Raw genomic sequence first — 50,005 nt, forward strand, 5'->3', positions numbered from 1 at the left:
TGGATCAAGACAACAATCAGGAATCTTTGATAAATTACTTAGCGCCGGTAAAAGAGTTTTAACAGGCGAAAGCATGTTCATGACCGCCTTTATCAACCAGCATCACGGAAAAGGAAAAGTATCATTTGCATCTCCTTACCCAGGGAAAATCCTTCCTATCGACTTAACCGAGTTTCAAGGAAAGTTCATCTGTCAAAAGAGTTCGTTCTTATGTGCCGCAAAAGGAGTTTCTGTTGGAATCGAATTTTCTAAAAAAATAGGCCGCGGTCTTTTTGGTGGTGAAGGTTTCATCATGCAAAAAATTGAAGGTGACGGAATGGCCTTTGTACACTCCGGAGGAACCATGGCCAAAAAAGAATTGAAAGCAGGAGAAATTTTAAAAGTAGATACTGGCTGTATCATCGGTTTCACAAAAGATGTTGATTATGATATCGAATTCATAGGTGGAATCAAAAACTCCATTTTTGGAGGTGAAGGACTGTTCTACGCTACATTGCGCGGTCCCGGAACTGTTTACATTCAGTCATTACCTTTCAGCCGTTTAGCAGATAGAATTATCGCATCAGCACCAAAAGCAGGTGGAGACGGTCGCGGCGAAGGAAGTATCCTTGGCGGATTAGGAAATTTATTAGATGGCGATAATCGTTTTTAATAATTAATTATACTGCAAGGTCTTTAGGATTTTGCAAAATATAAAGAACGACTTTCAGTGATGGAAATCGTTTTTTATTTTAGAGGAAGTTTTATTTGCGGCATAGGTTGACATAGCGATTTATTTACAATTTTCTCTCTCATTAATTTCTTCTTATTGAAATGTCTAGAAATATTTTGAACTACCTCTGTATAATTATCCTTTATTACTAAATCATTCCCATCTTTTACTTGATGAAAAAACACTTTAATTGACCGACAATTATTGTGTTCAAAAACAGTATTTAACAAAGTTCTATCAGATAATCCACAAGAGTGTCCCATGATCAAAACCTGAAATTTACCGCTATCAACAAATCTCAATAAATTATTGTAGTTAGAGTTTTGCAAATATTGAAAAGATTTAAAATTTCGAAGAAATTCATTACTATTAAGGTTTTCAATTAATTTATAATCTTCGTCCATTTCATCCCCAAAACCAAAATTCACTTTATTATCTGTATTGTTGCCTAGAAAACCATGAATGAAATTTACTGAACTATTAACACTATCATCATATTCATTAAGCTTATTATATATGTCAGGAATAGGAGTGTAATTAAAATTTAATATATGTATATTACTGATTAACTGCTCTTTCCTTTCTTTTGCAAAATATTCTTTTATTTCATATACATCTTCATTATCACTAAACTCTTTAAAAATATTGCGCTCGCCACTCAGCACAGAGATAGGCTTTAAGATATTTTGAAATTTTGACCATTCTACATCATCATTTTTTGTAAAATCTAATTTATAGGTGTTAACTACTTTTTCTAATAAATACTTCTCCAATAAATCTTTTACTTGCTTAAATTCTTCATTTAACTTTAAAATTTTCCTGTTCTTTTCTACTTTAGTTGTATTATCTCTAGATATTAATTTTAAATAATCATAATACAAGTTTTCCAAATCTACCCAATTACTAGATGACGAAATATTACATGTGTTTTGAAAAAAATTATTTTTAAAACTATGTTTATTATTATGTCTGAATTTTTTAAATAATTCTTTAATTGATTTGAAATCTTTAATATCATCCTTCGAAAGCTCTTTACTAGAAAACTTTGATTTTAATGCTATCATTTCAAATTTGCAAAACAAATCTTCATACGAAAAATCTATCATCAGTTTTGTAGAAACTGAATTCCAATAATCATCTATAAAATCTTTGTATGAAGTTGGTAATCCATGAGCTAAATCAAATCCGTTTCCTATAATAACAAGTCTGTTCATTTTTATAAATTGCTTTCCTCAAATTTACTGAATTTTATTACAATCTAGCTTTTAAGAAGGTGCTTTAACTAGTTTGTTATCAACAAGACAATAACATTCTCAAAAAATTAGAACCAACTAGGTAGCCCCGATTGTAGCGGCATCCTTTTATCTCTCCCGATAGCTATCGGGAGAGATAAAAGATATAGCGAAAAGCGGGAGGAATCATGAAATATGCACAGTGGCGGTGCTCTTAAAAAAATAAATAAACTTACTTTTGCAGTCTAAAATTTAGATTTGAAAAATACGCAGTACAAAAACACAAACATCGCTTACACAGACACCGGTAAAGGAACGGCAATTGTCTTGCTACATGGTTTTCTAGAAAATCAAAAAATGTGGGAACAATACATTGCACCGTTTTCTAAAAAAAATCGGGTGATTACCATCGATTTATTGGGGCATGGGGCAACAGAATGTCTGGGATATGTGCACAGCATGGAAGACAATGCCGATGCTGTTCAAGCTGTTTTAACTGAATTGCGCATTAGGAAAGCTATTTTTTTAGGCCATTCTATGGGTGGTTATGTTGCCTTAGCTTTTGCTGAATTGTACCCTGATACAGTGAAGGGAATGGTGCTTTTAAATTCGACTGCAAGAGCCGATAGTGACGAGCGCAAATTGAATCGAGATCGGGCAATTAAGGCGGTAAAACAGAGTTATACTACTTTTGTGAGTTTGGCTATCGCTAATTTATTTAGTGAATCTAATCGAGAGCGTTTGCAAAGCGAAATCGAGACTGTAAAAAACGAAGCTTTAAAAACGCCACTTCAGGCAATCGTTGCTTCTCTTGAAGGAATGAAGATTAGGGCAGATCGAGAAGTTTTATTGCACTTGACTCCGTATCCAAAAATGATGATATTAGGGGAGAAAGATCCTGTTTTAAATTATGAGGAAACAAAAATGCAAGTACAAGATACTGAGGTAAAATTAATTACTTTTCCTGATGGACACATGTCTCACATTGAAAACCAAGTAGAACTTACTGAGGTTTTGTTACAATTTTTCAAGAAGGTTTAAAAGCATTCTCACTCAAATAGCCTTTTTCAATGAGTTCCTCTTTGCTGGTAATATGATGTGCTTTTTGGTCTTTTATTATTATTAATTTGGTGGCTAATGCAATCACATTTTCATAGTTGTGATCTGTGATAATAATTCCTTTTTTACTGGCATTTTGTAACAGCAAAGCATTCACTTTTTCGACCATTATTGGCGAGAGTCCGTTATAGGGTTCGTCAAGAAGAATAAATTTGGATTCGTTACATAAAACCAATTTGATCTCGAGATAGCGCAGCTCGCCACCAGAGAGATGACTGATTTTTTTATCTTTTATATTGTGGATAAAATCGTCTTGATAAAATTTTTCGACAGCACTTTTTTCAATCGATAGTTGGATTGCTTTCGCAACAGTTAAGTGTCGTGGAATAAAATTTTCTTGTGAGAGGTAACTAATGTCCCGAAACAAATCGCTGGTTTTGACTTTTACCACATGATCTATGCGAACAAATTTGAAGTCGCATTTCTCGATTCCGAAAATAATTTTTAGTAAAGTCGATTTACCAGATCCGTTACGACCTAGCAATCCTATAATCTCGCCTGTTTCACATTTTAAATACACATCAGAAAGGATGACTCTATTGTCATACTGTTTTTGAACACTGTCGACCTCTAAAAAATGTTTTTTCAAAATAATTTCAGAATAAGGTTAGACAAAAAACTGAATATAATTAAAGTCACAAAATTAAAACACCATGCATACAACCAGAGTTCGGTTTTTGTAATGGCATTATTATAATAGAAAAGATATTCGTTTTTTGAGTTTAGTTCTTTTACCAGCAGACTAACGGCAAATCCTATCGTCAAGAAAGTATATTTAAAAGCAAAAATCCCAAGAAAAAGTACCGGCATAATGCATACAGCCAAATTGATTATTAGCGTACTCTTGAAGAAAATGAATATGTTAGCTGCTTTCTTGATTGTTCTTATTTTATGTAAAGAAAACAATTTCTTACATACAACAAGCTAAAAATTTGCAAATTAATGTGCTACACTACTTTCTCTTGAAATGGAATGTTTTTATCTAAAATCTCTTGTAGTAAAGTGACAATTTGGACTTTATAATTGGCCATAATAATCTCGTCGATAATCATTTCGCTATCTCTGTCTTCCTTAAAATTGAAAGGTAAAAATCCCGATTTTAAATTTTTAAACGAAATAATTCCAGCTTCAATAGGCTTTGATTCTGCCAAAGTCTCGTACATGAAAGCGTAAGCCAACACCTGAATGATTTTGTCGTTTTTAATATCTTCAGTTAATCCGCGCCACGTTTTAAGTGTCACACTTGCTTTCTCCACTTTACCTGTTTTGTAATCAATGATTCTAATGTTTCCATTGCGTTCTTCGATTCTGTCTACATTTCCTTTTATAAGTACTGGAAAAGGCAAACTTGGATCGGTAAGCACTCGCTCATAGGTTTTTTCTAAAGCAATAATTTTAATAGCATCACCTGCTTTAATACCCTCTAACTCTACTTTTAAAAAGTTGTGCACATTTCGTTTTGCTACTTCAAACGCGAGTAGATTTCGACCTTTCTTAATTTCGCCCTCCTTATAAACTGCTTTAAACTGCGTGAGCACCTCAGCATCTATCAATTTGAAACAATTTACGATATCAGCCTCTGATATAAATTTGCCAACAAATGGATCGTACAATACTTTTAAAGTTTCGTGAATAATAGTTCCTAAAGTATTTAAAGCTATATTCTCTTCTACCTCATCTACTTCCCTGATGCGTAAAATCTTCTGGAAATAAAACTGAATTGGGTTGCGTATATAACTCGTCAATGCCGAGGGAGAAAACCCTACCGCTGCAATTTCCTTGAGTCGGTCCATCACCGCCTCTGATTTTTCTATGACCATTGGCTTATAGGCCTTTTCAGGGAGAACGGCATTATAAATTTCATGCGTTAAATTATGATTGGCTTGCTTTTCTACTTCCAACTGTGTGATAAAACGGCTTTTTTCACCAGCATCTAGTCCGTCACTTTCTGTATTGTAAAGCAAGTAAACATTCTTAGCACGTTGCAGTAAATGGTAAAAGTGGTAGGTGTAAATGGCATCCTTTTCTTTAAATGTAGGCAGTCCCAATTCTCTTTTGACATCATAAGGAATAAAGGAATTTTGAGATTTACCCGCAGGGAATTTCCCTTCATTCATCGAGGTCACAATTACCGTATCAAAATCCAATACACGACTTTCTAGCACTCCCATGATTTGCAAACCATTTAAAGGTTCCCCTTCAAATGAAACCTCAGCAAGATCAATTACTTGCTTATAAATCGCATGTAATGTGTCGATTTTATCAATGTGACTGTGCTGAGAATAATAATTAATTAGTTTATTAATTACTTTGAAAATAGCAAAAACAAAGGCTTTGGTTATTTTCTCTTCTTCGTTATCGTTGCTTAAATTATTTTTGATTGTTAAAAGCAATTCCGAAATTGTTTCTAAGACAGCTATCGAACCTTGCTCCCATTTTTTAAATAATAGTAAAAACAAATCAGTAGGTTCAGGATTCAATTCCATTACCTTTTGATGTGTAATAAATGTATAATTATTTTGATTGATTATTTTAACCAATGCTGAAGTTTGAGCATAGGGTTCCACTAGGGGATGCGTTAAAATATCCAATACATCTTTATAATACAAAACATAGCTTTTAGCATTACGAGACAAGGCATTGGTATGCATTTTAAATAATTTGGCAATCAATATTTGCGCTGGATTATTTTTACTCGAGTAGCCCATTGTTATATTTAAAGCACCCACCGAGGCTGGCAGTGAATATAAAAGTGGCACTAGAACATTCTCCTCTCCAAGCACAATCGCAACCTTATCAAGTGAGGCCATTGGGTTTTCGTCAAGAATTTTTTCTATAATCGTCCCTGCAATTTTTGCCTGTCCTATTGTTTTAGGCGTACCAATTACTTGGATGTTTTTAGTTTGAGAAAATTCATCGACAATCCATTCAAATGGATTTGACTTATAATGTTTCCAGTTAGATTTAAACCTCCTCAAAAACAGACCTGCATCGTGGTATGGATCGTTTAAAAATGTTTGATCAGCATCCCAAAATATTTTAGCTTGATCAACTGCAATCAAGTGCTGAATGATTTTTTCTTCACTTGCATTTAATGCATTGAATCCCGCAAAGAGGTATTTCTTATTCTGAATTGTTTTTGTGTATGGCAGTAAATTTTCCACCGCTTGTCGGTAAATCAATCCTTGGTAACCAATTCCCTTTTTTAATAGATGCGCATAAAATGCTTGGTAATAACTAGGTAACAATTTCCAAAAGTCGATGTACTTTTCTAGTAAAGTAGTTTTTTGTTCGACCTCAATTCCCCATTTTTTAATGTCTTCAATATCTTTTAAGTACGAAAGCACATGTGTAGGGTCAAGTAAGTAACGATCAATCTCGTTGAAGTCTTGTAATAGCATCTTTGCCCAGTTGGCAAACTGCTCAAATGTTTGTTGTTGTGCTTTATCTGTAATAGAGAGATACACTTCGTAAAATTCAAATAATAGCTCAATAGGATCAACCGTTCTAATCTGCGAAATGTCTTGAATAAAATCCTCTATGCTAATAATTTCTGGTGAAAGAATATTTGTATTTACTTGCTTTTTTAAGGCATCAATCAAAAATATTTTTGCGCGTTTATTGGGTAAAACGACAATGGTATCTGTTAAATCTTGGGCGTAATCATCAATTAAAACAGCGGCAATTTTATCTAGGAAAGAATTGTTTATCATCCTATAAAAATAAAAAAACGCCCCGATAAATCGGGGCGTTTCCTATAAATATTTTGAAGAAATTACTATTTAATCAAAGATACTTCTACTCTTCTGTTTTCAGCTTTTCCTTTAGCTGTTTTGTTAGAAGAAATTGGTTTAGTTTCACCGTAACCAGTAGATTTCAATCTGTCTCCGTTAATACCTTTTTCTACTAAATAGTTTCTAACTGCAGCAGCTCTATTTTCAGATAAAGTTTGGTTTAACGCATTACTTCCATCACTATCAGTATGACCTTCTACCATGAAGTTAGAGTTAGGATACTCTTTCAAGATTGAATTGATAGACTCTAAAACTGGATACGTTTGAGTTTTGAAAGAAGATTTTCCTGAATCAAATAAGATTGTTTTACCGTAGTCATTCAATTGTTTGATCACTTCAGCAGAAACCTCAGGACATCCACCATTTGCAACAGTTCCTTTTACAGTAGGACATTTATCGTCTTTGTCTAATACTCCGTCTCCGTCAGTATCTGGCCAAGGACATCCAGCATTTTCTTTAGGACCTGCAACGTTTGGACATTTGTCATCTTTATCAGCAACACCATCTCCGTCAGCATCAGGACAACCGTTTAAAGCTGCTAAACCAGCAACATTTGGACAAGCATCATCTTTATCAGCGATTCCGTCTCCATCTGTATCAGGACATCCATTTAATTCTTTTGGACCTGCAATATTTGGACATGCATCATCTTTATCAGCAATACCATCACCGTCAGTATCAGGACAACCGTTGAATTCTTTTAAACCAGCAATTTCTGGACATTCATCGTCTTTGTCATAAATTCCATCACCATCAGTATCTTTTCCTCCAAATTTGAAGATAATACCTGCAGTATGTTGGAAGTGAGATGGTGCATCTGGAGCTCCAGCAACATCTTCTCTATCTCCGTAAGATTTCTTATAAGAGGTTTCAAGAGCCAAACCTAACTTATCAGTAAACCAGAAAGTTAATCCAGCACCTGGATTTACAGTACCAAAACTGCTATCTCCAAAGAAAGTGTATCCTCCACCAATGTGTAACGATGGGTCGATTACTTTTGAACCAATTAAATTCATGAAGCTATATCTTAATGAAGCGTCAATCCCGTAGTACATTAAGTCACCAGGATTAGTATTTGTGTTACCGTGCAAATCACTTCCTGGAGCTGTAGGATCAAATCTAACATACCTGTCAATTTTATTAACAGAACCTTGCAATCCTACAGAGATATTATCTCCTAAGAACCTTGATACACTGATGTAAGATACTGTAGGAATCATATTCCAATTACTTTTTACATCAAATGGCTGAGCAAAAATGTCATTTAAAGAACCATCATTTCCTTTTGCACTAGTTCTAGTGTCTACAGCATTAGCTCCAAATGAGATTGCCCATGGATTATTGCTGTCTTGGGCTTGAGAACTTAATCCCATAACCATCATACCCCCAAGTAAAAATTTGTTAAGATTTTTCATACTTATTTTTAATTATTATTTTAGTTAATTCCGCACAAATGCAGTACGATTATAGTAAACCACAAAAACAAAAATTTATTGTCATAAACTCTATTTAATAGCGCTATCTCCTTTAAAAACTTTAATGCATTTTGCCGTACCTATTGCATAACTTATTGACATATAATTCTATCAAAATAAAAGTTATTACAAATAAAATACTAGCATTGAATGGCATTAAAAGCTATCAGTAGAAAATTTTCAGCTTGTTTGTAAATAGAGAGGGTTAACGCTTTTGAATGACGTTTGGCTTGCTCTTCTGTTACAATTAATGACGTTTATTTTCAATAAAGAATTGTCTGCGATTCCATAAAAAAAACGCTCCGACAAATCGGAGCGTTTCTTGTAAATATTTAGAATAAATTATTCCTTAATTAAAGAAACTTCAACTCTTCTGTTTTCAGCTTTTCCTTTAGATGTTCTGTTAGATGCAATTGGTTTAGTTTCACCAAAACCAGTAGATCTTAATCTGTCTGTGTTAATTCCTTTTTCTACTAAGTAGTTTCTTACTGCAGCAGCTCTATTTTCAGATAAAGTTTGGTTTAACGCATTACTTCCATCGCTATCAGTATGACCTTCGATCATAAAGTTAGAGTTAGGATATTCTTTCAAGATATCATTGATTGATTGTAATACTGGGTAAGATTGAGATTTGAAAGAAGATTTTCCTGAATCAAATAAGATTGTTTTACCGTAGTCATTCAATTGTTTGATTACTTCAGCAGAAACCTCAGGACAACCACCATTAGCAACAGTTCCTTTTACAGTAGGACATTTATCATCTTTGTCTAATACTCCGTCTCCGTCAGTATCTGGCCAAGGACATCCACCGTTATCTTTAGGACCTGCAACGTTTGGACATTTGTCATCTTTATCAGCGATTCCATCTCCGTCAGCATCAGGACAACCGTTTAAAGCTGCTAAACCAGCAACATCTGGACAAGCATCATCTTTATCAACAATTCCGTCTCCATCTGTATCAGGACATCCGTTAAATTCTTTTGGACCTGCAACATCTGGACATGCATCATCTTTATCAGCAATACCATCACCGTCTGTATCAGGACATCCGTTGAATTCTTTTAAACCAGCAATTTCTGGACATTCATCATCTTTGTCATAGATTCCATCACCATCTGTATCTTTTCCACCAAATTTGAAGATAAGACCAGCAGTGTGTTGAAAGTGAGATGGAGCATCTGGAGTTCCAGAAGCATCTTCTCTATCTCCGAAAGATTTTTTGTAAGAGCTCTCAAGAGCTAAACCTACATTTTCAGTAAACCAGAAAGTTAATCCAGCACCTGGATTAATAGTTCCGTAGCTACTGTCTCCAAAGAAAGTATACCCTCCACCAACATGTAAAGATGGGTCAATTACTTTTGATCCAATTACATTCATGAAGCTGTATCTTAATGTAGCATCAATACCGTAGTACATTAAGTCACCAGGATTGCTGTTTACATAACCACGTGAATCGTGACCTGGAGCCGTTGGATCAAATTTAACATACTTGTCAATTTTATTAACAGATCCTTGTAATCCGAAAGAGAAATTATCTCCTAAGTATCTCGATACACTAATGTAAGATACTGAAGGAAGAACGTTCCAATTGTCTTTTGTTTCAAATGGTTGAGAAAAATGACGGTCAAACCAACCATCACCTCCACCAGCACTAGTTCTAGTGTCTACAGCGTTAACTCCAAAAGAGATAGCCCATGGATTGTTACTGTCTTGAGCTTGAGAACTTAATCCCATAACCATCATAGCAGCAACTAAAATTTTGTTAAGATGTTTCATACTTATTTTTTTTAATTACAATTTTAGTTAATTACAAACAAAAGTAACCCGATAATTATTAACCACAAAATCAAATGTTAAAAAAAACCACTTTTATAACCCAAAAGTGGCAATTATATAAATCGAGATGATAATTACACAACATTCAGAGAATGACCTACTTCAATAAACGCAGCAATAGCCTTATCTAGCTGTTCTTTTGTATGCGCAGCCGATAGCTGAACTCTAATTCTAGCCTTATCTTTTGGTACAACTGGGAAGAAAAATCCTATTACATAGATCCCTTTCTTTAACAATTCGTCTGCCATTGTCTGAGATAATTTGGCATCGTACAACATAACCGGAACAATTGCCGAATCTCCATCAACAATATCAAAGCCCGCCTTCTTCATTCCTGCTTTAAAATAGTTTGTATTCCATTCTAATTGATCTCTTAATGTAGTATCCTTTTCTAATAGCTCAAAAACTTTAATAGATGCTCCTACAATTGCAGGTGCTAATGAGTTTGAAAACAAATAAGGTCTTGAACGTTGACGCAATAATTCGATAATTTCTTTTTTGGCTGTAGTGTACCCTCCCATGGCTCCACCTAAAGCTTTTCCTAATGTTCCAGTAATAATATCTACTCTACCCATTACTCCTTTTGCCTCAAGCGTCCCTTTACCAGTTGCTCCTATGAAACCTGCAGCATGGCATTCATCTACCATTACCATTGCATCGTACTTATCAGCAAGATCACAAATTTTGTCTAGTGGTGCCACAACACCATCCATAGAGAAGACACCGTCAGTTACTATAATCTTAAAACGACTTCCAGCTTCATTGGCTTTAATCAATTGCTGCTCTAAATCTTCCATGTTGCTATTTTCATAACGGTAACGAGACGCTTTACACAAACGCACCCCATCAATAATAGAAGCATGGTTCAAACTATCAGAAATTATTGCATCTCCTTCGCCTAATAATGGTTCGAATACTCCTCCGTTTGCATCAAAAGCTGCTGCGTAAAGGATCGTATCTTCAGTTCCGTAGAATTCCGAAATTTTTCTTTCTAATGTTTTGTGAATATCTTGTGTTCCACAAATAAAACGCACAGATGACATTCCGAAACCGTGTGTGTCCATTGCATCTTTGGCTGCTTGAATCACTTCTGGATGTGATGACAATCCTAAATAGTTGTTTGCACAAAAATTCAAAACCTTTTCTCCTGTCGAAATAGTAATCTCGGCATCTTGTGGGGAAGTAATAATTCTTTCTTTCTTAAAGATTCCGTTATCTTCTATCGTTTGCAATTCGTTTTGCAAATGTTCTTTTATTTTTCCGTACATAATTTATGGTGTATTTTGTTTACAATTTTATTTATTATTCGAAAATCTGAATTTGAATTAGTAAAGAAATGCATTCCTTACCCGCCTAAATTACTCATCAAATTTTACGAATTATTCATTTATCAGCTACAAATTTACCACTTCGATTTCTTTTCCGATGTAAATCAGTGCTTTTTTTACGACTTTATAACCCATTAGTTCAATTGCGTATTGGTAATTCTCCAGTTGCTTTTGATATTTAGCATTGTGCGCTCCTGTTTTATAATCTAATAAATACACTTCTTTCAACTGATTTATTACCATTCTATCCGGCTTAATCGTATTTCCTTCTTTTTGAATAATCGTTTGTTCGTTTAACACAGCGTTTCCTGCCAAAAAACAAATTTCTAATTCAGGATGATTAATAATATCTAAAATTGTTTGATGAACTAGTTCTTTTTGACCAAAGTTTATTAATCCATTTTCTATCGCTTTTTCGACGGCCAACGTTACATCTTCTTTTGTTTTTACAAATGATAGAATTTCGTGCACTAAATTTCCATACTCAATAGATTCTTGTTGGTGCGTCCCCCACATTAAAGCTTCTCGTTGCGCAATTTTAATATTCTTAGGATTTAACGTTTCGGCAACAACTTCTATCTTTTTTGAAGTATCCACATGTTTTGACGCTGATGACAGTTTTATAGGATTTCCAAATTCATACTCAAATTTCTCTGGATCGAAACCGTCTTTACTTTCTAAATAATTAATAAAGAAAGCCGACATATTATTTGTCTTTACTTCTCCCTTGCTAGACAAGTTCATATTCGAAATTACATATAGCTGTTCTTCAGCACGTGTAAGGGCTACATATAGAACATTGATATTATCTAGTAGTTCTTCTTGTTTCTTCTGGTCGTAAACCATTTTTGCCTCTGCACTAAAACCCTCTACAGCCGCACTATTATCTATTAAAACCTTAGGTAAACCAAAATCCATTTCAGTTGCTTCTAACCATAATTTATCTTTTGGTTTCCTTCCATAATCTTCTTCTGCAAATGGCATAATCACTACTGGAAATTCTAATCCCTTTGATTTGTGAATGGTCATGATACGCACCGCATTATTTCCTTCTGGTGAAGGAATACTAAATTTCTCTGCGTTTTTATCCCAGAAATTCAAGAAATCAGCAATTCCGGCTTGGTTACGAACGTCACGTTCTAGAACAATGTCGAGGAAGTATTGCACATACGCTCCGCCGCCTTTGGCGAGCTTTGGCGATAAAAATTTTGCTATTACGATTTCAACCGCTTCATACAATGATTTTTTTCGAATGTTTTGAAAAGAAAGCGATATATCAAAACTCGTCAACCAACTCTCAAAATCCACTTCGTTTTTATGCTCCATCCCTTGCGCTATGAAATCATGAACTTCTAATTTATCTTGAATGTTTTCCCCGATATAATGCAGAAAATAGGCTTTAGCCTCTAAGTCGGCATTGTTTTTTAAGTATTTTAAAAGATGAATAATCAATCTTACTTCGGTAGCATTTTGAATCATCAATGTTTCTGATGACAAAAGCGGAATGTTTTGTTCAGTCAAATAATTGGCAATTGCAACTCCTTGTCCACGTTTGCGAGTTAAAATCACAATATCCTTATATTCAAAACCTTCTCGAAGGACTTTTTGAATCTTATTTAAAGTCGCCAAAACAAATAATTCTGTTTTATCTAGCGCTTCCTCATCTTCATCGGCCGATTCTACTTTTGGAATAAAAGAAATATTCACATAGCCTCCGGTTTTGTTATTTGTTTTTTGATGGCTGTGATTTTCATACAAATCTTTATAATCCGGATGCTCAAATTCTTCAGAAACCAGTTTAAAAAATTCGTTATTAAAATCAATAACTTGCGAATAGCTTCGGTAATTTTTATCTAAATGTTCCAGTTTTTTATCTGGATTATTAAACGGATTGTTGTCCTTACTCAACTCAATAAACTGCTCCGCTTTTCCGCCACGCCAGCGGTAAATAGATTGTTTGGGATCGCCCACAATCATCAGCGTTCCTTTTTCGCCAAAATCATCCTGACCCGAAAGTGCGTTGTCAATCAAGGGAATTAAATTTTGCCATTGCATCTCCGACGTATCTTGAAATTCATCAATAAAAAAATGGCGGTAACGCTCTCCTAATCGTTCATATATAAAAGGAGCAGGTTGATTCTGAATTTCACGGTGAATGATTGCGTTGAATTCCGTTATGGAAAGGACATTTTGTTCTTCTTGAATCTTAGCCAGCTCGTTACTTACCGTATTCAATAAGGAAAGTGGCGTAATATTTTTTAGGAAAGCTTTGTAGAAATCTCTTTTTTCGAAATTTTTATAGATTGTAGCCAGAATTTGAATTAACTCCGGAATTAGATTTTCTATTAGCGCGCGGTCCTTTGCTGTTTTGTTGATAGCGATATCATCAGACTCGTGAAAGGTTTTATTTTTTGGATTGAATTTTCCGTCTCGAATGCTAATTAAGTGATTTGGAAACGTTCCTCTTGAAAACGACTTTAGATCAATGCCGTTATTCTCAATTAGCGTTAATGCTGCTTGCGCAAATTCGGCGTTATCTTTTTCTAAAACTTTACAGCTTTCTACTAATTTACTTTTTATTGCAACAAAATCGGCAATAGATTTATCATGGAAATGCGTAATCTCAGAACGGTGGTTTTCGTTCAAAACCAATCGGCCTGTATCCAGAATTTCACGTGAAATGTCCCAAGATTTATCATCATCGGTTTTTTCCATCGTGAAATCGATTAGTAATTTAGTCAGCGTTTCATCTTCACCTGCTTGAGAAATAATAGCATCAACCGCTTCCACCAATAAATTTTCGGTGTCTAATGTCACTTCAAAAGTCATGGGCAAACCAAGATCATGGGCAAAAGCACGTATTACTTTATGCGTAAATTTATCGATAGTCGAAATATCAAAGGCGGCATAATTGTGAATGATATGCTTGATGATTTGCTGCGATTTGGTCTTAATTTGGATAATCGAAAGACTAGTGTCTCCAGAAAGATCCTGCATCAAGTCGGCTGCTTTTTGAGAAGGTTCGTCTTTGGCAAATTCAGACAAACTTCCTACGATTCGGCTTTTCATTTCGTGTACCGCTTTATTGGTAAACGTAATGGCCAGAATATTTCGATAGGCATCATTTTTATGCGCAGTGAGAATAATTTTCAAGTATTCTTTGACCAAGGCATAGGTTTTTCCGGATCCTGCGGAAGCATCATATATTGAGAAGGAAGGTCTCCCCACCCCTCCCGACTTTTCGGGACTACCCGAAGGGAAGGGAGCTGAAGCGGGATTTATATTGTGTTCTGAAATGCTGTTGTTTTCCATGGTGGTTTTGTGTCTGAAAAGCTTTTTTTTTGTACAAAAACGCTTTTCATTATAGCTTCAAATGTTGCTCTTATTGCAATATATTGTAGGTTGTAAAACTCCCTAGCCCTGATGGAAACGGCATCCTTTCCTGCCGGAGTTCGGCAGGAAAGATATAGTGTACAGCAGGAAAAAGCTTCTAAAAATTAGCTTTAGGAATAGGTTGCTTTTAAAAAATGTTTGTTTAATGTTTAAAAGTAGTATTTTTGCACTATGGAAACAAATAGACAGAAAAAAATAGGTGGGGTTATCCAAAAAGATTTGGTTGACATTCTGCAAGGTGAAGTGAGAAAAAATGGCGTATCTAATTTAATTATTTCGGTATCTAAAGTTAGTGTGACTACAGATTTGTCTGTGGCAACGGTGTATTTAAGTGTATTTCCTCAAGAAAAAGCTGGTGAAATTTTGGAGGCTGTGAAGTCGAATGCTAAAACAATTAAGCATGATTTATCACAAAGAGTGCGTTTGCAATTGAGAAAAGTACCCAACTTGGTTTTCTTTATTGATGACTCTTTAGATTATATCGAAAAAATCAACAACGCTTTGTCAAATAGAGACAATCCTATTGAAAACAGAGACCTTTTAGAAAAACGCAAGTTGATATAATTTGAATTTTCCTCTTTACATAGCCAAACGTTACATTCTTAGTAACAGTAAAAACAATGCTATAAATATCATTAATCGCATTGCGAGTATGGGTATCATTGTGGGCGCCATGGCTTTGTTTGTGGTTTTATCTGTTTTTAGCGGACTGAAAGTTTTCAGCCTTTCGTTTACAAATGACATTGATCCCGACATAAAAATAAGTAGCACTCTGGGCAAATCATTTTTTATTTCGCCCGAGCAAGAGGCCGAAATCAAGAAGATTGACGGGCTCGCCTCCTACTCAAAAATAATAGAAGAACGTGTCTTGTTTGTTTTTAATGACAAGCAAGAAGTGACTTATCTAAAAGGCGTTGACACTAATTTTAACGCTGTCAATGATATTAAAAAAACACTTTATAACGGACAGTGGTTAGCACCAAATACCTATCAAGTCGTGATGGGCTATGGTATCGCTCAAAAATTTTCTATGGGGTTATTAGACTTTAATAATCAACTGGAAGTATGGGTGCCTAAACCTGGAAAAGGAACGATTGAAAGTGCCGAACAGGCTTTTAATAAAAGTCAAGTATATCCTATTGGTATTTACGCAATAAGTCCAGATTTAGACTCAAAATATGTTTTTGCCGACTTGGGTTTGGCGCAAGAATTATTAGAGTTTAAGCCCAATCAAATTTCGGGAATCGAAATAAAAGAAAAAGCGGGTGCCAATGAAAATTTGATTATAGCAGAGCTAAACAGTATATTTAATAATAAAATCACCATTAAAAACAGAGCACAACTCAATGAGTCTTTGTATAAAATGTTGAATACCGAAAATATTGCGGTGTACTTAATATTTACGCTTGTGATTGTAGTTGCGCTTTTTAATTTAATTGGTGCGCTAATTATGATGATTCTTGACAAAAAAGGCAATCTTAAAACGCTTTTTAATCTTGGAGTCGAAATCAAAGATTTGAGAAAGATATTTTTACTGCAAGGTACTTTACTAAGTGTTTTTGGGGGAATTATTGGTTTGGTTTTAGGAATAATCATTGTCTTAATTCAACAACATTATCAGTTGGTTATGATTACGCCCACACTAGCTTATCCTGTGATTTTCTCTATCGAAAATGTCTTAATTGTAATGGGAACAATTGTCATTTTAGGATTTATAGCCTCGTTAATTGCAAGTAGTCGCGTGAGCAAAAAATTATTAGAGTAAAATTTCAGGTATTCTAAAAAAAGAAATTCCACTAATTTTCACAATTTGAACTGTGATAATTAGTGGAATTTCTTTTTAAATCTTATTTATAAATTGTTTATACTACTTCATAACCAGCATAAGCTTGTTCTATTTCGTTTAAAATAGCAAACAACTCTAAAGGATTATCTTCAGTAACTAGTTTTTGTTTGAATGGCTTGAACGAGTGAATCCCTTTGAAATAATTGGTATAATGCGGGCGGGTTTCTACAATTCCTAAACGTTCTCCTTTCCATTCCATTGCCCAAGTTAAGTGATTGCGAACCGCTTCTACACGATCTATTACTGTAGGCTTAGCCAAATGTTCCCCCGTTTCAAAGAAATGTTTGATTTCGTTAAAAATCCAAGGATAACCTATCGCAGCACGACCAATCATAATACCGTCGATACCGTATTCATTCTTATATTGCAAGGCTTTTTCGGGACTATCAATATCTCCATTTCCAAAAATAGGCATCGTAATTCTAGGGTTATTTTTTACTCTAGCAATATGCGACCAGTCAGAATGGCCTTTGTACATTTGGGCACGAGTTCTAGCGTGTATGCTTAATGCAGCAACACCAATGTCTTGTAGACGCTCAGCCACCTCATCGATATTAATTGAACTATCATCCCAACCCAAACGCGTTTTTACCGTAACTGGTAAATGCGTACTATCGATCACAGCTTGTGTTAAGCGAATCATTAAATCAACATCTTTTAAGACTCCGGCTCCAGCACCTTTACAAACTACTTTTTTTACAGGGCAACCAAAGTTAATATCAATAATATCCGGATTTACAGTGGATACAATCTTAGACGAAAGTGCCATTGCTTCTTCATCACCTCCAAATATTTGGATTCCCACAGGGCGTTCGTAATCAAAAATATCTAATTTCATGCGGCTTTTTATGGCGTCACGAATCAAACCTTCTGAAGAAATAAACTCAGAGTACATCATATCGGCACCATGCATTTTACACAACCTACGAAAAGGCGGGTCGCTCACATCTTCCATAGGTGCAAGTAGTAAAGGGAAATCAGGTAATTCTATGTTGCCAATCTTAATCATCTTCGTTTAATTTTTTGCAAAAATACGGTTTTCTAAAGGATTGCCTAAAATATTTTTTTCTCAGTTAAATATTTCCAGTATCGTTTAGGCACATGCTGCACATGCAACTTCATATTTTTTCTTTCTTTTATATTGGTGTGATCGAAATATTCGACCCATAATTTTTGGTAATTAATTTCTTTGTCGTCGTAAATACCGTCTTCATCTTGGAGCTTTTTTTCGACATCAGCATCTAAAGTCACTATCTCTGTATTTTCTAAATCGTAGTACACTCCGTACCCTCTTTTAAAGTCATATATCAACCATTTTTGATCTTGGTATCTGTTTTTAAAGTGTCGAACAACCAAAGTTAACACATTAAAGTCAGGATAAATTTTAGCAAAATAGATGCCGTCTTTCAACAATTCGAATCGAATAAAAGCTTCCATTCGATGCTTCTCTCTCCCTACGCTTTTTACTAATTTAGAAATCTTGAGAACATCAGGATTGGAGAAATCAGCAAATACATTTTTGCCCGAATTATCAACAGCGTATTTAATTGCTCTAAATAAAATATTTTCAGCATCTTCTGTCTCAGATAAAAACGCGTACAAAATTTGTCTCACCCCTTCTTTGCCCAACTGCTTTTCTAAACGCGCCAATACTCGATCTGACTTTTCATCGTTTGTAATTACAGTAATGACTTCGGCAAAAAGAACATTTTGGGCTTTATCAGCACCAATGATTGAAACATCTTGATATTTGTATTCGAAAATTTCGAAAACAGCAGTAAAAAAACCCTCTAGTGTATTATCGTAAGAAAGAATCGTCATTTAAAAGTGATAATTGATTGCTAAAAGGATTTTCGAATTTGCTCCTAGTATCTTTTAGAATTATATCTTTTAAATTCACTGCATCTAGAAAATCCAAACTTCTATTTGCATTTGCAACAGTGATAAAATATTTGGCTCTATTAGTCGATACCCCTATTTTTTTAATATGTTCTAACGTTAGATTTTTAAAGCGTCTAGCTTGGATAATTTTATACGCCGATTTTACTCCAATTCCAGGCACTCTCAAAATCATTTCTAAAGGCGCTGTTTGTATCATTACCGGAAACTTATCGACATTTCGCAATGCCCAACTCATTTTTGGATCTACCTCTAAGTCTAAAAACGGATTGTTTTGCTCTAGAATTTCATTGGCTTTAAAGCCGTAAAAACGCATTAACCAATCAGCTTGATACAATCTATTTTCACGTACTAAAGGAACTTGCGAACCCAAAGCTGGCAAACGAGCATCATTTGAAACAGGTACGTAACCCGAATAATACACACGCTTTAAATTAAAATTTTTATAAAAGTGATCTGCTACTTTTATAATTTGCAAGTCGGTTTCTGGAGTCGCTCCCACAATTACTTGCGTACTTTGTCCTGCAGGTGCAAACTTAGGTGTTGACTTAATGATTTTCTTCTCGTCTTTGTAAATTAGAATTTCGTTTTTAACAAAATCCATTGGTTTAATCATTTGCTGGTGACTTTTGTCTGGCGCAAGTAATTTCAATCCTGACTCTGTTGGAATCTCCAAATTCATACTTAATCGATCTGCATACAAGCCTGCTTCACGCATGAGTTCGTCACTCGCGTCAGGAATACTCTTTAAATGAATGTAGCCGTTAAAATTATGTTCTAAACGCAATTTTTTTGCCACACGCACCAATCGTTCCATAGTATAATCGGCATTTTTAAATATTCCAGAACTTAAGAATAATCCTTCTATATAATTTCTTCTATAAAAACTCATGGTTAAATCGACAACCTCGTCTACAGTAAATGCAGCGCGCTGTATGTCGTTACTTATGCGAGTTACGCAGTAAGCACAATCATAAATACAGAAATTAGTTAATAATATTTTTAATAAAGACACGCAACGCCCGTCCTCAGTGTAAGTGTGGCAAATACCCGTTGCTGATGAATCGCCTAATCCTTTTGATGCGTTCTTTCTGTTACCTCCGCTTGATGAACAAGAAACATCGTATTTAGCAGCATCTGCAAGGATTTCCAATTTTTCTTTTACTCGTTCGTAATTCAAATTTTTAAAATTTAAGGGATACAAATTTAGTGATAAAAACGTATTATTCCCCAAATAATCAAACATTTAAGATTTGTTTAAGCTTTCTATTTATCTTTTAAAATAGTAAGTAAAATGTTTAAAACTTTGCCCTATATTTGCACATTCAAATATCAAATGTATTTTGATACTAATTGACTGATTTACGAAGATGAAAAAAATAAGGAATTTTTGCATTATTGCACATATTGATCACGGTAAGAGTACACTTGCAGACCGTTTATTAGGTGCTACACAAACTGTTACAGCACGTCAAGAAAAGGCACAGTTACTAGACAATATGGACCTAGAGCGTGAGCGTGGTATTACCATTAAAAGTCACGCAATCCAGATGGAATATACCTATCAAGGTGAGGAATACATCCTTAACTTAATTGATACTCCAGGACACGTAGATTTTTCATATGAAGTTTCGAGATCAATTGCTGCCTGCGAAGGTGCATTATTGATTGTAGATGCTGCTCAAAGTATTCAAGCACAAACGATTTCGAATTTATATCTAGCTTTAGAAAATGACTTGGAAATTATTCCAGTTTTGAACAAAGTAGATTTACCATCTGCTAATCCCGAAGAGGTTAGTGATGATATTATTGATTTATTAGGGTGTAAACTAGAAGATATTATTCATGCTTCAGGGAAAACAGGTTTTGGTGTCGAAAATATTTTGGCTGCTATTATCGAAAAAATTCCACCACCATCAGGAAATAAAGACGAACCATTACAAGCACTGATATTTGACTCTCACTACAACCCTTTTAGAGGTATTGAAGTTATTTTTAGAGTGGTAAATGGAGAAATCAAAAAAGGGCAAAAAATTAAATTCATGGCCACTGGTAATGAATATTTTGCTGATGAAATTGGTACCTTGAAACTAAACCAAGTTCCGAAACAAGTGATTTCGGCTGGAGATGTTGGTTATTTAATTTCGGGAATTAAGGAAGCGAAAGAAGTAAAAGTGGGTGATACACTGACTGATGCTAAAACGCCGACGACAAATGTAATTACAGGTTTTGAAGATGTAAAACCAATGGTTTTTGCTGGAATCTACCCTGTAGATACTGAAGATTACGAAGAGTTAAGAAACTCTATGGAAAAACTACAATTGAACGATGCATCGTTAGTTTTTTTACCAGAAAGTTCAGCAGCCTTAGGGTTTGGTTTTCGTTGTGGATTTTTAGGAATGTTGCACATGGAGATTATCCAAGAGCGTCTAGAACGTGAGTTTAATATGACCGTGATTACTACGGTTCCTAACGTTTCTTACCACGCGTTTACTAAGAAGGATCCTGATACAGTTCTTGTGGTAAATAATCCATCTGACTTGCCAGAGCCTTCTCGTTTAGACCATGTAGAGGAGCCTTTTATAAAAGCGACTATCATTACAAAAGCAGATTACGTAGGTAACGTAATGAGTTTATGTATTGAAAAACGTGGCTTGATTACCAATCAAACCTACTTGACTACTGAAAGAGTTGAGTTAACTTTTGATATGCCTCTTGCAGAAATTGTATTTGACTTTTACGATCGTTTGAAAACAGTTTCAAAAGGATATGCATCATTTGATTACACACCTATTGGGATGCGTACTTCAAACTTAGTGAAAGTAGATATTTTATTGAATGCGACTATTGTTGATGCTTTATCATCATTGATGCACGTTGACAATGCTTATTCTATTGGTAAAAAAATGTGTGAAAAGTTGAAAGAATTAATTCCGCGTCAACAATTTGATATTCCGGTACAAGCTGCGATCGGTGTGAAAGTGATTTCGCGTGAAACGATCAAAGCCTTACGTAAAGATGTTACGGCCAAATGTTACGGTGGAGATATCTCTAGAAAGCGTAAGTTACTTGAGAAACAAAAGAAAGGTAAAAAACGTATGAGACTTGTTGGTAACGTAGAGATTCCGCAAGAAGCGTTTATGGCTGTATTGAAATTGAATGACTAATATGTCCTAACCCCTGAAGGGGAACTACAATACTGAAAACCCTGACAATGTGAATTTTGTCAGGGTTTTTTCTTGATTTTTTTGGAATTTGAAATAGTAATTTTGAATAGTGCTTACTTTGATTTCAACCATTCAAACAATCGGTTTGCATCTTCAATTTTGAACAATTGCGTTCCCTCATTCATCGTTGCTGCAGATCCGCAGGCTACTCCCCAACGCAATACTTCCTGCAAGCTTTTATTTTGCGAAAGCGCCCACACCATTCCACCTACCATACTATCTCCGGCACCCACAGTGCTTTTTTTAGCCACGTTAGGAGCGGGAACATAATCATATGAATCCTTAGTAATTAACGCAGCGCCTTGTGGCCCTAACGAAACAACAATAATTTCTGCACTTCCTTGTGCAATGATTTTCTTTGCTGCGTCGTTCACCTCTTCCATTTCGAGACGATCGACTCCTACTAGTTTGGCTAACTCCCCTACATTTGGTTTGATTAGATAGACATTTGTTTCAAGGACTTTTTGTAACGACTCTCCTGAAGTATCTACAATTACTTTTATATTGGACTCCTTCGCAATTTCAGCAATTTGCTTGTAGAAATCAGTAGGCAAACCTTCGTTCAAACTGCCACTTAGCACTAGAAAATCTGTTGCTATCGCTTTTACTTTTTCGAGTATCATTTCTTTTTCTGGTTCGCTTAAAGCGGCACCTGGAAAACCAAATCGATATTGAGAGTTGGTATTATCATCTACAGCTACAAAACTTTCGCGTGTCCAGTTTTGCACCGTGATTGGATCGACTTTTATACCCTCTTTAATAAGCAGTTCTTTAATCATTTCACCCGTTGGTCCACCAGCAGTAAATAATGCTAACGATTCTCCGTTTAAACGCGCGATTGCTTTAGAAACATTGATTCCGCCACCACCTGCGTCGTATCTTGGCGCATCACATCTAATTTTTTGTTCTGGAACCAGACCTCGCAAATGCGTACTTTTATCTAAGGCTGGATTAACCGTTACCGTTGTAATTTTATATTGTTTCATGTTATAAATTTAAGCTTAAATCAAATTAATTCAAAATAACAATATCATTTAAAAATAAAAAAAGCGAAGAGTAATCCCTTCGCCTTTTCAAATTAAAACAAATTAAAGTTTTCTACGATTATCATCAGAATTGGTGTCAATCAATTTATTAAATGGATCCACGCCAACCTCTGTGGGTTTTTCGTCAACAATGATCGAAAGTTTATTATCAATCTTACTGATTCTGTACTTTTTAAGATGCAGTTGTTTTTCAATCTTTTTATCTTTAACCTCATCCTGCTTAAAGATTCCAATTTCGATAAAATCATTTATAGGCAATGAACTAAGACCTATTTCGTCACCCTTTTTCTTGTATGTTATGGTCTTCCCATTAGAATCTTTAAAAATTCTAGCTCCTTGATCGTCTGAACGATATTTAGCCACATTGAATTGAATATCTACTTGGTACTTCCCATTTTTTAATTTTTTACTAGTAACGTTACTAATGTTATTGTCATACAAAGTGATGGTTTCAAACATATCTTTAATCGTATATTTTAAAGAATCTGGAGTCGCTTCTTTTAACATAGTCACTAGCTCAATACTATTGGTATAGGGCGCATCTTGAAATGCTACCTTTTGCAAATATGCTTTTAAAACCCCATTCAATTTTTTCTCACCAATGAAATCACTCAATGCATAAAAAACAAGCGATCCTTTATTATAATGTATGTATTGTTGTGATTCATTGTACATTAAAGGCTGTTCTTTTTTACGTTCTCTTGTTCTTCCTTGCAGATATTTGTCAAGAGCATCTTTAAGAAATTTGCGCATTTGCGATTTACCATATTGGTGCTCCAAAACTTTGAGCGAACTATATTCTGATAGACTTTCAGATAACATTGTAGCTCCCTGTACATTAGCACCTATCACTTGGTGTGCCCACCATTGATGTGCAATCTCATGAGAAGTTACCGAGAACGGGTAATCTACCGCATCTTGATCTTCATCATCTACAGCTGCTATAAAACCTATTCCTTCAGAAAATGGAATTGTATTCGCATATGATTGTGCAAACTGTCCCAGTGTTTTAGGGTATTCGATGATACGAACTTGTTTGTGCTGGTACGGACTAAAATTAGTTGTATAATAATCTAATGATTTTTTGACAGCCGAAATCATTCGATCTAAATTATACTCGTGTCCCTCTTGATAATAGATTTCGATAGCGACATTTTTCCATTGGTCTTTTTTGAATACATAATTAGCTGAATTGTAAGCATAGAAATTTAGCATTTTTTGATCCATTTTATAATGAAAGTAATTTCTTCCGTCTTTTTTCCATTGTTTCTGCAAATATCCTGGAGCAATTGCAATTTGGTCTCCTGCTGTACTTATTGTAGTTTCAAATTGCACCCAGTCTGCATCATTACTAATGTACGTATTCATTCTCGCAATAGAATCAGTAGGATTGGCCATACGTTCCTTTGGCTTTAAGCCATAGGTTTTTCTCACATCATCATCTGTCAGTTCACTTTTATCGCTATAACCTATCGATGGAAATATACTATTATTGATAAAGGTCCCATTGCCTATAACTGGTGAGTTGGATCTAAAAATACTATTTGGTTCATTTTTTATTTCGAAATTCATCACAATCGAATCCCCTACAGCTAACGGTTTATCTAGTTTGTAGATGTCAAAATTAAAGACACTGTCCTTTGAGACTAACTTGGATGCAACAGCAAATTTGACTTCTGTTTTGAAATCATTGTAGTTTATTAATATAGAGTCAATAGCCTGCTTGCTTTTGTTCTTTAAAATATACGTTCCGCTTGCTACAAAATCTCTTTTTTCAGGATATAAAGCGATATCAACATTAATCGCTGTGATGCGTGGTTGTATAAAATTTTGATATTTCTTGTATTTCTTTTCCCAGTTTGCTTGTGCTTTCTCATTATCTAAATTAGACTCATACTCATGTAGAATATTATTTTGATAGTAAAAAGTGGCACCTAATCCTAGAAATCCTATCAATGATAAACGAATTAAAAGTGCTTTTTTTCCGTTAAAACGATCTTTGGCGTCTTTCAGTCTAGCCGAAGCTTTTTGTCCCATTCCTCTTGTCCAAAATAATAATGTAAGGCCAAATAAAGCCAGCCCAAGCATAAACCAATATCCTTTATAAAGGAAATAAAGCGGTAAGCTACTTCCATAACCATTCATATCAGAATACTGAAAGCCGCTATCACTATTGAACCTAAATACAGCTTGTTCAACCCCGATAGCCGGTAGATATGCTAATCCAATTGACAGCACAAGCAAAACAAAAAATCCTAATAAGTAATTCTTAAAAAGTGTTTGTATAAAAAAGGCTAAGAAAGCCCATATTATAAAATTAATCAACTTTATAAAGTACAGCTCGTATAAATAATGGCCTATTTCAAAATTAAAATAACCATGGTATGTTTGAATAGCAACACCAGCAATTAGAATTACTGCAAGTAAAACGATTTGCATTTTGACTACCGCCAAAAACTTAGAGACTAAAAATACCCAGTTAGGTGTAGGCGTAACATCGACTAAATGGTTCATTCTAGTTGTTGCGCCATGATGTGTTAGAATACCTGCAAACAAGAAGGTGAGCAGATTAATAAACAATCCAAAAGTGCTTCCCGGAATTTCTAGCATTTGCCAAGTTGTAGGATAGGTACTTGTTCCAAAAATAACACCAGATGTTAATGAAGTTAGCAATATAAATAGCAGTCCTACAATTACAATACTTATAAACACCCAATTTTTTACGATGAAAACAAAATCAATATTCGAAAGATTCCAAGCTGTTTTCAAATTGTTCTTAGTCGAATAATCAAAAGTAGTATTTGGAAGTTTTATTCTAGTAATACCCCCAAAATTATTTTTAGTAACTCGCTCTACATTTTTACTTTTCCCGAAGGTCAGCGCCGTTTGAGTAAATGAAAAGTAACGGTATAACAAAATAAATATAACTACTGCTACTCCTAACCATAACAATCTATTGTAAATCATCACGCTCTCAAAAGGTAGTAGATTTGCGTTTTTCTCTGAAGCGGTCCAATATTGTGTATAGTAAGATAAAGCTTCACTACCTGAAGGATCTAGAATTCCTGCTAGATAACGGTTATCAGCATCTCTCGTATAGCCACCAATAACACCATCTATAAATAGTAATACAATTACAGCTATAAAGCCCACTGAAATATTTCTAGAAATAGTAACGATAGCAAAAACGATAACTCCGTAAAAAAATAAATTCGGAATGACGAAAATGCAATAAATCTGCAAGTAAGCTACAATACTATAAGAGCCTAATAAATCTTGATTTATACCTGGTAAAAAACTAGCTAGATAGGTAGCGACACCAATAGTGGCTACGATTAAAATTACTATAAAAAGCGAACTTAAAAATTTCCCTAATAGATAATCCATTTTTGTAAAAGGATACGAAAAGAGAATAGTGTGCATATTGTACTTAAAATCCTTGTAGATAGAGGCACCAATAATTGTAGGCACTAAGAAATAGGTAAATGTCGATAAGCCGTTTATTAAACCGTTCAGTGCTATAGGCGAGTTGACAAATGTATTTGATGAAGCGGTCACAGTGAGACCATCAAAGATCCCTAAAGCGCCACCCATCATTAATAATGAGAAAATAAAAAACAGACCTGCATAAATGTAAAAAGACGGATTTGTAAGCCACCTTTTTACTTCAAATGTAAAAATAGTTCCTAACATAATACCGTATCTTTTTTAAGTGCTACAAAATATACATCTTCTAATTGTGGTGCAGCCATAACAAAAGCTTCATCAGGCTGCTCTGTACTTTGCACTCTAATATTTAATGTATTGTCTTGATTATAATTAGACGAAATCACATTGAATTTTTTCTCGTTTTCCTCTAGGCTTTCCCTGTCAATAACCTTAGTCCATATTGTTCCCTGAAGTGCTGCTATAACTGCTGTAGGTGTACCTTTAGTTAGAATTTTTCCTCCATTTAAAATAGCCACCTCATTACAAAGTTCTTTCACATCATCAACAATGTGCGTCGAAAAGATAACAGTATGGTTTGTTCCTATCTCGCGTAATACATTCAAAAAACGGTGCCTTTCTGCTGGATCTAAACCAGAAGTAGGTTCGTCAACTATAATTAATTTTGGGTTATTCAACAGTAGTTGGGCGATTCCAAAACGTTGCTTCATTCCTCCAGAATAGCCGTTTACAAATTTCATTCTAACTTCATACAAATTAGTCACCTCTAGGACTTGTTTGATGATCTCTTGTCTTTCTTTTTTACTCGAAATTCCTTTTAATTGAGCAAAATAATCTAATAAACTTTCAGCAGACATATTGGGATACACTCCGAATTCCTGTGGTAAGTATCCCAAAACTTTTCTTAATGACATCTGATCTTGTAAAATATCGGCACCGTCAAATTCAATCGAACCTGAATCTGGTTTTTGCAAAGTAGCAATAGTTCGCATCAATGATGACTTACCAGCACCGTTAGGTCCAAGAAGACCAAACATTCCTGTGCCTATTTCTAAATTCAAGTTATCAAGTGCTTTTACACCGTTTTTATACGTCTTACTAAGATTAGTTATTTTAAGATTCATTCTAAAAAGTTTAAATGGTTTATAGGTTAGTTGTAAAGTCGCTTCATTTGTTACAATAATATTAACACTAAATCGAAAATATTCTTACAAAAAATCAAATACATGCTCCTTGAAAAATCACTATCTAATTATCTTTGTACCTTTGCTTTTTAAATTAAAAATAATGATTGAAGATAAAAACCCACAACGCACTAGTATTGCACAATTAGGAGAATTTGGACTGATAGATCACCTTACTAAAAACTTCGAAGTAACTCAAAGTTCTACATTAAAAGGTATTGGAGATGATGCAGCTGTTTTGGATTTTAAAGAAAAGAAAGTAGTTGTTTCTACTGATTTATTGATAGAAGGAGTTCACTTTGATTTGGCTTACATGCCTTTAAAACATCTTGGATACAAAGCTGTGGTGGTGAATATTTCTGACATCTGTGCAATGAATGCAAAAGCTACTCAAATCACCGTGTCTGTTGCCGTCTCTAATCGCTTCCCATTAGAAGCTTTAGATGAATTATTCGAAGGAATTGCTCACGCAGCCGCTGAATATAAAGTGGATGTAATAGGTGGTGATACAACCTCATCACAAAAAGGGTTAATCATTAGTATTACCGCTATTGGAGAAGCAGACGAAGAGGAAATTGTATATAGAAATGGAGCAAAAAGCTCTGATTTATTAGTAGTTACAGGTGATATAGGCGCAGCTTATATGGGCTTACAAGTGCTAGAAAGAGAAAAACAAGTTTTTAATGTGAATCCAAATTCGCAACCAGACTTAGATGCGTATACTTATTTAATTGAGCGTCAATTAAAACCTGAAGCTCGTAAGGATGTTCGAACATTATTACATGCGCTTGAAATTAAGCCAACATCTATGATTGATATCTCTGACGGACTTTCATCAGAAATTATGCATTTATGCAAGCAATCAAGTGTAGGTTGTAATTTATACGAAGACAAATTACCGCTAGATCCTCAATTAATAAGCGTTTGTGAAGAATTCAATATTGATAGTACTACAGTAGCGATTAATGGTGGAGAAGATTATGAATTATTATTCACTATCGCAATGGAAGATTTCGAAAAAATTAAGGCAAATCCTAATTTTTCAATTATTGGACATATGGTTCAAGAAAGTGAAGGAATACATTTGGTTACTAGAGCTAATACGCGCATACCTCTTAAAGCTAGAGGTTGGAACGCATTAAGCGAATAAACTTAAAAGGGCATCATTATTTAAAATGATGCCCTTTTTTATAAATAAACTTTGCTTAAAAAAGTAAGCCTTTATTTCTTGCTTCCCTTACTAGTTCAATATCCGTTCCTTCAGGCAGTCCTAATACTTTCTTTAAATTTAATTTACGCGCCTCTATAGCGTTTAAGGAAATAGGAATATACTGCGTCATGTCTTTAGACTTCGTAGCCTTTGACAAATGAAAAAGTATTTGTTTATCAAATAAATCTATTTCGATACCATTATCCTGTGACTCTAACATTTTTATAACCGATTGGCTATAGTAGCGCTCACCATTAATTACTTTGTCAAAAGCAAAAAGCAATTCATCAAAAGTTAAATCATTTTTAATAACTAGACCATAAGGATTAATGCCGTTAATTATTGTTTGAATTTTCAAAAACTCTGTAAACATCGTTAATAAAATAATCTTACAATTGGGCATTACTTCTAATAAAAGTCTTGCTAAATCCTCGCCAGAATAAAGTTGTTTTTCCTCATAAGTAGGCATGCTAATATCTAAAAATGCAATGTCAAAACTTGGTGTATCCGGGTTAGTTATTAAGTGATAAGCAGACTCACAGTCTTTTGCTTCATCAATTATGAATTCAAAATTATTAGGTTGATATCTAGTAATCGCATTTTTATACCCTTGAATAATAAAAGGGTGATCATCTACAATTAAAATATTGTTCTTAATGCTGGCATTAGTCGCAGGGTTACTTGTCATTGTTGTTTTGTAGGTGTTTATATTTTTTCGATTGGAGCTGTGATAATTATAATTGTACCTTGTTTTCTATTAGACTCAATAACGATCTTTCCGTTACAGTCTTTGGTTCTAGAGTAAATATTTTGTAGACCTATTCCTTTACTTTTTGCTTTAGTATCAAATCCTACTCCGTCATCGCTAATCGTTAAAACGATATGGTCATTTTCCTTTATAAATTTAATATTAATAGCATCAGCAAAAGCATACTTATTAATATTTTGCAAAGATTCTTGTACAATGCGATAAAAATTGATTTTTACTGAGTTGGCCACTGTCTCCCATTTTATCGCAGAATCTATGGTTGTTGTAAGTATAGTGCGGTAGGTTTTTCTTTGCTCTTCGAATAAATTTTCAATAATTGCTACGAAGTTATTAATTAATTCGGATTTCTCTTTACTTAAATCATGTGAAATTTCTCTAATATCTTGTTCTATATTTTTTAATTCTGATAGATAACTATTTCGTTGCTGGACAGCCATATCGTCATTAAAGCCATTCAAACTATCTAAGTTCATACGCACACCAAAAATTCTACCCAACACACCATCGTGCAACTCTTGAGCCACGCGTTTCTTTTCTTCTACTCTATTGATTTCGATAGTACTTTGCTGAGAAATCATTAAATTATAGATCTCCTCATTTGAAATTTGCTGTTGGTGTTTGTATTCCAGCTCTTTGTTTTTAGTTTTTTGAGCTTGAATAATGTAAAAAAGGAAGGCTACAAAGAGTATGAAAATAAATAAATATACTAGATTTCTATTTTGAGTTTCTAAATCTGAATATTCATTTTTAAGTTGATCTGTTTCGTATTCTATACGAGTAAATTTATCGCCCATTTTACGCTCTGCTTTTTGAAGCTCTTCGTTTAAATGAATATATTCTGTATTGTAAGCTGTAGCATTTTCAGGTTCTACGATAGCTAGCTCTTTTAACGCAGCCAAGATATCCCTGGAAACTTTTGTACTTCTAGCCAATGCAAGAGCCTCCTTTAAATACTTAACAGCTTTAGCACTATCTTTTTTAGCCGCAAAGTATTCAGCGAGATGAACTTTATTTACAAAAATACCTGATTTTAAATCTAAATCTTCCCTCATTTTTAAAGACTTATAGAATAGATCTAAAACGTCTTTATCATCTTTTAGTAAAAATTTAGAATACGCAAAATTATCGACTAACATTGCATACAGCGCTGGCTTTTGAATTTTTAAATTTTCTTGTGCCAAACCTTTTTCAAAATAATCTTTACCTGCAGGATAGTTTTTTATAGTTAAATATAAAAAACCTAAGTTATTATAGATAGTAGCTTTAGATTGAAACTCCTCGTGTAAAACTTCCGATTCGGTAATGGCTAATGCCTTTTTATTATATAATATAGCGGTTTCATAGTCTCCAAGTTCATGATGGATCAAACTCAAAATATTGTTTGCTTCAAATCTGATATTTCCAGCACTTTTCTCATCGTTTACAGCTCTCAACGCTTTAATTACTGACTGCTCTGAAGCTAAAAAATCCCCAGATCTAAATAACAAACTAGACTTACTTATTAATGTCCTTCCTAAATTACTTTTATCACCTTTCTCATTATATAATTTTTCAGCCTTATAATAAAACTGGAAGGCGCTATCTATTTTTGATTGAGAATCATAATAGTCCCCTAAATAATTGTATGCTTTAGCCATACTAGTTGTATCCATAACTTTTGCGGATTGTTGCAAAATCACTCTAACAGTATGACTATAGTCATTAAATTCACCAATATTGTAAAAGCGATTGGCAACTTTAAATAGGTTTACCCTACCAATGGAATCATTTTCTTGGTCACTAACAATACTGAGGGCTTTTTTAGTATAGGCTAGTCTTTCTTTTTTAGGCAAATTAAAATCATTTGCTGAGGAAAAATAGGTTTTCAAACTATCATGTATAGTAGTTTGACTCTCAAAATTATCCTTATTTGAACAACTGAAACAAATAATTAAAGTAATAAGAGTTAAATAAAAACGACAATCTTTTTTCAATGGGGCGAGGTTTCCCCAAAAATACTAAAATATTTTAAATGATAAGAAATAAAAAAGGCTGTCCAAAATGACAGCCTTTAAAACATCTTTTATAAATAGGGTATTTAGTCTAATTTCACATTTCCTCCTGTTGAACTACCACCTATAATATCATCAACTTTCACATTTCCTCCTGTTGAACTACCACCTATAATATCATCAACTTTTACATTTCCTCCTGTTGAACTACCGCCTATAATATCATCAACTTTAACGTTCCCTCCTGTTGAACTACCACCTATAATATCATCAACTTTTACATTTCCTCCTGTTGAACTACCACCAATTATTGTGCTATTACCGTTTCCTGGAGTTGTGAAAGAACTCATTGTTACTACTAAAGAAAATAATGCGATTGTTGAAACTAATTTTTTCATAATTAAGGGTTTTATATTGTTGTAAAATTTTACTTTTTTAAACTGCTTTATTTGCTGTTTCTTGATGTAAAATTATAACGACATCCCCGATTAACGATTGAAAATTAGGCGTATATGGTAGACTACGGCTGTTTACTAGTGAACAACCGTCAAATTATGGTAATCGTAGTAATTTTAGATTTCGAGGTAATTATCACTTGAAATTTTGCTAATAATCAAATCAATATTAGATTTATACGTTTTAGAGAAAGGAATTTTTGTAAGAGTATTTTTGATGTGACAAACTGAATTCCCTGTATGAATTCTGGAGATGTAACAACTATTTACGATGTAACTATTGTGAATTCGAATAAAAGGATAATACAAAGCTGATTCAAAATGTTTTAATGTTTTAAAAGCGGTGATCATTTCCCCTGTTTTTAAATGTATATCTGTAGAATTGTTGTCTGCTTTGAGGTAAGCGATATCTCGAGTGTCTATGTAACGGTAATCACCGTATGACTTGATACATAGCACTAAACCTTGTTGAGCAGTTGCGGTATGGTTATGAATTAGAACCGTCTTTGAGCTATTCTCGTCTTTTAAGGAGGAAAAGTTGTCTCTGTCGTTATTAAGCTTTAATAGCATTTGAATAAAATCTCCCTTAGAAACTGGTTTTAAAATATAGTCTGTTACCGCATATTTGATCGCTTCAAAGGCTAACTTTTTCTTTTTGGTGACAACCACAATTTTCGGAACCACTTTTAAACAGCGATGCAATTCATTAATTAATAAAAGAGATAATTTACTTTTTATATTAGTGGGGTCTATTTCTAAAAAGACAATATCAGGTTTGTTTTCGAGAATGATATTTAAACCTTTCTTGTAATTATTTGCCGATGCTATAAAAGTCAATTCTGGAAAACTGCCAGCCATAGCTTGAGTTTCCAAATTGCTTTGTTTATCGTCGTCAATAATTACATATGAATAACTCATTTACGTCCCTTTAAAATATATTTTAACTAAGATTTCTAAGCATTGTTTGTTCGAATTAAAAACCAAAACCAATCCTATTAAAGTTAACCATTTTAGCTCACACTAGCTTTAGATGTTAAATTAACTCGTTGAAATGCAAATATACGGGATTAAATACGTTTCGGTTTTAAAACTGCTGCAGAAGCTTTCTATGCTAGAATAAAAAAAAGGCCCTCCTTGATAGGAAAGCCTTTCTACTTGTAGGTAATGATATGAAATATTACATCTTCATTAACCAATTTTTCATCGAAACTTCATTCTCAATAATTGATTTTAAATCAGTTATTGCAACACGATCTTGTTTCATTGTATCTCTATGACGAATAGTCACTGTTTGATCTTCGGCGGTTTGATGGTCTACAGTAATACAAAAAGGAGTACCTAATGCATCTTGTCTTCTATAACGACGACCTACTGCATCCTTTTCATCATATGTTACTTGGAAATCCCATTTCAACTCATCAATGATTTTATGTGCAATTTCTGGCAATCCATCTTTTTTAACTAAAGGTAAGACAGCTGCTTTTGTAGGAGCTAAAACTGAAGGCAATTTTAATACTGTTCTTGTAGAACCATCTTCTAATGTTTCCTCTTTTAACGAGGTTGCAAAAACTGCTAAGAACATTCTATCTAATCCCACTGAAGTTTCTACAACATAAGGAACGTAATTCTTATTTAATTCAGCGTCAAAATATTGTAGTTTTCTCCCTGAGAATTGTTCGTGTGCTTTTAAATCAAAGTCGGTACGAGAGTGAATTCCTTCTAACTCTTTGAATCCAAAAGGGAAGTTAAATTCGATATCTGCGGCAGCATTAGCATAATGAGCTAGTTTCTCATGATCATGAAAACGGTAATTTTCTTTTCCTAAACCTAAAGACAAGTGCCACTTTAATCTAGTTTCTTTCCAAAATTCGTAGTGCTTCATCTCATCACCCGGACGTACAAAAAATTGCATTTCCATTTGTTCGAATTCACGCATACGGAAAATAAATTGTCTCGCTACAATCTCATTTCTAAATGCTTTACCAGTTTGAGCAATACCAAATGGCACTTTCATTCTTCCTGATTTTTGTACATTCAAGAAATTCACAAAAATACCTTGAGCCGTTTCTGGACGCAAATATAAATCCATTGCAGTATCTGCAGAAGCACCTAATTTTGTTCCAAACATCAAGTTAAATTGACGCACTTCTGTCCAGTTACGTGAGCCAGTTTCAGGACATGCAATCTCTAATTCTTCAATTAAAGCTTTTACGTCTTCAAGATCTTCATTTCCTAATGAACGTCCTAAACGCTCTAGAATTTCTCTCTCGCGTGCTTTGTATTCTACAACTCTAGCGTTTGTAGAGACAAACTCTGCTTCATTAAAAGCATCACCAAAACGAACTTTGGCTTTTTCGACCTCTTTAATTGCTTTTATATTCAGCTTTTCAGCATAATCTTCAATTAAAACATCGGCTCTATATCTTCTCTTAGAATCTTTATTATCAATTAAGGGATCATTAAATGCGTCAACGTGGCCAGATGCTTTCCAAGTTGTAGGGTGCATTAAAATAGATGCATCAAGTCCTACAATATTGTCATTCATTTGAACCATTGATTTCCACCAATATTCACGTATGTTCTTTTTTAACTCTACCCCGTTTTGTGCATAATCGTATACTGCACTCAAACCATCGTAAATTTCGCTTGACGGAAAAATAAAACCGTACTCTTTTGCGTGCGAAACTACATTCTTAAAAATATCTTCTTGTTTTGCCATATTGCAAAAATATAAAAAGAGAATTTAAAAAAAAGAAAATCATACAAGATTGACCCATTGATTTTCATATTTTTATAAATAAAATCACAAATAACATGTTTAAAAGCCTAATTAACCTCTTCTTTCCAAAAACATGTAGCGGATGCAACAACAATTTGACTGCTAATGAAACTATAATTTGCACCATATGCCGACATGATATTCCGCTAACAAATCATTATTTGAATCAAGAAAACGAAGCTTTTAAAAAATTCTATGGTCGTGTTGCGGTACGACATGTGTCGTGCTTTGTTTATTTTCATAAAAAAGGAATCGTTCAGGAAATGATTCATAATTTAAAATATCGCGGCCATGAAGAAGTGGGTACGCTCTTGGGAAATTGGTACGCAGAAGATTTGGCAAAGATTAGTGACTTATCAACTGTTGACTGTATTATTCCGGTTCCCTTACATAAAAGAAAATTAAGAGAAAGAGGCTACAACCAAGTAACAGAATTTGCCTTAGCATTATCTCAACAATTGTCCTTACCATATAATGACACTTTGCTTATTCGAAAAGTATACTCGAAAACGCAATCAAAAAAGAATTTATTAGGCAGAACAGAGGGGATTCAAAGTACATTTGATGTTAATTATAGTGAGCAAGATCACAACAAACATTTTTTATTAATCGACGATGTTATTACCACAGGTGCAACTCTTGAGGCTTGCTCAAAAGCCTTATTGAAAATTCCCGGAGCTAGTATTAGTATCGTGTGTATGGCCATGACAGACTCTTAATTACTATAGTAGCAGACTTTTATAATTTTCTAAAAATCAGCTCAAAAAGAAGAATTTATTCTAAAAAGTATTCGAATTTTAGCAACTATCGATTTATTTAATGAAATTATAACAAAATAGAATTTCCGTTTCCAAAGTTAAATGTTTAAATTTGAATAAATTTTTATAAATATTAAAACAAATATATTATGGCTTTTGAATTACCTCAGTTACCTTATGCGTATGACGCATTAGAACCAAATATTGATGCACGCACGATGGAAATTCATCACTCAAAGCATCATAACGCTTATACTACAAACCTAAATGCTGCTGTTGCTGGAACAGACATGGAAGGTAAAACTATAGAAAACATCCTAATCAACCTTGATTTAAAAAACGGTGCTGTTCGTAACAATGGTGGTGGTTTTTACAACCATAACCTTTTTTGGACAGTAATGTCTCCTGATGGTGGCGGATTACCAACAGGTGATTTACTTGCTGCTATCGAAAGTGATTTTGGAAGTTTTGATGAATTCAAAGCAAAATTCAGTAAAGCTGGAGCAACACAATTTGGTTCTGGATGGGCTTGGTTATGTGTGCATAAAGGCGGAAAACTTGAAGTATGCGGAACTCCAAATCAAGACAATCCATTAATGCCAGGTGTTGGTTGCGGTGGAACTCCAATCTTAGGAATGGACGTTTGGGAACACGCTTATTACTTAAACTACCAAAACAGAAGACCAGATTATATCGAAGCTTTCTTCAATGTAATTAACTGGACTGAGGTTTCAAGAAGATTTGCTTCTGAGAAATAGTCTTTTTTAGACAAAAAATTTAAAAGGAGATAAACAGCTTTATAGTTGTTTGTCTCTTTTTTTATTCAATACCTTCGGTTTTATTTTCGAAAACAAAAAATAATATTGCACAAAAAAAAAGACGAGTAAACTAATAAGTTCAATCGTCTTTATTTCAGCCAATTAATTGACTTTAATCAATAAAAAAGGCGGAATTGCTTCCACCTTTTTTGCCCCAAATCTACCATAAATTTAACCTACTAATTTTATGGTTCTGTAAATCTATAGTACTACTTCAATTTTTACAAAAAATTTAGATAAACAGCATATAAAACCGATTAAAGTACATTTTTAACACTTATTAGTAAGCGCGAGCATCTTTTCCTTCATAAAAATTCATGAATGCACGGTTCACAACTCTATTACCTCCAGCTGTAGGGTAATCTCCTGTAAAATACCAATCTCCTAAGTTTTTAGGACATGCGATATGTAAATCTTCAACTGTTTGAAAAATTATTTTTACTTCGGCTTTAATTTCAGGAGAACTTAACATCTCTGCTATCTTATCTGAAACTTCTTGAGGTTCAAACGGCGCATAAATCTCGGTGACATAATTGACTACATCTGCATCAACAAATTCCTCTTGAGCCTTACATTTAGCGTATACTTCGTCAACTATATGGTATAAGTTTCTTTCTTTTAAAAGTGCTAATGCAGCTCTAAAAGCAACTAAACCTTCCATCTTTGCCATATCGATTCCATAACAATCAGGAAATCTAATTTGTGGTGCCGACGAAACTACAACAATACGTTTAGGATTTAAACGATCCATCATTTTAATGATACTCATTTTTAAAGTAGTCCCTCTAACAATACTATCATCGATAATCACTAAATTATCTGTAGGTTTGATCACACCGTACGTAACATCATAAACGTGTGCTACTAAATCATCACGACTACTATCCTCAGTAATAAATGTTCTTAGTTTAGCATCTTTAATAGCTACTTTTTCAGTACGTATTTTTACAGCTAATAATTCTTGCAAACTTTCTGCTGTAAGCGTGTCTCTATTTTTTAATATATAATTATTTTTTCTCTGATTTAAAAAATCCTGAGCTGCCTCTACCATTCCGTAAAATGAAGTCTCAGCTGTGTTAGGAATATAAGAGAAAACGGTGTTATCAGTATCTTGATCAATCGAGTCAAGAACTGCTGGTAAAATTAATCTACCTAGGGTTTTTCTCTCTTGATAAATCTCTGCATCACTCCCTCTAGAAAAGTAGATTCGTTCAAACGAACAAGCTTTTTTCACTGTAGGAGTCAAAATCTCCTGCATAGAAACTGTACCATTCTTTTTAATGATTAAAGCATTTCCCGGCTCAATTTCTTGCACTGATTCAAAAGGAACATTAAACACAGTTTGAATTACTGGCCTTTCTGAAGCTACAACTACGACTTCATCATCTTGGTAAAAATATGCTGGACGAATTCCTGCTGGATCTCTAAAAACAAATGCATCACCATGACCTAACAATCCAGCCATAGCATACCCACCATCAAGATTTTTTGCCGCTCTCGTCAAAATTTTTGCTACATCTAGTTTCTCTGCGATTATAGGAGAAGCTTCTCTTTTTGACAAACCGTTATTTTTACACTCTTGGTATAAATCAGTTACTTCGTCATCAAGAAAATGACCTATTTTTTCCATTACAGTAACCGTATCTGCCATTTCTTTTGGGTGTTGTCCTAACTCAATCAAGTTATTAAACAACTCCTTAACATTAGTCATATTAAAGTTTCCGGCAAGAATTAAATTACGGTGCATCCAGTTATTTTGACGTAAAAATGGATGTACACTTTCGATACTATTTTTACCAAAAGTTCCATAACGAACGTGGCCTAAAAACAGTTCACCTATGTATGGAATTTTTGCTTTTTGAAGCTCAACATTATCTGCATATTCTGGATGTGCAGCCATCTCATCGTTGATACGATCATTTATTTGCGCAAAAACATCTTGAATAGGCTGTGCGTGATTAGATCGTACACGGCTTATGTAACGCTCCCCAGGCTCAACATCTAATTTAATACTGGCAAAACCAGCACCATCTTGTCCACGGTTGTGTTGCTTTTCCATAAGGAGATACATTTTTTGTATTCCGTAAAAAGCAGTACCGTATTTCTCTTTGTAATATTCAAGCGGTTTAAGTAGTCTAACTAAGGCTATACCACACTCGTGTTTTAAAGCATCGCTCATCGTGTTGTTGTTTGTTGTGTTGTTTAATTTTATTGCACTTTGTAGGATGGAAATACAAACAATAATTGTACCTATATATTACCACAAAGTAAAAAGCAAAAAAAGCCCCGTTTCCGAGGCTTTAAGACATTATATTTCTATATCAAATTGTGTTAGAGACTTAAATTGCTCCAAGCGTGACACAACATCTTCTTTATCTAAAGCAACCATGCGTTCTGTACCAAATTTCTCAACACAGAAAGAGGCGAGATTAGAGCCATAAATAATAGCGTTTTTCATATTCTCAAATGAGATGTTTTCACTTTGCGTAATAAATCCTGCAAATCCACCTGCAAAAGTATCTCCTGCTCCTGTTGGGTCAAAAACTTCTTCTAATGGTAATGCTGGCGCAAAGAATATTTGTTGATCTTGAAAAAGTAAAGCACCGTGCTCTCCTTTTTTAATAACTACATATTTAGGTCCCATAGTTTGAATTTTGGCTGCAGCCTTAACAAGAGAATATTCTCCTGAAAGTTGTCTTGCTTCCTCATCATTAATTGTAATCACATCTACACGTTTCATTACATCTAATAATTCAGGTAGTGCGCAGTCCATCCAGAAGTTCATTGTATCTAATACAATTAATTTTGGTTTAGTAGTCATTTGATCAATAACACTACTTTGTACTAATGGGTGTAAGTTTCCTAACATAACCACATCTGCATCTTTATAATTCTCAGGAACTTTTGGTTGAAAATCAGCCAAAACGTTCAATTGAGTATCTAGCGTATCTCTCGAATTTAAATCGTTATGGTAACGACCACTCCAGAAAAAAGTTCTACCACCTTTTACTACTTCAAGACCAGAAATATCAATATTTCTCTCTGTCAATAAATCTAAATATTCTTGTGGAAAATCGTCTCCTACTACCGAAACGATTGCAGATTGTAAGTTAAAAAAAGAAGCCGACAAACCGATATATGTTCCTGCTCCACCTAAAATTTTATCTGTTTTTCCGAAAGGAGTTTCAATTGCGTCGAAAGCAACTGTTCCAACAATCAATAATTTATTCATTTATATGAGTTTCAAATTAAGGCGCAAAGATAGTTTATAACTTTGATAGTTGCAAAGATTCAAACTCGCAAAGTTTTCATAATAATTTACCTTCTTCCTTTTCATAGACGACATCGATTGAAACCTCTTTTTGCATCGCCCCCATAACTGCAAGTTCGTCACAACGTTCATTTTGCGGATGATTATTGTGTCCTTTTATCCATTTAAAATCTACTTGATGTTTTCGATAAATAATTAATAACCGCTTCCATAGGTCGGCGTTTTTTCGATCAACAAATTTCTTTTTTTCCCAACCAAAAACCCATTTCTTCACAACTGAATCTACAACATATTTAGAATCTGAGACAACAAGCACTTTCGCATTGGGTTTTTTTAATTTTTCAAGGCCTACAATTACCGCTAACAATTCCATACGATTATTTGTAGTTAAACGAAAACCTTCAAAAAATTCCTTACGGTAGGTTTTACCATCTTTAACTGTTTCCATGACCACTCCGTATCCACCGCGACCGGGATTTCCTTTGGCGGCGCCATCAGTATATATATGTACTTCGTAGTTCATTTTTAATTTTTGTATTAGCTGCTAATTCGATGAGAATTACTTTAAAAGATCTTCAATAACTATGGGGAAATATTTCTGTTCTAATGAATGTATCTTCTCAGCAACTACCTCTGTTGTATCAGTACCTAAGACAGTAACTTTCTTTTGGAAAATTTGAGCTCCTTCATCGTAGTTTTCGTTCACATAATGAATAGTGATACCAGTTTCTACCTCTCTATTAGCGACTACAGCCCCATGAACATGCATGCCGTACATGCCTTTCCCTCCATATTTAGGAAGTAATGCTGGGTGTATATTTATTATAGAATTGGGGTACTGTACAATTATAGCCTTTGGAAACTGCAACAGAAAACCTGCTAAAATTATAAGGTCAGGTTGTATTTCATTAATTTTATGTAATACATTACTTTCAATTAATTCAGTTTTATTAAAAATATGTGAAGTAATTCCTAGATTCTCAGCTTTGGCAATTACTCCAGCTTTAGCATTGTTAGTAAACACAGCTACAACCTTAGCAACACTGCTATTATTGAAGTGCTTTATAATGTTTTCAGCATTACTGCCCGCTCCAGAAGCAAAAATTAGAATTTTTTTCATGATTGACAGTTTTTAATTTTACGCAAAAAAAAGAATAAAAAACCAAAAAATAGAACAATAAGAAGCCTTTGTTAAAATATTTTTTTTAAATTTAGTTAATACATTTATCAACTTATGCGTTGTTTTAAAATAAAGTTTTTTATTTTTGCCAACAAATTAAATTCTAAAATTAAAGATTATGTCAGACATTGCATCAAGAGTAAAAGCGATTATCGTAGACAAATTAGGTGTTGACGAAAACGAAGTTGTAACAGAAGCAAGCTTCACTAATGATTTAGGAGCTGACTCATTAGACACTGTTGAGCTTATTATGGAATTCGAAAAAGAATTTGACATTCAAATTCCAGACGATCAAGCAGAGAACATCGCTACTGTAGGTCAAGCAATCTCTTACATCGAGGAAGCTAAAAAATAATAAATGAAGCACCCGTATACCTTCACGGTGTATGGGTGTTATTATTTATTTTTAAAAGAAGAAAATTCAGATTGGATGTACAATTCAATCAAAAGGAATATTTACAACTTAATGCCCACAGCTCTTTAAACAATACAGTGAAGATAGCGTGGGTATTATTGTTTAAAGATAATAAAACATACAGTTATGGTATTAAAACGAGTTGTAGTGACAGGTTTAGGTGCTCTTACTCCTATAGGAAATAATGTTCAAGAATACTGGAATGGCCTTATTAATGGCGTTAGTGGCGCTGCGCCTATAACCTATTTTGACGCTTCAAAATTCAAGACTAAATTCGCATGTGAATTGAAAAATTTCAATGTTGAAGATTTCTTAGACAGAAAAGAAGCAAGAAAAATGGACCGTTATGCACAGTATGCAATGGTATCATCAGAAGAAGCTGTAAACGATGCTGGATTTAATTTTGAAAAATTAGATAAAGATAGAGCTGGAGTTATCTGGGGTTCAGGAATTGGTGGTTTAGAAACTTTTCAAATCGAAATGTTAAACTTTTCTGCTGGTGATGGTACACCAAAATTCAACCCTTTCTTTATTCCAAAAATGATTTCTGATATCGCTTGTGGCCATATCTCAATCAAATACGGATTTAGAGGTCCTAACTTTGCAACTGTTTCTGCATGTGCCTCATCTACAAATGCAATTATTGATGCTTTCAATTATATTCGTTTAGGTCATGCTGACGTAATGGTAACTGGAGGTTCTGAAGCTGCAGTAACTATCGCAGGTATGGGTGGATTTAATGCCATGCACGCTTTATCTACAAGAAATGATGATCCTACAACAGCTTCAAGACCTATGGATAAAGACCGTGATGGTTTTGTTCTTGGTGAAGGTGCTGGAGCATTAATTCTTGAAGAATACGAACACGCTGTTGCTCGTGGCGCAAAAATTTACTGCGAAATTGGCGGTGGAGGTATGTCTGCAGATGCACATCATATCACTGCTCCACATCCAGAAGGTTTAGGTGCAAAAAATGTAATGTTGAACTGTTTGAGAGATGCTGGTTTAAAACCAACAGATGTTGACGGATTGAACATGCACGGTACCTCTACTCCATTAGGAGATTTAGCTGAATCTAAAGCTATTGAACACGTATTTGGTGAACATGCTTATAGCATGAATTTGAACTCAACAAAATCAATGACCGGTCACTTATTAGGTGCTGCCGGTGCTGTTGAAACAATTTCTTCGATACTTTCAATGAAATACGGTATTGTACCGCCTACAATTAACCACTTTACTGATGATGAAAACATAGACTCAAAATTGAACTTTACTTTTAATAAAGCTCAAAAAAGAGAAATGAATGTTGTAATGAGTAACACTTTTGGTTTTGGTGGACACAATGCGTGTGTATTAGTTAAAAAATTAGACTTGTAATAAACCATTATGAGTATATTTAAAAAAATATTTTCAAAATCCCGTTCTCTTGAAGACGGGATTTTTTTTAATGCTGTCGAAAAAATCTTAGGTTTTGCCCCACAAAATCTAGATAATTATAAAAAGGCATTTACACATCGTTCATTGAACCGCTTGAGCAATGAAGGAAACCCTATCAATTATGAACGCTTAGAATTTCTAGGTGACGCCATGTTGAGTTCAGTTATTGCAGCCTACCTTTTTACTGAAGCACCACATGGTGACGAAGGCTATTTGACAAAAATGCGTTCTAAAATTGTAAGCAGAGAACACCTTAATGAATTAGGGAAAGATTTAAATCTAATTCAATTTATCGAAAGTAAAGTTCCCGTTCATCATTTTGGCGAAAACATTCATGGTAACATCTTTGAATCTTTGATTGGTGCAATTTACCAAGATCGCGGTTATGCCTATTGTGAACAGTTTATTCAGAAGAGAGTAATTGTACCTTATGTAGATATTTCGAGACTAGAAGGAAAGGTAATTAGCTATAAAAGTTTAGTTATCGAATGGTGTCAAAAAGAAAAGAAAATTTTTAATTACGACATTTTTGAAGACAATGCTATTGACGGTCAACGTCTCTTTGGTGTTCGATTGAGCATCGACGACAAAGTAATTGCAAAAGCTCGTGCAACTTCAAAAAAGAAGGCAGAGGAGAAAGCATCACAACGTGCTTATTTTGCACTTCAAGAAAAAATGGACAAGAAATAATATCAAATTCATCAAAACTACAACGTTTTCGTTCATAAATTAACGAAATCATTACATTTTCTACTCTTAAACTTCGATAGAAATAGTATCTTTACGATATTATTTTCAATGAATATGGCTATTCACAAACTGGATCTTGGCGAATTCGACGAAGTAGATTATTTTCTAGTCGCAATACATACTTCATTAGAAGATTATCGTTTGGCTTATTTTATTAATCAAAAACTACCTATTAACTTATCAAAAAGTACTGAGGAAGTTCAAATAAATATAAAAGAAGGCGAGACAAATTTTGCGCGCTTTTATTATTATGATTTTGAGAATGCTGTTTCTTGGAATTTAATTCAAAATAAAAATGAAGTTCTTCAGCAGAAGACGAATCCGTCACAAGATTTATTTGCTGCAATTTCAATGGAGATTTCAACTAAAGTTTTCTTACTTCCAGAATTTAAAAAAGCTGATTATTTTTTAAAAATAGAAAACATTGACGACACAATAGATGTGTCCCAAATCAAGACCACGTTAAACACCATAGATAGTATCTCGGCAGTGTATACTGTAGATACAAATCTAATAAAATCAAAAAACAATTTAATTTTTTAAAAAAAATGATTCCAAACAAAAAAACCAAAATTGTAGCCACACTGGGACCTGCATGTAGCACAAGAGAGATTATAAAAGATATGATTGACGCAGGTGTCAATGTATTTAGAATTAACTTTTCGCACGCAGATTACGAAGGTGTAAAAGAAAAAATCAATATCATCAGAACTTTAAATGATGAATTTGGATACACAACTGCAATTTTAGCCGATTTACAAGGACCTAAACTTCGTGTAGGAGTTATGGAAGAAGGGGTAATCGTAAATGACGGTGAGCTTATCACATTTACTACTGCCGAAGATATTATTGGTACTGCACAAAAAGTGTTCATGAAATATAAAAACTTTCCTAATGATGTAAATCCTGGCGAAAGAATTTTATTAGACGACGGAAAACTTATTTTCGAAATTGTCTCTACAGATAAAGAGTCAGAAGTGGTTGCTCGAGTTATTCAAGGAGGAGAATTAAAATCTAAAAAAGGAGTTAATTTACCAAACACAAAAATTTCATTACCTGCACTTACTGAAAAAGATATCGCTGATGCAATTTTTGCAATAGGACAAGGAGTTGACTGGATTGCACTTTCATTTGTAAAAACACCGCAAGATCTTAAAGATTTACAAGACCTAATAAACGAACATTCAGACGTTAAAATTCCAATCATTGCTAAAATCGAAATGCCAGAAGCATTAGAAAACATGGACAAGATTGTTGCTTATTGCGACGCTTTAATGGTTGCTCGTGGAGATCTAGGAGTTGAACTTCCTGCTCATGAAGTACCTTTGGTTCAAAAAGATCTTATTCGTAAAGCAAAAATGGCACGTATTCCTGTTATTGTTGCAACTCAAATGATGGAAACAATGATCACTAGCTTAACTCCTACAAGAGCAGAAGTAAATGACGTTGCTAACTCTGTTATGGATGGAGCAGATGCAGTGATGCTATCTGGAGAAACTGCTGCAGGAAACTATCCTGTTCAAGTAATCCAAAAAATGACGCAAATCATTCAAGCGGTAGAAGATTCTCCACTTATTCAAGTGCCACAAAATACACCACAAATAAAAACAAAACGTTTTATCACTAAAACAATCTGTCGTCACGCTGCAATTATGGCTGATGCTATTAAAGCAAAAGCAATTTGTACATTGACAAATAGTGGATACACTGCATTCCAAATTTCAGCATGGAGACCTTCTGCACACATTTTAGTATTCACTTCTAATAAAAGAATTGTAACGCAACTAAGCCTGCTTTGGGGAGTTAAATCATACTATTATGACAAAACGGTAAGCACAGATGATACCGTTACTGATGTTAACGAAATCGCAAGACAAAAAGGATATGTAACTAAAGGAGATTTCCTAATTAATTTAGCTGCAATGCCTATCAAAGAAAAAGGAATGGTAAATACCTTGAGAGTTTCTGAAATAGAATAATATCTTTTAGACAAAATAAGAACCGCCTAGATCAATTTGATTAGGCGGTTTTTTTTGTCTTAAAATTTGAATTATCTTTGAATAAATTAAATCAATCATTTATTATGAATCTCAAATCAAAGAATCCGTTTTTGAACAATAAATCTTTCTCGGCTACATCAGCTCGTAGAAGTGATCAAGTTCATAACGCTACCATTATTGATTATAACCAAGAAATGACAGTAGCTGGAACAATTAATAAAACGTTCATCTTATTTTTATTGTTAATAGCATCTGCAATGGTAGTATGGTGGATGGCGTTCAACGGGACAAACCCAATTGTACCAGCTATAGCAGGAGCAATCATAGGATTAATTTTGGTAGTAGCAGCTGCTTTTAAACCACAATACTCCGGATATTTAGCTCCTGGTTATGCATTATTTGAAGGGTTATTTATTGGTGGAATTTCTGCTATATTTGAAGTGCGTTATCCTGGAATAGTAATCCAAGCCGTAGGTGCAACATTTGTAACTTTTGGTGTGTGTTTGGCGCTATACCGTTTTAAAATAGTTAAAGTTACAGAGCAATTTAAATCCATCGTAGTAGCAGCGACACTAGCAATAGCAACCTATTACTTAATTTCATGGTTGTTTTCTATGTTTACTAGTTTTCAGCCTGTACATTATGACAACTCGTTGATGAGTATTGGTATTAGTATATTTGTAATTATCATAGCCGCATTAAATCTATTTTTGGATTTTGATCGAATAGATAAAGGCGCACAACAAAAAATGCCTAAATACATGGAGTGGTTTGGGGCCATGGGACTAATGGTAACTTTAGTTTGGTTGTATATCGAATTCCTAAGATTGTTATCAAAACTTTCAAGTAAGGATTAATTTCAACTTCAGCAAAATTAAAAAAGCCCTTAAAACTATACAACTAGTTTTAAGGGCTTTCATTTTATATAGAAGCATACTTACGCCGCTTGTTCAAAGGCTATAAAATGCGACAAATCTCCACTCTTATTAAAAATTGGAATACCTTTAATTAGGCAGTAATACAAATCACCATTTTTCTTGTAGTTGATTACTTTTTTCTCAAATGATACTTTGTTCAAGATGGCCTCACGAATTTCATTTGAAACAATAGCACAGGTTTTTTCGCCTTGAAACATTCTAGGACTATAACCAACCACTTCGTCGGGTGTATATCCATTCATTTTAGCGATATTCTGCGATGCAAATACAATTTTAAGGCTCGCGTCTGTCACTACAATTACTTCGTCTTTAAGAATATTTCTAAGATCCCAATTATCATTTAACCACTTAGACCGCGTACCAAGCTCATTTATTTTTTTAGCATCTGAATTAATCATTCGAAAATCATTAATTATATCACCATAAAAATCCCATGAAGTGATGGGACTCGTTATTAATCTAAGTTCTTGATTAAACTTAGCTACCCCTCTATCATACTCTAAGAAACTTTTCATCTTACATAAATTTTAGTCAAATATAAATTTAAAATTAAAGACAAATACCACAAAATCAGCATTTAACTTTTGTTCAACCTAAAATTTAATATTAAAACGGAAATGAAAGCTGTACTACTATGGATTTTTTGACTTCAGTATTTAAATTACTCATAGAAATTCCAAGTAATCTCACCGAGTCTTTCATGCGCTCTTGATACAATAATTCCTTCACTGATTCTATGATTAACCCCTTATCAGCAATAAAATACGGCAGCGTCTTGCTACGTGTTTGCTGCGTGAAATCGCTGTATTTAATTTTGAGTGTAATTGTTTTACCAGACACATTGTTTTTCTTCAATCTGCGTTCTAAAGTATCTGCAATATTTTCCAACTGCTCCAACATAAATATCTCTGACGAAAGGTTCGTATCAAAAGTATGTTCAGCAGCAACCGATTTAGATATGCGATTGGACTTTACCTCGCTATTGTGAATTCCTCTAACCACGTTGTAATAGAAACTTCCCGATTTCCCAAAATGCTTCACTAAAAATTCTACTGATTTACTTTTGAGCTCTAGTCCTGTAAATATTCCTAACTGGTACATTTTCTCAGTAGTTACCTTACCCACCCCATAAAATTTCCGAATAGGCAGCACCTCTAAAAAAGAAATTACTTCATCTGGATTTACTGTTTTTTGACCATTTGGTTTATTGAAATCACTAGCAATCTTCGCCACAAATTTATTAACAGAAATACCCGCCGAAGCCGTTAAACCAACTTCGGTATATATGCGGGACCTTATTTCCTCCGCTAAAACACTTGCACTAGTAATTCCTTTTTTATTAACGGTTACATCGAGATAGGCCTCATCAAGCGATAGCGGCTCAACTAAATCAGTATAGTCCTTAAATATTTTGTGAATTTTAATCGATATTTCTTTATAGCGTTCAAACCTAGGCTTGACAAAAATTAAGTCAGGGCAATTTCGCTTAGCCACCACACCACTAATCGCACTACGCACTCCGTACTTCCTAGCTTCATAACTTGCAGCAGCTACCACACCTCGATTTTCTGAACCACCCACAGCAATGGGCTTTCCTATTAAATCAGGATTATCCATTTGTTCAACTGAAGCATAAAAAGCATCCATGTCGACATGTATAATTTTTCTAATTAAAGTTGTGGTTTCCATTTTACAAATTTATAGCGATTTTGATGAAAACGAAACGCATTTGATGTTAAATAAATTTGATACATTTGACCTTCATTTCGGATTATATCCACAGAACAAAACAAACTCATGATTGAAATCGAACGCAAATTTCTAGTAACTTCAGACGCCTTCAAGTCAGACTCTTTTTCGAATAAAACGATTAAACAAGGTTATTTAAGCTCTGTCCCTGAAAGAACTGTAAGAGTTCGCACAAAAGGAGATCAGGCCTACTTGACTATAAAAGGAGCGTCCAACGAAACAGGACTGTCACGATTTGAATGGGAAAAAGAAATTTCAACTAGCGAAGCAGAAAGCTTATTGATGTTATGCGAAAGCGGCATAATCGATAAAGTTCGATATGAAGTAAAAGTAGGTGATCACACCTTTGAAATTGATGAATTCTTCGGTGCGAATTCAGGGTTAATCTTGGCTGAAGTAGAACTAAAATTTGAAGAAGAAGAATTTCAAAAACCAAGCTGGTTAGGAGTAGAAGTGACTAACGATCATCGCTACTACAACGCCTATCTTAACTTACATCCATTTACTAAATGGGAATCAAGATAACTAATGCTTTTATTTATTAAAAACTTCTATGGTAACAGTCATTACACCAATACCTTTATTTTTGGCGATTTCCATAAATGCTTTTTTAGATAGATCTATTTCTCTCGACCTAACAAAAGGTCCACGGTCATTAACCTCTACGATGACCCACTTCCCATTTACTTGATTAGTTACTTTTAACATGGTTCCAAAAGGAAATTTTTTATGTGCAGCGGTATATTCATTCATATCAAAGGCAGCACCACTAGCCGTTCTTCTTCCGTGAAATTTATCTGCGTAATAAGATGCATGAGCATTGGTTTTATAAGCAGCAAGCTTTCCATATTTCTCAGCAAGAGTATCTTTAACTATGTCTTTTTGAGTTAGAACTGCAACCTTATTTTTCTTTAAAGTATCTTTTTGACTTGCAGTTTTTTGTAATGAAACCTTTATTTTATCAGCAATAGAGCTTTGGCTCGTTGCTATACTAATAATTGCTATTAGTAAAAAAGGCGTAATTAATTTTCTCATATCATTTTTTATTTCAGTTCTACTTTTACAAAAACCATACCTAGATAAAAAAAGCCCTATAAAAAGGGCTTTTTGGCAGTTTTACAACCACAATTTCCAAGGTATTCTACTTAAAATTAAGATTAATCCTAAAGTGTAAAATATTGTAAAAGTTTTAAACTTAGACTCACTGTTAAGTAAATTTTTGTGTTTTGACCATCCTACAGTAATCAACACTATTGCAATAATATTAATCAAAGGATGCTCCATAGAAGTTAGACGAATAGCCTTATCACTCATATTACCTAAAGATGCAAACCCTAAAGGAGAAACGAAGTAAATAACTAATCCAATTAACAACTGCGTCTGTGTACCTATTAAAGCAAATAAAGCGATTTTTCTATCAGTCGCATTAAATTCCTTTTTAGAAATTAAACCATACAGTGCATTCAACACAGCAACAACTAACAACAACAGAGCTAAGTAAGCCCAACCCGAATGTAATTTTTGAATAAATTCGTACATAAAATTTTGATTTTTGAAAAACAAATATAAGTAAAAAAGGCATAAAAAAAACCCTCATTCTAGACTGCACCCAAAAGTTTAGACAAATTTATAATTAATTTTGATAATAGTGAGCTCGATATTGTATCGGGCTCATTTTGTTTAAATTTGATTTAATTCTGTCGTTATTATAATATAATATGTACTCTTTAATCTCTTTTTTTAATTGATTTATAGAGTTGTACTTTTTAAGATAAAACAACTCCGATTTTAGTATTCCAAAGAAGTTTTCAATGATTGCATTATCTAGACAATTGCCCTTTCTTGACATACTTTGTTTAATTCCTTTTTCCTTTAAGAGTTGCTGATATTGTCGCATTTGATATTGCCATCCCTGGTCTGAGTGTAATGTTATATTGGTATTAT

Annotated in this window: 42 protein-coding genes (1 of these 42 running past the window's edge); 15 read left to right on the forward strand and 27 right to left on the reverse strand. The window is 34.1% G+C overall.

What is annotated here, in order from left to right; all coding sequences use genetic code 11:
- A protein-coding gene (locus H603_RS0110095; protein WP_026708486.1) for a TIGR00266 family protein crosses the window boundary here: on the forward strand, positions 1-652 show its 3' portion. Its footprint begins 149 nt before the window's first position; only the last 652 of its 801 coding nucleotides appear in the window; its start codon lies off the left edge, out of view; the stop codon is at positions 650-652.
- Between the two features lie 74 nt (positions 653-726).
- On the opposite strand, the gene H603_RS17320 is transcribed toward H603_RS0110095, so the two are convergent.
- Entirely contained in the window at positions 727-1,926 is a 1,200-nt protein-coding gene (locus H603_RS17320) for an AbiH family protein (protein WP_084157737.1), read from the reverse strand.
- A gap of 276 nt (positions 1,927-2,202) precedes the next feature.
- Here H603_RS17320 and H603_RS0110105 point away from each other — a divergent pair, with 276 nt between their 5' ends.
- Positions 2,203-2,985 carry an alpha/beta fold hydrolase gene (locus H603_RS0110105; RefSeq protein WP_026708488.1) on the forward strand — a complete coding sequence of 261 codons (783 nt, stop codon included), beginning with the start codon at positions 2,203-2,205 and terminating at the stop codon, positions 2,983-2,985.
- Here H603_RS0110105 and H603_RS0110110 read toward each other — a convergent pair.
- The 6 genes from H603_RS0110110 to H603_RS0110140 all read right to left on the reverse strand — a co-directional run bounded on the left by H603_RS0110110 (position 2,972) and on the right by H603_RS0110140 (position 14,724).
- Positions 2,972-3,652: an ATP-binding cassette domain-containing protein gene (locus H603_RS0110110; protein WP_026708489.1), complete on the reverse strand. Its 681-nt coding sequence runs from the start codon at positions 3,650-3,652 to the stop codon at positions 2,972-2,974. The genes H603_RS0110105 and H603_RS0110110 overlap by 14 nt on opposite strands.
- A 358-nt stretch (positions 3,653-4,010) precedes the next feature.
- Positions 4,011-6,776: a PD-(D/E)XK nuclease family protein gene (locus H603_RS0110120; protein ID WP_026708491.1), complete on the reverse strand. Its 2,766-nt coding sequence runs from the start codon at positions 6,774-6,776 to the stop codon at positions 4,011-4,013.
- A gap of 65 nt (positions 6,777-6,841) precedes the next feature.
- Entirely contained in the window at positions 6,842-8,272 is a 1,431-nt protein-coding gene (locus tag H603_RS0110125; RefSeq protein WP_026708492.1) for an OmpA family protein, read from the reverse strand.
- Positions 8,273-8,674: 402 nt separating this feature from the next.
- Entirely contained in the window at positions 8,675-10,108 is a 1,434-nt protein-coding gene (locus H603_RS0110130) for an OmpA family protein (RefSeq protein ID WP_026708493.1), read from the reverse strand.
- Between the two features lie 134 nt (positions 10,109-10,242).
- Positions 10,243-11,436, reverse strand: a complete 1,194-nt coding sequence (gene kbl / locus H603_RS0110135) for a glycine C-acetyltransferase (protein ID WP_026708494.1) — start codon at positions 11,434-11,436, stop codon at positions 10,243-10,245.
- Between the two features lie 126 nt (positions 11,437-11,562).
- The gene (locus H603_RS0110140) at positions 11,563-14,724 is read right to left on the reverse strand and encodes a UvrD-helicase domain-containing protein (protein ID WP_026708495.1); all 3,162 of its coding nucleotides are present in this window, start codon (positions 14,722-14,724) and stop codon (positions 11,563-11,565) included.
- Positions 14,725-15,060: 336 nt separating this feature from the next.
- Here H603_RS0110140 and rbfA point away from each other — a divergent pair, with 336 nt between their 5' ends.
- Together rbfA and H603_RS0110150 are read left to right on the forward strand one after the other, a co-directional pair.
- Entirely contained in the window at positions 15,061-15,453 is a 393-nt protein-coding gene (gene rbfA / locus H603_RS0110145; RefSeq protein WP_026708496.1) for a 30S ribosome-binding factor RbfA, read from the forward strand.
- A 1-nt stretch (position 15,454) separates the two neighbouring features.
- Positions 15,455-16,654: an ABC transporter permease gene (locus tag H603_RS0110150; protein WP_026708497.1), complete on the forward strand. Its 1,200-nt coding sequence runs from the start codon at positions 15,455-15,457 to the stop codon at positions 16,652-16,654.
- 97 nt (positions 16,655-16,751) lie between these two features.
- Here the strand turns inward: H603_RS0110150 and dusB are convergent, their stop codons facing one another.
- Genes dusB through H603_RS0110165 form a run of 3 tightly spaced genes read right to left on the reverse strand, consistent with a single transcriptional unit; the run spans position 16,752 to position 19,814 of the window.
- Positions 16,752-17,744, reverse strand: a complete 993-nt coding sequence (gene dusB / locus H603_RS0110155) for a tRNA dihydrouridine synthase DusB (protein WP_026708498.1) — start codon at positions 17,742-17,744, stop codon at positions 16,752-16,754.
- A 44-nt stretch (positions 17,745-17,788) separates the two neighbouring features.
- Positions 17,789-18,556 carry a TIGR03915 family putative DNA repair protein gene (locus H603_RS0110160; RefSeq protein WP_026708499.1) on the reverse strand — a complete coding sequence of 256 codons (768 nt, stop codon included), beginning with the start codon at positions 18,554-18,556 and terminating at the stop codon, positions 17,789-17,791.
- A complete protein-coding gene (locus tag H603_RS0110165) occupies positions 18,534-19,814 on the reverse strand; it encodes a putative DNA modification/repair radical SAM protein (protein WP_026708500.1) in 1,281 nt (426 codons plus the stop codon). Before H603_RS0110165 ends, H603_RS0110160 begins: the two co-directional genes overlap by 23 nt.
- Positions 19,815-20,004: 190 nt before the next feature.
- On the opposite strand from H603_RS0110165, the gene lepA reads away from it, so the two are divergent.
- Complete coding sequence (gene lepA / locus H603_RS0110170; protein ID WP_026708501.1) at positions 20,005-21,801, forward strand: translation elongation factor 4; 1,797 nt, start codon at positions 20,005-20,007, stop codon at positions 21,799-21,801.
- Positions 21,802-21,914: 113 nt separating this feature from the next.
- On the opposite strand, the gene H603_RS0110175 is transcribed toward lepA, so the two are convergent.
- The 3 genes from H603_RS0110175 to H603_RS0110185 all read right to left on the reverse strand — a co-directional run bounded on the left by H603_RS0110175 (position 21,915) and on the right by H603_RS0110185 (position 27,478).
- Positions 21,915-22,847, reverse strand: coding sequence for a 1-phosphofructokinase family hexose kinase (locus H603_RS0110175; RefSeq protein ID WP_026708502.1), 933 nt, complete (start codon positions 22,845-22,847; stop codon positions 21,915-21,917).
- Positions 22,848-22,949: 102 nt separating this feature from the next.
- A complete protein-coding gene (locus H603_RS0110180; RefSeq protein ID WP_026708503.1) occupies positions 22,950-26,600 on the reverse strand; it encodes an ABC transporter permease/M1 family aminopeptidase in 3,651 nt (1,216 codons plus the stop codon).
- Positions 26,594-27,478: an ABC transporter ATP-binding protein gene (locus H603_RS0110185; protein ID WP_026708504.1), complete on the reverse strand. Its 885-nt coding sequence runs from the start codon at positions 27,476-27,478 to the stop codon at positions 26,594-26,596. Before H603_RS0110185 ends, H603_RS0110180 begins: the two co-directional genes overlap by 7 nt.
- 163 nt (positions 27,479-27,641) lie before the next feature.
- Here H603_RS0110185 and thiL point away from each other — a divergent pair, with 163 nt between their 5' ends.
- Positions 27,642-28,688: a thiamine-phosphate kinase gene (gene thiL / locus H603_RS0110190; RefSeq protein ID WP_026708505.1), complete on the forward strand. Its 1,047-nt coding sequence runs from the start codon at positions 27,642-27,644 to the stop codon at positions 28,686-28,688.
- A 55-nt stretch (positions 28,689-28,743) separates the two neighbouring features.
- Here thiL and H603_RS0110195 read toward each other — a convergent pair whose 3' ends face one another.
- The 5 genes from H603_RS0110195 to H603_RS0110215 all read right to left on the reverse strand — a co-directional run bounded on the left by H603_RS0110195 (position 28,744) and on the right by H603_RS0110215 (position 34,682).
- On the reverse strand, positions 28,744-29,436 hold the full coding sequence (locus H603_RS0110195) for a response regulator (RefSeq protein ID WP_026708506.1): 693 nt from the start codon (positions 29,434-29,436) through the stop codon (positions 28,744-28,746).
- Between the two features lie 17 nt (positions 29,437-29,453).
- Positions 29,454-31,385, reverse strand: coding sequence for a tetratricopeptide repeat-containing sensor histidine kinase (locus tag H603_RS0110200; RefSeq protein ID WP_245576106.1), 1,932 nt, complete (start codon positions 31,383-31,385; stop codon positions 29,454-29,456).
- A gap of 209 nt (positions 31,386-31,594) precedes the next feature.
- Entirely contained in the window at positions 31,595-31,906 is a 312-nt protein-coding gene (locus tag H603_RS0110205; RefSeq protein WP_026708508.1) for a hypothetical protein, read from the reverse strand.
- 174 nt (positions 31,907-32,080) lie between these two features.
- Positions 32,081-32,881: a LytR/AlgR family response regulator transcription factor gene (locus H603_RS0110210; protein ID WP_026708509.1), complete on the reverse strand. Its 801-nt coding sequence runs from the start codon at positions 32,879-32,881 to the stop codon at positions 32,081-32,083.
- Positions 32,882-33,140: 259 nt separating this feature from the next.
- A complete protein-coding gene (locus H603_RS0110215) occupies positions 33,141-34,682 on the reverse strand; it encodes a glycine--tRNA ligase (protein WP_026708510.1) in 1,542 nt (513 codons plus the stop codon).
- 95 nt (positions 34,683-34,777) lie between these two features.
- Here H603_RS0110215 and H603_RS0110220 point away from each other — a divergent pair, with 95 nt between their 5' ends.
- Together H603_RS0110220 and H603_RS0110225 are read left to right on the forward strand one after the other, a co-directional pair.
- Positions 34,778-35,461 (forward strand): ComF family protein, encoded by a 684-nt coding sequence (locus H603_RS0110220; RefSeq protein WP_026708511.1) that lies wholly within the window; start codon positions 34,778-34,780, stop codon positions 35,459-35,461.
- Positions 35,462-35,649: 188 nt separating this feature from the next.
- On the forward strand, positions 35,650-36,258 hold the full coding sequence (locus H603_RS0110225; RefSeq protein WP_026708512.1) for a superoxide dismutase: 609 nt from the start codon (positions 35,650-35,652) through the stop codon (positions 36,256-36,258).
- 340 nt (positions 36,259-36,598) lie between these two features.
- Here H603_RS0110225 and H603_RS0110230 read toward each other — a convergent pair whose 3' ends face one another.
- The 4 genes from H603_RS0110230 to purN all read right to left on the reverse strand — a co-directional run bounded on the left by H603_RS0110230 (position 36,599) and on the right by purN (position 40,709).
- Positions 36,599-38,497 (reverse strand): amidophosphoribosyltransferase, encoded by a 1,899-nt coding sequence (locus H603_RS0110230; protein WP_026708513.1) that lies wholly within the window; start codon positions 38,495-38,497, stop codon positions 36,599-36,601.
- A gap of 129 nt (positions 38,498-38,626) precedes the next feature.
- Positions 38,627-39,550 (reverse strand): PfkB family carbohydrate kinase, encoded by a 924-nt coding sequence (locus H603_RS0110235; protein WP_026708514.1) that lies wholly within the window; start codon positions 39,548-39,550, stop codon positions 38,627-38,629.
- Between the two features lie 76 nt (positions 39,551-39,626).
- On the reverse strand, positions 39,627-40,112 hold the full coding sequence (gene rnhA / locus H603_RS0110240) for a ribonuclease HI (RefSeq protein WP_026708515.1): 486 nt from the start codon (positions 40,110-40,112) through the stop codon (positions 39,627-39,629).
- Positions 40,113-40,148: 36 nt separating this feature from the next.
- Positions 40,149-40,709: a phosphoribosylglycinamide formyltransferase gene (purN, locus tag H603_RS0110245; protein WP_026708516.1), complete on the reverse strand. Its 561-nt coding sequence runs from the start codon at positions 40,707-40,709 to the stop codon at positions 40,149-40,151.
- 178 nt (positions 40,710-40,887) lie between these two features.
- Here purN and H603_RS0110250 point away from each other — a divergent pair, with 178 nt between their 5' ends.
- From H603_RS0110250 to H603_RS0110275, 6 genes are all read left to right on the forward strand, one after another.
- A complete protein-coding gene (locus H603_RS0110250) occupies positions 40,888-41,124 on the forward strand; it encodes an acyl carrier protein (protein WP_007137004.1) in 237 nt (78 codons plus the stop codon).
- 186 nt (positions 41,125-41,310) lie between these two features.
- On the forward strand, positions 41,311-42,564 hold the full coding sequence (gene fabF, locus H603_RS0110255; RefSeq protein ID WP_026708517.1) for a beta-ketoacyl-ACP synthase II: 1,254 nt from the start codon (positions 41,311-41,313) through the stop codon (positions 42,562-42,564).
- Between the two features lie 9 nt (positions 42,565-42,573).
- Positions 42,574-43,314, forward strand: coding sequence for a ribonuclease III (gene rnc / locus H603_RS0110260; RefSeq protein WP_026708518.1), 741 nt, complete (start codon positions 42,574-42,576; stop codon positions 43,312-43,314).
- Between the two features lie 114 nt (positions 43,315-43,428).
- Positions 43,429-43,917: an IPExxxVDY family protein gene (locus tag H603_RS0110265; RefSeq protein ID WP_026708519.1), complete on the forward strand. Its 489-nt coding sequence runs from the start codon at positions 43,429-43,431 to the stop codon at positions 43,915-43,917.
- A gap of 5 nt (positions 43,918-43,922) precedes the next feature.
- Positions 43,923-45,353, forward strand: a complete 1,431-nt coding sequence (gene pyk / locus H603_RS0110270; RefSeq protein WP_026708520.1) for a pyruvate kinase — start codon at positions 43,923-43,925, stop codon at positions 45,351-45,353.
- A gap of 104 nt (positions 45,354-45,457) precedes the next feature.
- A complete protein-coding gene (locus H603_RS0110275; RefSeq protein WP_026708521.1) occupies positions 45,458-46,231 on the forward strand; it encodes a Bax inhibitor-1/YccA family protein in 774 nt (257 codons plus the stop codon).
- Between the two features lie 80 nt (positions 46,232-46,311).
- Here H603_RS0110275 and H603_RS0110280 read toward each other — a convergent pair whose 3' ends face one another.
- On the reverse strand, positions 46,312-46,827 hold the full coding sequence (locus H603_RS0110280; RefSeq protein WP_026708522.1) for a PAS domain-containing protein: 516 nt from the start codon (positions 46,825-46,827) through the stop codon (positions 46,312-46,314).
- 91 nt (positions 46,828-46,918) lie between these two features.
- Positions 46,919-48,001, reverse strand: coding sequence for a DNA polymerase IV (dinB, locus tag H603_RS0110285; RefSeq protein WP_026708523.1), 1,083 nt, complete (start codon positions 47,999-48,001; stop codon positions 46,919-46,921).
- A gap of 108 nt (positions 48,002-48,109) precedes the next feature.
- On the opposite strand from dinB, the gene H603_RS0110295 reads away from it, so the two are divergent.
- Positions 48,110-48,586, forward strand: a complete 477-nt coding sequence (locus H603_RS0110295; protein WP_026708524.1) for a CYTH domain-containing protein — start codon at positions 48,110-48,112, stop codon at positions 48,584-48,586.
- 9 nt (positions 48,587-48,595) lie between these two features.
- Here H603_RS0110295 and H603_RS0110300 read toward each other — a convergent pair whose 3' ends face one another.
- The 3 genes from H603_RS0110300 to H603_RS0110310 all read right to left on the reverse strand — a co-directional run.
- The gene (locus tag H603_RS0110300) at positions 48,596-49,096 is read right to left on the reverse strand and encodes a septal ring lytic transglycosylase RlpA family protein (RefSeq protein ID WP_026708525.1); all 501 of its coding nucleotides are present in this window, start codon (positions 49,094-49,096) and stop codon (positions 48,596-48,598) included.
- An 81-nt stretch (positions 49,097-49,177) separates the two neighbouring features.
- Positions 49,178-49,600, reverse strand: coding sequence for a hypothetical protein (locus H603_RS0110305; protein WP_026708526.1), 423 nt, complete (start codon positions 49,598-49,600; stop codon positions 49,178-49,180).
- A 94-nt stretch (positions 49,601-49,694) separates the two neighbouring features.
- Positions 49,695-50,005 (reverse strand): IS3 family transposase (locus H603_RS0110310; protein WP_026708527.1); only part of this gene is annotated, 311 nt, incomplete at its 5' end.

The organism is Flavobacterium frigidarium DSM 17623, assembly GCF_000425505.1.
Taxonomy (GTDB): Bacteria; Bacteroidota; Bacteroidia; order Flavobacteriales; family Flavobacteriaceae; genus Flavobacterium; species Flavobacterium frigidarium.

Bases quoted from the DNA above. Each gene is read 5' to 3' on its own strand.
- H603_RS0110280 (WP_026708522.1), bottom strand. From the start codon at position 46,827: ATGAAAAGTTTCTTAGAGTATGATAGAGGGGTAGCTAAGTTTAATCAA.
- rbfA (WP_026708496.1), top strand. From the start codon at position 15,061: ATGGAAACAAATAGACAGAAAAAAATAGGTGGGGTTATCCAAAAAGAT.
- H603_RS0110130 (WP_026708493.1), bottom strand. From the start codon at position 10,108: ATGAAACATCTTAACAAAATTTTAGTTGCTGCTATGATGGTTATGGGA.
- H603_RS0110120 (WP_026708491.1), bottom strand. From the start codon at position 6,776: ATGATAAACAATTCTTTCCTAGATAAAATTGCCGCTGTTTTAATTGAT.
- H603_RS0110180 (WP_026708503.1), bottom strand. From the start codon at position 26,600: ATGTTAGGAACTATTTTTACATTTGAAGTAAAAAGGTGGCTTACAAAT.
- purN (WP_026708516.1), bottom strand. From the start codon at position 40,709: ATGAAAAAAATTCTAATTTTTGCTTCTGGAGCGGGCAGTAATGCTGAA.
- H603_RS0110215 (WP_026708510.1), bottom strand. From the start codon at position 34,682: ATGGCAAAACAAGAAGATATTTTTAAGAATGTAGTTTCGCACGCAAAA.
- H603_RS17320 (WP_084157737.1), bottom strand. From the start codon at position 1,926: ATGAACAGACTTGTTATTATAGGAAACGGATTTGATTTAGCTCATGGA.
- H603_RS0110160 (WP_026708499.1), bottom strand. From the start codon at position 18,556: ATGACGATTCTTTCTTACGATAATACACTAGAGGGTTTTTTTACTGCT.
- H603_RS0110230 (WP_026708513.1), bottom strand. From the start codon at position 38,497: ATGAGCGATGCTTTAAAACACGAGTGTGGTATAGCCTTAGTTAGACTA.
- H603_RS0110235 (WP_026708514.1), bottom strand. From the start codon at position 39,550: ATGAATAAATTATTGATTGTTGGAACAGTTGCTTTCGACGCAATTGAA.
- H603_RS0110175 (WP_026708502.1), bottom strand. From the start codon at position 22,847: ATGAAACAATATAAAATTACAACGGTAACGGTTAATCCAGCCTTAGAT.
- rnhA (WP_026708515.1), bottom strand. From the start codon at position 40,112: ATGAACTACGAAGTACATATATATACTGATGGCGCCGCCAAAGGAAAT.
- H603_RS0110195 (WP_026708506.1), bottom strand. From the start codon at position 29,436: ATGACAAGTAACCCTGCGACTAATGCCAGCATTAAGAACAATATTTTA.
- H603_RS0110125 (WP_026708492.1), bottom strand. From the start codon at position 8,272: ATGAAAAATCTTAACAAATTTTTACTTGGGGGTATGATGGTTATGGGA.
- H603_RS0110210 (WP_026708509.1), bottom strand. From the start codon at position 32,881: ATGAGTTATTCATATGTAATTATTGACGACGATAAACAAAGCAATTTG.
- H603_RS0110185 (WP_026708504.1), bottom strand. From the start codon at position 27,478: ATGAATCTTAAAATAACTAATCTTAGTAAGACGTATAAAAACGGTGTA.
- lepA (WP_026708501.1), top strand. From the start codon at position 20,005: ATGAAAAAAATAAGGAATTTTTGCATTATTGCACATATTGATCACGGT.
- dusB (WP_026708498.1), bottom strand. From the start codon at position 17,744: ATGATTAAGATTGGCAACATAGAATTACCTGATTTCCCTTTACTACTT.
- pyk (WP_026708520.1), top strand. From the start codon at position 43,923: ATGATTCCAAACAAAAAAACCAAAATTGTAGCCACACTGGGACCTGCA.
- kbl (WP_026708494.1), bottom strand. From the start codon at position 11,436: ATGTACGGAAAAATAAAAGAACATTTGCAAAACGAATTGCAAACGATA.
- fabF (WP_026708517.1), top strand. From the start codon at position 41,311: ATGGTATTAAAACGAGTTGTAGTGACAGGTTTAGGTGCTCTTACTCCT.
- dinB (WP_026708523.1), bottom strand. From the start codon at position 48,001: ATGGAAACCACAACTTTAATTAGAAAAATTATACATGTCGACATGGAT.
- rnc (WP_026708518.1), top strand. From the start codon at position 42,574: ATGAGTATATTTAAAAAAATATTTTCAAAATCCCGTTCTCTTGAAGAC.
- H603_RS0110295 (WP_026708524.1), top strand. From the start codon at position 48,110: ATGATTGAAATCGAACGCAAATTTCTAGTAACTTCAGACGCCTTCAAG.
- H603_RS0110265 (WP_026708519.1), top strand. From the start codon at position 43,429: ATGGCTATTCACAAACTGGATCTTGGCGAATTCGACGAAGTAGATTAT.
- H603_RS0110220 (WP_026708511.1), top strand. From the start codon at position 34,778: ATGTTTAAAAGCCTAATTAACCTCTTCTTTCCAAAAACATGTAGCGGA.
- H603_RS0110300 (WP_026708525.1), bottom strand. From the start codon at position 49,096: ATGAGAAAATTAATTACGCCTTTTTTACTAATAGCAATTATTAGTATA.
- thiL (WP_026708505.1), top strand. From the start codon at position 27,642: ATGATTGAAGATAAAAACCCACAACGCACTAGTATTGCACAATTAGGA.
- H603_RS0110250 (WP_007137004.1), top strand. From the start codon at position 40,888: ATGTCAGACATTGCATCAAGAGTAAAAGCGATTATCGTAGACAAATTA.
- H603_RS0110225 (WP_026708512.1), top strand. From the start codon at position 35,650: ATGGCTTTTGAATTACCTCAGTTACCTTATGCGTATGACGCATTAGAA.
- H603_RS0110305 (WP_026708526.1), bottom strand. From the start codon at position 49,600: ATGTACGAATTTATTCAAAAATTACATTCGGGTTGGGCTTACTTAGCT.
- H603_RS0110205 (WP_026708508.1), bottom strand. From the start codon at position 31,906: ATGAAAAAATTAGTTTCAACAATCGCATTATTTTCTTTAGTAGTAACA.
- H603_RS0110275 (WP_026708521.1), top strand. From the start codon at position 45,458: ATGAATCTCAAATCAAAGAATCCGTTTTTGAACAATAAATCTTTCTCG.